The 53,883-nt window shown below is 66.0% G+C and carries 59 protein-coding genes, 5 tRNA genes and 4 pseudogenes (1 of these 68 only partly in view); 38 read left to right on the top strand and 30 right to left on the bottom strand.

Annotated elements, in window-relative coordinates; genetic code table 11:
- Positions 1–606, bottom strand: partial view of an alpha/beta fold hydrolase gene (locus AWC14_RS17695; protein ID WP_045374272.1) — the 5' portion only. Its footprint begins 267 nt before the window's first position; 606 of the gene's 873 nt are visible here — the first part of the coding sequence; its start codon is at positions 604–606; the stop codon falls past the left edge of the window.
- Positions 607–736: 130 nt separating this feature from the next.
- On the opposite strand from AWC14_RS17695, the gene AWC14_RS17690 reads away from it, so the two are divergent.
- Positions 737–1,402 carry an IclR family transcriptional regulator gene (locus AWC14_RS17690; RefSeq protein ID WP_045374275.1) on the top strand — a complete coding sequence of 222 codons (666 nt, stop codon included), beginning with the start codon at positions 737–739 and terminating at the stop codon, positions 1,400–1,402.
- A gap of 11 nt (positions 1,403–1,413) precedes the next feature.
- A complete protein-coding gene (locus tag AWC14_RS17685; protein ID WP_045374278.1) occupies positions 1,414–3,012 on the top strand; it encodes an FAD-dependent oxidoreductase in 1,599 nt (532 codons plus the stop codon).
- Here AWC14_RS17685 and AWC14_RS17680 read toward each other — a convergent pair.
- Together AWC14_RS17680 and AWC14_RS17675 are read right to left on the bottom strand one after the other, a co-directional pair.
- Complete coding sequence (locus AWC14_RS17680) at positions 3,009–4,070, bottom strand: phosphotransferase (RefSeq protein WP_045374281.1); 1,062 nt, start codon at positions 4,068–4,070, stop codon at positions 3,009–3,011. The genes AWC14_RS17685 and AWC14_RS17680 overlap by 4 nt on opposite strands.
- Positions 4,071–4,643 (bottom strand): TetR/AcrR family transcriptional regulator, encoded by a 573-nt coding sequence (locus AWC14_RS17675; protein WP_045374447.1) that lies wholly within the window; start codon positions 4,641–4,643, stop codon positions 4,071–4,073. It abuts the gene before it with no gap.
- A gap of 64 nt (positions 4,644–4,707) precedes the next feature.
- On the opposite strand from AWC14_RS17675, the gene AWC14_RS17670 reads away from it, so the two are divergent.
- The 4 genes from AWC14_RS17670 to AWC14_RS17655 are packed head-to-tail and all read left to right on the top strand — an operon-like array spanning position 4,708 to position 7,014.
- Positions 4,708–5,448, top strand: coding sequence for a hypothetical protein (locus AWC14_RS17670; RefSeq protein ID WP_045374284.1), 741 nt, complete (start codon positions 4,708–4,710; stop codon positions 5,446–5,448).
- Positions 5,445–6,164 carry a hypothetical protein gene (locus AWC14_RS17665; protein ID WP_045374287.1) on the top strand — a complete coding sequence of 240 codons (720 nt, stop codon included), beginning with the start codon at positions 5,445–5,447 and terminating at the stop codon, positions 6,162–6,164. Before AWC14_RS17670 ends, AWC14_RS17665 begins: the two co-directional genes overlap by 4 nt.
- Positions 6,164–6,748 carry a cytochrome c oxidase subunit 3 gene (locus AWC14_RS17660; protein ID WP_045374290.1) on the top strand — a complete coding sequence of 195 codons (585 nt, stop codon included), beginning with the start codon at positions 6,164–6,166 and terminating at the stop codon, positions 6,746–6,748. The genes AWC14_RS17665 and AWC14_RS17660 overlap by 1 nt, the downstream gene beginning before the upstream one ends.
- Positions 6,745–7,014 (top strand): cytochrome C oxidase subunit IV family protein, encoded by a 270-nt coding sequence (locus AWC14_RS17655; protein ID WP_045374293.1) that lies wholly within the window; start codon positions 6,745–6,747, stop codon positions 7,012–7,014. The genes AWC14_RS17660 and AWC14_RS17655 overlap by 4 nt, the downstream gene beginning before the upstream one ends.
- Here the strand turns inward: AWC14_RS17655 and meaB are convergent.
- Together meaB and AWC14_RS17645 are read right to left on the bottom strand one after the other, a co-directional pair.
- Positions 6,998–7,864 (bottom strand): methylmalonyl Co-A mutase-associated GTPase MeaB, encoded by an 867-nt coding sequence (gene meaB, locus AWC14_RS17650; protein WP_045374296.1) that lies wholly within the window; start codon positions 7,862–7,864, stop codon positions 6,998–7,000. The two genes, AWC14_RS17655 and meaB, sit on opposite strands and share 17 nt — an antisense overlap.
- Before the next feature lie 10 nt (positions 7,865–7,874).
- Positions 7,875–9,014, bottom strand: coding sequence for a thiolase family protein (locus AWC14_RS17645; RefSeq protein WP_045374298.1), 1,140 nt, complete (start codon positions 9,012–9,014; stop codon positions 7,875–7,877).
- Positions 9,015–9,092: 78 nt separating this feature from the next.
- On the opposite strand from AWC14_RS17645, the gene AWC14_RS17640 reads away from it, so the two are divergent.
- Positions 9,093–9,854 (top strand): SDR family NAD(P)-dependent oxidoreductase, encoded by a 762-nt coding sequence (locus AWC14_RS17640; protein ID WP_045374300.1) that lies wholly within the window; start codon positions 9,093–9,095, stop codon positions 9,852–9,854.
- A 68-nt stretch (positions 9,855–9,922) separates the two neighbouring features.
- On the opposite strand, the gene AWC14_RS17635 is transcribed toward AWC14_RS17640, so the two are convergent.
- The 4 genes from AWC14_RS17635 to AWC14_RS17620 form a co-directional block, all read right to left on the bottom strand.
- Entirely contained in the window at positions 9,923–10,690 is a 768-nt protein-coding gene (locus AWC14_RS17635) for an enoyl-CoA hydratase/isomerase family protein (protein WP_045374303.1), read from the bottom strand.
- A gap of 177 nt (positions 10,691–10,867) precedes the next feature.
- The gene (locus tag AWC14_RS17630; RefSeq protein WP_045374306.1) at positions 10,868–11,950 is read right to left on the bottom strand and encodes an acyl-CoA dehydrogenase family protein; all 1,083 of its coding nucleotides are present in this window, start codon (positions 11,948–11,950) and stop codon (positions 10,868–10,870) included.
- Entirely contained in the window at positions 11,937–12,836 is a 900-nt protein-coding gene (locus AWC14_RS17625) for an acyl-CoA dehydrogenase family protein (protein WP_045374309.1), read from the bottom strand. Before AWC14_RS17625 ends, AWC14_RS17630 begins: the two co-directional genes overlap by 14 nt.
- On the bottom strand, positions 12,814–14,232 hold the full coding sequence (locus AWC14_RS17620; protein ID WP_045374312.1) for a class I adenylate-forming enzyme family protein: 1,419 nt from the start codon (positions 14,230–14,232) through the stop codon (positions 12,814–12,816). Before AWC14_RS17620 ends, AWC14_RS17625 begins: the two co-directional genes overlap by 23 nt.
- A 72-nt stretch (positions 14,233–14,304) precedes the next feature.
- Between AWC14_RS17620 and AWC14_RS17615 the strand changes: the two genes are divergently transcribed.
- The 3 genes from AWC14_RS17615 (at position 14,305) to AWC14_RS17605 (ending at position 16,173) form a co-directional block, all read left to right on the top strand.
- On the top strand, positions 14,305–15,306 hold the full coding sequence (locus AWC14_RS17615) for a ferredoxin--NADP reductase (protein ID WP_045374316.1): 1,002 nt from the start codon (positions 14,305–14,307) through the stop codon (positions 15,304–15,306).
- 61 nt (positions 15,307–15,367) lie between these two features.
- Positions 15,368–15,817 (top strand): pyridoxamine 5'-phosphate oxidase family protein, encoded by a 450-nt coding sequence (locus tag AWC14_RS17610; RefSeq protein ID WP_045374319.1) that lies wholly within the window; start codon positions 15,368–15,370, stop codon positions 15,815–15,817.
- Positions 15,814–16,173 (top strand): MmcQ/YjbR family DNA-binding protein, encoded by a 360-nt coding sequence (locus tag AWC14_RS17605; RefSeq protein WP_045374321.1) that lies wholly within the window; start codon positions 15,814–15,816, stop codon positions 16,171–16,173. The genes AWC14_RS17610 and AWC14_RS17605 overlap by 4 nt, the downstream gene beginning before the upstream one ends.
- On the opposite strand, the gene AWC14_RS17600 is transcribed toward AWC14_RS17605, so the two are convergent.
- Together AWC14_RS17600 and AWC14_RS17595 are read right to left on the bottom strand one after the other, a co-directional pair.
- Positions 16,170–16,958 (bottom strand): LLM class flavin-dependent oxidoreductase, encoded by a 789-nt coding sequence (locus tag AWC14_RS17600; RefSeq protein WP_045374324.1) that lies wholly within the window; start codon positions 16,956–16,958, stop codon positions 16,170–16,172. The genes AWC14_RS17605 and AWC14_RS17600 overlap by 4 nt on opposite strands.
- 15 nt (positions 16,959–16,973) lie before the next feature.
- A complete protein-coding gene (locus AWC14_RS17595) occupies positions 16,974–17,858 on the bottom strand; it encodes an SDR family oxidoreductase (protein WP_045374327.1) in 885 nt (294 codons plus the stop codon).
- A 165-nt stretch (positions 17,859–18,023) separates the two neighbouring features.
- On the opposite strand from AWC14_RS17595, the gene AWC14_RS17590 reads away from it, so the two are divergent.
- Positions 18,024–18,923, top strand: coding sequence for a LysR family transcriptional regulator (locus AWC14_RS17590; protein WP_045374330.1), 900 nt, complete (start codon positions 18,024–18,026; stop codon positions 18,921–18,923).
- Between the two features lie 6 nt (positions 18,924–18,929).
- Here AWC14_RS17590 and AWC14_RS17585 read toward each other — a convergent pair whose 3' ends face one another.
- From AWC14_RS17585 to AWC14_RS17570, 4 genes are read right to left on the bottom strand one after another with little or no spacing between them, the layout of a single operon-like run.
- Entirely contained in the window at positions 18,930–19,961 is a 1,032-nt protein-coding gene (locus tag AWC14_RS17585) for a CaiB/BaiF CoA transferase family protein (RefSeq protein ID WP_045374333.1), read from the bottom strand.
- A complete protein-coding gene (locus AWC14_RS17580) occupies positions 19,958–20,914 on the bottom strand; it encodes an LLM class F420-dependent oxidoreductase (RefSeq protein ID WP_045374335.1) in 957 nt (318 codons plus the stop codon). Before AWC14_RS17580 ends, AWC14_RS17585 begins: the two co-directional genes overlap by 4 nt.
- Positions 20,899–21,324 carry a cobalamin B12-binding domain-containing protein gene (locus AWC14_RS17575; protein ID WP_045374338.1) on the bottom strand — a complete coding sequence of 142 codons (426 nt, stop codon included), beginning with the start codon at positions 21,322–21,324 and terminating at the stop codon, positions 20,899–20,901. The genes AWC14_RS17580 and AWC14_RS17575 overlap by 16 nt, the downstream gene beginning before the upstream one ends.
- Complete coding sequence (locus AWC14_RS17570) at positions 21,325–22,902, bottom strand: methylmalonyl-CoA mutase family protein (RefSeq protein ID WP_045374341.1); 1,578 nt, start codon at positions 22,900–22,902, stop codon at positions 21,325–21,327.
- A gap of 157 nt (positions 22,903–23,059) precedes the next feature.
- On the opposite strand from AWC14_RS17570, the gene AWC14_RS17565 reads away from it, so the two are divergent.
- Positions 23,060–24,616, top strand: coding sequence for an amidase (locus AWC14_RS17565; protein ID WP_045374344.1), 1,557 nt, complete (start codon positions 23,060–23,062; stop codon positions 24,614–24,616).
- Here the strand turns inward: AWC14_RS17565 and AWC14_RS17560 are convergent.
- Positions 24,567–25,379 (bottom strand): methyltransferase domain-containing protein, encoded by an 813-nt coding sequence (locus AWC14_RS17560; RefSeq protein ID WP_045374348.1) that lies wholly within the window; start codon positions 25,377–25,379, stop codon positions 24,567–24,569. The genes AWC14_RS17565 and AWC14_RS17560 overlap by 50 nt on opposite strands.
- Positions 25,380–25,437: 58 nt before the next feature.
- The gene (locus AWC14_RS17555; protein ID WP_081967985.1) at positions 25,438–26,106 is read right to left on the bottom strand and encodes a M15 family metallopeptidase; all 669 of its coding nucleotides are present in this window, start codon (positions 26,104–26,106) and stop codon (positions 25,438–25,440) included.
- A gap of 59 nt (positions 26,107–26,165) precedes the next feature.
- On the opposite strand from AWC14_RS17555, the gene AWC14_RS17550 reads away from it, so the two are divergent.
- On the top strand, positions 26,166–26,423 hold the full coding sequence (locus AWC14_RS17550; RefSeq protein ID WP_045374351.1) for a ribbon-helix-helix domain-containing protein: 258 nt from the start codon (positions 26,166–26,168) through the stop codon (positions 26,421–26,423).
- Complete coding sequence (locus tag AWC14_RS17545) at positions 26,420–26,857, top strand: type II toxin-antitoxin system VapC family toxin (protein WP_045374353.1); 438 nt, start codon at positions 26,420–26,422, stop codon at positions 26,855–26,857. The genes AWC14_RS17550 and AWC14_RS17545 overlap by 4 nt, the downstream gene beginning before the upstream one ends.
- A gap of 152 nt (positions 26,858–27,009) precedes the next feature.
- Here the strand turns inward: AWC14_RS17545 and AWC14_RS17540 are convergent.
- Positions 27,010–27,077, bottom strand: a tRNA-Phe gene (locus AWC14_RS17540).
- Positions 27,078–27,251: 174 nt separating this feature from the next.
- Here AWC14_RS17540 and AWC14_RS29700 point away from each other — a divergent pair.
- From AWC14_RS29700 to AWC14_RS17510, 7 genes and pseudogenes are all read left to right on the top strand, one after another.
- Positions 27,252–28,799 (top strand): annotated as a pseudogene (locus AWC14_RS29700) (rolling circle replication-associated protein).
- Positions 28,688–29,500, top strand: a complete 813-nt coding sequence (locus AWC14_RS17535) for a DNA methyltransferase (protein WP_235215815.1) — start codon at positions 28,688–28,690, stop codon at positions 29,498–29,500. The pseudogene AWC14_RS29700 and the gene AWC14_RS17535 overlap by 112 nt, the downstream one beginning before the upstream one ends.
- A 128-nt stretch (positions 29,501–29,628) precedes the next feature.
- Entirely contained in the window at positions 29,629–29,934 is a 306-nt protein-coding gene (locus tag AWC14_RS17530) for a WXG100 family type VII secretion target (RefSeq protein WP_045374356.1), read from the top strand.
- 3 nt (positions 29,935–29,937) lie between these two features.
- Complete coding sequence (locus tag AWC14_RS17525) at positions 29,938–30,225, top strand: WXG100 family type VII secretion target (RefSeq protein WP_045374359.1); 288 nt, start codon at positions 29,938–29,940, stop codon at positions 30,223–30,225.
- Positions 30,222–31,667, top strand: a complete 1,446-nt coding sequence (locus AWC14_RS17520) for a WXG100-like domain-containing protein (RefSeq protein WP_142281739.1) — start codon at positions 30,222–30,224, stop codon at positions 31,665–31,667. The genes AWC14_RS17525 and AWC14_RS17520 overlap by 4 nt, the downstream gene beginning before the upstream one ends.
- Positions 31,668–31,679: 12 nt before the next feature.
- On the top strand, positions 31,680–31,982 hold the full coding sequence (locus AWC14_RS17515; RefSeq protein ID WP_045374360.1) for a hypothetical protein: 303 nt from the start codon (positions 31,680–31,682) through the stop codon (positions 31,980–31,982).
- Positions 31,983–32,037: 55 nt separating this feature from the next.
- The gene (locus AWC14_RS17510; protein WP_337590216.1) at positions 32,038–32,670 is read left to right on the top strand and encodes an HAD family hydrolase; all 633 of its coding nucleotides are present in this window, start codon (positions 32,038–32,040) and stop codon (positions 32,668–32,670) included.
- On the opposite strand, the gene AWC14_RS28320 is transcribed toward AWC14_RS17510, so the two are convergent.
- Positions 32,663–33,928: a helix-turn-helix domain-containing protein gene (locus AWC14_RS28320; protein ID WP_045374362.1), complete on the bottom strand. Its 1,266-nt coding sequence runs from the start codon at positions 33,926–33,928 to the stop codon at positions 32,663–32,665. The two genes, AWC14_RS17510 and AWC14_RS28320, sit on opposite strands and share 8 nt — an antisense overlap.
- Before the next feature lie 169 nt (positions 33,929–34,097).
- Here AWC14_RS28320 and AWC14_RS17500 point away from each other — a divergent pair, with 169 nt between their 5' ends.
- The 5 genes and pseudogenes from AWC14_RS17500 to AWC14_RS17480 all read left to right on the top strand — a co-directional run.
- Positions 34,098–34,517 carry a hypothetical protein gene (locus AWC14_RS17500; protein WP_045374367.1) on the top strand — a complete coding sequence of 140 codons (420 nt, stop codon included), beginning with the start codon at positions 34,098–34,100 and terminating at the stop codon, positions 34,515–34,517.
- A complete protein-coding gene (locus AWC14_RS17495; RefSeq protein ID WP_045374369.1) occupies positions 34,514–35,863 on the top strand; it encodes an FtsK/SpoIIIE domain-containing protein in 1,350 nt (449 codons plus the stop codon). Before AWC14_RS17500 ends, AWC14_RS17495 begins: the two co-directional genes overlap by 4 nt.
- Positions 35,860–36,228: a hypothetical protein gene (locus AWC14_RS17490; RefSeq protein WP_045374371.1), complete on the top strand. Its 369-nt coding sequence runs from the start codon at positions 35,860–35,862 to the stop codon at positions 36,226–36,228. Before AWC14_RS17495 ends, AWC14_RS17490 begins: the two co-directional genes overlap by 4 nt.
- A 5-nt stretch (positions 36,229–36,233) precedes the next feature.
- Positions 36,234–36,470 (top strand): helix-turn-helix transcriptional regulator, encoded by a 237-nt coding sequence (locus AWC14_RS17485; RefSeq protein ID WP_045374461.1) that lies wholly within the window; start codon positions 36,234–36,236, stop codon positions 36,468–36,470.
- Positions 36,470–37,633: pseudogene (locus AWC14_RS17480) on the top strand (tyrosine-type recombinase/integrase); the annotation flags it as partial. The gene AWC14_RS17485 and the pseudogene AWC14_RS17480, both read left to right, overlap by 1 nt.
- 38 nt (positions 37,634–37,671) lie before the next feature.
- Here the strand turns inward: AWC14_RS17480 and AWC14_RS17475 are convergent.
- From AWC14_RS17475 to AWC14_RS17465, 3 genes are all read right to left on the bottom strand, one after another.
- Positions 37,672–37,745 (bottom strand) — tRNA-Phe (locus AWC14_RS17475).
- Positions 37,746–37,771: 26 nt separating this feature from the next.
- Positions 37,772–37,848 (bottom strand) — tRNA-Asp (locus tag AWC14_RS17470).
- A 36-nt stretch (positions 37,849–37,884) separates the two neighbouring features.
- Positions 37,885–37,958 (bottom strand) — tRNA-Glu (locus AWC14_RS17465).
- 122 nt (positions 37,959–38,080) lie between these two features.
- Between AWC14_RS17465 and AWC14_RS17460 the strand changes: the two genes are divergently transcribed.
- The 4 genes from AWC14_RS17460 to AWC14_RS17445 all read left to right on the top strand — a co-directional run bounded on the left by AWC14_RS17460 (position 38,081) and on the right by AWC14_RS17445 (position 39,863).
- Positions 38,081–38,153 (top strand) — tRNA-Lys (locus AWC14_RS17460).
- 189 nt (positions 38,154–38,342) lie between these two features.
- Positions 38,343–38,555 (top strand): excalibur calcium-binding domain-containing protein, encoded by a 213-nt coding sequence (locus AWC14_RS17455; protein ID WP_045374373.1) that lies wholly within the window; start codon positions 38,343–38,345, stop codon positions 38,553–38,555.
- Between the two features lie 22 nt (positions 38,556–38,577).
- Positions 38,578–38,757 carry a hypothetical protein gene (locus tag AWC14_RS17450; protein ID WP_142281738.1) on the top strand — a complete coding sequence of 60 codons (180 nt, stop codon included), beginning with the start codon at positions 38,578–38,580 and terminating at the stop codon, positions 38,755–38,757.
- A gap of 23 nt (positions 38,758–38,780) precedes the next feature.
- Entirely contained in the window at positions 38,781–39,863 is a 1,083-nt protein-coding gene (locus AWC14_RS17445; RefSeq protein WP_045374378.1) for a F420-dependent hydroxymycolic acid dehydrogenase, read from the top strand.
- Here AWC14_RS17445 and AWC14_RS17440 read toward each other — a convergent pair.
- Complete coding sequence (locus AWC14_RS17440; protein ID WP_045374381.1) at positions 39,860–40,756, bottom strand: SAM-dependent methyltransferase; 897 nt, start codon at positions 40,754–40,756, stop codon at positions 39,860–39,862. The genes AWC14_RS17445 and AWC14_RS17440 overlap by 4 nt on opposite strands.
- A gap of 69 nt (positions 40,757–40,825) precedes the next feature.
- On the opposite strand from AWC14_RS17440, the gene AWC14_RS17435 reads away from it, so the two are divergent.
- Genes AWC14_RS17435 through AWC14_RS17425 form a run of 3 tightly spaced genes read left to right on the top strand, consistent with a single transcriptional unit; the run spans position 40,826 to position 41,963 of the window.
- Positions 40,826–41,323, top strand: a complete 498-nt coding sequence (locus AWC14_RS17435) for a nucleoside deaminase (RefSeq protein ID WP_045374464.1) — start codon at positions 40,826–40,828, stop codon at positions 41,321–41,323.
- Positions 41,324–41,364: 41 nt separating this feature from the next.
- On the top strand, positions 41,365–41,754 hold the full coding sequence (locus AWC14_RS17430; protein ID WP_045374384.1) for an ArsR/SmtB family transcription factor: 390 nt from the start codon (positions 41,365–41,367) through the stop codon (positions 41,752–41,754).
- Between the two features lie 5 nt (positions 41,755–41,759).
- A complete protein-coding gene (locus AWC14_RS17425) occupies positions 41,760–41,963 on the top strand; it encodes a zinc transporter Slc39a7 (protein WP_081967981.1) in 204 nt (67 codons plus the stop codon).
- 6 nt (positions 41,964–41,969) lie between these two features.
- On the opposite strand, the gene AWC14_RS17420 is transcribed toward AWC14_RS17425, so the two are convergent.
- The gene (locus AWC14_RS17420; RefSeq protein WP_045374467.1) at positions 41,970–42,968 is read right to left on the bottom strand and encodes an oxygenase MpaB family protein; all 999 of its coding nucleotides are present in this window, start codon (positions 42,966–42,968) and stop codon (positions 41,970–41,972) included.
- Positions 42,969–43,038: 70 nt separating this feature from the next.
- Between AWC14_RS17420 and AWC14_RS17415 the strand changes: the two genes are divergently transcribed.
- The 5 genes from AWC14_RS17415 (at position 43,039) to phoU (ending at position 48,926) form a co-directional block, all read left to right on the top strand.
- A complete protein-coding gene (locus AWC14_RS17415; RefSeq protein ID WP_045374386.1) occupies positions 43,039–43,620 on the top strand; it encodes a TetR/AcrR family transcriptional regulator in 582 nt (193 codons plus the stop codon).
- Between the two features lie 149 nt (positions 43,621–43,769).
- On the top strand, positions 43,770–44,792 hold the full coding sequence (locus AWC14_RS17410) for an acyl-ACP desaturase (RefSeq protein ID WP_045374389.1): 1,023 nt from the start codon (positions 43,770–43,772) through the stop codon (positions 44,790–44,792).
- Positions 44,793–44,798: 6 nt separating this feature from the next.
- Complete coding sequence (gene dusB, locus AWC14_RS17405) at positions 44,799–45,932, top strand: tRNA dihydrouridine synthase DusB (RefSeq protein WP_052425483.1); 1,134 nt, start codon at positions 44,799–44,801, stop codon at positions 45,930–45,932.
- A 184-nt stretch (positions 45,933–46,116) separates the two neighbouring features.
- Positions 46,117–48,183, top strand: a complete 2,067-nt coding sequence (locus AWC14_RS17400) for an LCP family protein (protein WP_045374400.1) — start codon at positions 46,117–46,119, stop codon at positions 48,181–48,183.
- 74 nt (positions 48,184–48,257) lie between these two features.
- Positions 48,258–48,926, top strand: coding sequence for a phosphate signaling complex protein PhoU (gene phoU / locus AWC14_RS17395; protein WP_045374407.1), 669 nt, complete (start codon positions 48,258–48,260; stop codon positions 48,924–48,926).
- A gap of 5 nt (positions 48,927–48,931) precedes the next feature.
- Here the strand turns inward: phoU and pstB are convergent, their stop codons facing one another.
- The 6 genes and pseudogenes from pstB to AWC14_RS17370 all read right to left on the bottom strand — a co-directional run.
- A complete protein-coding gene (gene pstB / locus AWC14_RS17390; protein WP_045374409.1) occupies positions 48,932–49,708 on the bottom strand; it encodes a phosphate ABC transporter ATP-binding protein PstB in 777 nt (258 codons plus the stop codon).
- A gap of 12 nt (positions 49,709–49,720) precedes the next feature.
- Positions 49,721–50,635 (bottom strand): phosphate ABC transporter permease PstA, encoded by a 915-nt coding sequence (pstA, locus tag AWC14_RS17385; RefSeq protein ID WP_045374410.1) that lies wholly within the window; start codon positions 50,633–50,635, stop codon positions 49,721–49,723.
- Positions 50,632–51,657, bottom strand: coding sequence for a phosphate ABC transporter permease subunit PstC (gene pstC, locus AWC14_RS17380; RefSeq protein WP_045374411.1), 1,026 nt, complete (start codon positions 51,655–51,657; stop codon positions 50,632–50,634). The genes pstA and pstC overlap by 4 nt, the downstream gene beginning before the upstream one ends.
- Before the next feature lie 23 nt (positions 51,658–51,680).
- Positions 51,681–51,806: pseudogene (locus AWC14_RS28315) on the bottom strand (phosphate ABC transporter substrate-binding protein PstS); the annotation flags it as partial.
- Positions 51,807–51,860: 54 nt separating this feature from the next.
- On the bottom strand, positions 51,861–53,513 hold the full coding sequence (tnpB, locus tag AWC14_RS17375; RefSeq protein WP_045382746.1) for an IS607 family element RNA-guided endonuclease TnpB: 1,653 nt from the start codon (positions 53,511–53,513) through the stop codon (positions 51,861–51,863).
- Positions 53,510–53,806 (bottom strand): annotated as a pseudogene (locus tag AWC14_RS17370) (recombinase family protein); the annotation flags it as partial. The pseudogene AWC14_RS17370 and the gene tnpB, both read right to left, overlap by 4 nt.
- Positions 53,807–53,883 lie beyond the last annotated feature (77 nt).

Below are 53,883 nucleotides of genomic sequence, written 5' to 3'. Positions count from 1 at the left end.
CATCGCGGCGACGAAACCCGGCTGCCGGTACACGCGTTGGCGGCTGGCCACCAGATCGTCGTAGTCCTTGGACTTGTCGGCCATCAGCCACTTGATCCGCGCCTGCACGGTCTCCCAGGTCGGGTTCTCGGCGGCCGCCATCGACAGCGTGATAATCCGTTGCATCACTTCGGGATCGGCTTGTGAGCCGCCGGCGGTGTTGAGCACCAGCCGGTCGACCCTCTCCGGGTGGTCCACGGCGGCGCGCGCCGCCACCCAGCCGCCGAGCGACTCGCCGGACAGGTGGGCACGCCGCGCGCCGATCGCATCGAGCACCGCGATCAGATGCTCGACGTAGTGCGGTATTTCGAGCGGATGGCCGGGCTTGTCGGTGTAGCCGTGGCCCAGCATGTCGATCGACCACGTGGAAAAGTGCTCGGCGTGGGCCTCCAGGTTGCGGACGTACGCCTCGGCGTGGCCGCCCGACCCGTGCAGTAGGACCAGGACCGGCTTGTCATCCGCGTCGCCGGCATGCAGATAGCGGGTTCGGACGCCGCCGGCGTCCAGGTAGCCCTGCTCGAACGGGACACCCTGCAGGTCGCTCCAGACGCTCTCGAACTCCGCCACCCGCTTCCTTTCCTACGGAAATTCTGTTCTCGTTTTCGGTGAGCATCATGTGCTAAAATCGCACATGAATGTGCACTATGTATAGAGCATCACTCTCCGCTGCGGGTCTGTCAAGGGAAGCGACGAGGCCGTGAACGGTTCGCAGACGCTGGCCAGAGGGCTGGGCGCGCTGCAGTTGGTCGCCGGTGCGCCCGCGGGCCTGACGGTCCAACAGGTTGCCGACGGCATCGGGGTGCACCGCACCATCGCCTATCGGCTGCTCGGCACGCTGGCCGAGTTCCGGTTGATCGCCAAGGGCGAGGACGGCCGGTACCGCCCGGCGGCGGGACTGGCGGTGTTAGGTGCGTCGTTCGACCGCAACATGCGCCAGCTGAGCGTGCCCACCCTGCGGGCGCTGGCCGACGAGCTGGGCACCACGGTGTCGCTGCTGGCGGCCGAGGGTGACCAGCAAGTGGCGCTGGCGGTGATCGTGCCCACCCAGGTCGCTTACCAGCTGGCGTTCCATGAGGGCAGCCGCTACCCGCTGCACCGCGGGGCCGCCGGTATCGCGCTGCTGGCGAGCATGCCGCCGCGGCCCGGGGAACGCGAGCTGGTCGCGCGGGCCCGCGAGCAGGGCTGGGTCATCACCCACGGCGAGATCGAGCCGAACACTTACGGTCTGGCCGTGCCGGTCCATCGCGAACCACCTTCGCCGCCAACGTGTATCAACCTGATCTCGCACCGCGAGGACGTCGTGATGCGTGGCAAGGACGCAGTGCTCAAGGCGGCCAAGGAATTGTCGGCAATTCTGAGCTGAAAGGACTTTCAATGCCTTCTTGGGACCACGAAGTCGACGTCGTCGTGCTGGGCAGTGGCGGCGCCGGCCTCACGGCCGCCCTGACCGCCGCCGCACACGGCGCCTCGGTGGCGGTGTACGAGAAGGCGCCGACGGTCGGCGGGACCACCGCGGTGTCGGGCGGCGTGGTGTGGATTCCCGCGCACAACCGTTGCCCGGACGCGGAATTGACCGTCGACGACGCGTTAAGCTACCTGCGGGCACAGTCTTTCGGGTCGATGGACGAGCCGCTGGTGGAAACGTTCGTGCGGACCGGGCCGGCGATGCTCGATTTCGTCGAGGCCCACAGTAGCCTGCGCTTCGAAATCGCCACCGGCTTCCCGGACTACAAACCGGAGCTGCCGGGCGGGAAGCCCACCGGCGGGAGGTCGTTCAGCGCCGCGCCTTACGATCTGGCGCAGTTGGGCGAGTGGCGCGACCGGATCACGTCGTTTCCCGCGGACTGGTCCAATGTCGGGTTCGACGCCGAGACCCGCGCGCGACTGCACGCGGACGTCGACGAGGGAGCCGACTTGTGTGTGGCGGGCACCGCGCTGATCGCGGGGCTGCTCAAGGGCTTGCTGGATCTCGGGGTGACGCCCTACACCGATGCGCGCGTCGAGGAACTGGTTGCCGACGGCGACGGCATCGCCGGCGTGCGGGTGGGCTCACGAACGGTCCGCGCGCGTCGCGGCGTCGTCCTGGGCACCGGCGGATTCGAGTGGAATCCCGTGTGGGTCAACGCGTTTCTGCGCGGACCGATGCACGGGGCCGTGTCGCCGCCGAACAACACCGGCGACGGCCTGCGCATGGCGATGGCGCACGGCGCCGAGCTGGCCAACATGGGCGAAGCGTGGTGGGTGCCGATCGTGCAGATCCCCGGCGACACCATCGACGGGCATCAGCGCAGCCGCAGCGTGCGGCTGGAACGCACCCGTCCGCGCAGCATCATCGTCAACCGGGCCGGCCGCCGGTTCGTCAACGAGGCATGCGACTACAACTCGATGGCCGGCGCCTTCCACTACCTCGATCCGCGCGACGGCTACGTCAACGACCCCGCGTGGATCGTCTTCGACTCGCTGCACCTGAAACGCTACGGTTTCCTGGGCGTCGCACCCGGCGAGCCGGTTCCGGACTGGTTCAATGCCTCGGACGATTTTGTCGAGCTCGGCTCCAAGACCGGGATCGACGCCCACGGGCTGGCCCGCACTGTCGAACACTGGAACCGCAACGTTGCGGATGGATCCGATCCGGAATTCGGGCGCGGCTCAAGCGCATACGACGGCTACTGGGGCGACGAGCGTGCCACCACCCTGGCCGGAAAGACACTGGGCCCCATCGATACCGCCCCCTACTATGCGGTGCCGATCTCGGTGGGCGCCATGGGAACCAAGGGCGGGCCGCGCACCGACCGCGACGGGCGAGTGCTGCACGTCGGCGGCGGGCCGATTTCCGGCCTGTTCGCCGCCGGCAATGCGATGGCAGGGGTAACTGGCCGCGCGTATGGCGGTGCCGGTGGAACCATCGGCCCGGCAATGGTTTTCGGCTTCCGCGCCGGTCACTATGCGGCGACGGGCCGGTCGGTGGGCTAACTCATCTGCTGCGCCAGCGCCCACGCCATCTCTGCCAGCTCGCGATAGCGCTCCCGGAAGGTGGCCGCGCGGGCATCCGCGGCGTTGCCGTCGATTCCGCGCCGATAGACGCCGGCCGCGATCGATGCCAGCCGGAACATGGAAAACACGACAAAGACGTCGAGCGAGGCCGGAACCTCCCGGCCCACGTGGCGGCAATAGCTGGCGACGAACGCGTCCTCGTCGGGGATTCCGGTGCCGGTCAAGTCCTCGCCCGCCACCCCGCTGCGGCCGCCGGCGTCGTCGGGCGGCAAGTGATATGTCAGGCAGGCATAGGCCAAATCGGCCAGCGGATGGCCGATGGTGGCGAGTTCCCAGTCCAGCACCGCGACCACGCGCGGTTCGGTCGGGTGGATGAGCACATTGCCCAGCCGGTAGTCGCCGTGGGCGATGCAGGCGGGCTCGTCGTCGGGCGGCAGGTGCTCGGGCAGCCACCGCGCCAGCTGGTCCATCGCCGACGTGTCCTCCACCCGCGCGGCTTCCCACTGCCTGGTCCACAGTGCGACCTGCCGCTGCATGTAGCCCTCGGGCTTGCCGAATCCCTCGAGACCGACCGCGCGCCAGTCCACGCGGTGCAGCGCCGCCAGCACGCGGGCGAGGTCCTCGTAGATCGCGGCGCGGTGCTCGGGCGTGCACTCGCGCAGAACACGGTCGGGAAAGATCCGGCCCGGGACGTAGTCCATGACGAAGAACGTTGTGCCGATGACCGATTCGTCGTCGCACAGAAGCCGCATCCGTGGCACGGGGACGTCGGTGTCGGCCAGCGCGGCCATCACGCGGTGTTCGCGCTCCACTTCGTGGGCTCGGGGCAACAGCTTGCCGGGTGGCTTCTTGCGCAGGACATACTCGCCGGCAGCGGTAGTCAGGTGAAAGGTCGGATTGCTCTGGCCGCCCTGAAACTGACCAACTTCCACCCCGCTGTCGAATCCTGGCAGCCGCCCGTCCAGATAACGTTGCAGCGCGGCTTCGTCGAACTGGTGAGCCGGCAGGACCGGCACCAGCTCCGCCATGCCATCCATCTACGACGCCTCCATGAATCGGCGGGTCAGGCGAACCAGTTGAGAACGTAGCGTGTCGTCGTCGACGTCGGCGACGAGGGGATGCATCACGCCGACGGCGATGGCGCCCGACAACATTGCCGCGGTCACCCGGGCGTCGTCGCCGGCGTCGCCGACCAGCACGCTGTAGAGCCGTTGGATGAACTGCTGGAATGGCTGGTGCTGCGCGAGCAGGCGCACGATGACGGGATCGAACTGCAGCGTGCTGGCCGCGCCGCGGCGCTCGACCGCCACGTCGATGACCCGTTCGAGGAGCATGTCGCGGGCCCGCGTTCCGTCGTGCTCGGCTTCGGCGGCCTCCAGCGCCTCCTCGAGGCCGCCCAGTTCCCGTTCGGTGAGCGCGATGACGATCTCGTCCTTGGTCTTGAACTGGTGGTACACCGCGGCCTTGGTGACACCGATGGCGTCGGCGATCATCTGCAACGACGTTCCGCCGACACCGTTTTCGGCGATCAGCCGCAATGCGGCGTCGAGGATGCGGGTCTGCGCCGCGCTGCGCTCGATTGATCGCAGCCTTGCGGCCGGGGTAGCCACCACCCCGTAAGGGTAGCCGATCGGCTATTGACCGTCGGCTAGCCGATCGGCTAGGTTCACCACCGTGTCGACTGTCGCCGAAGCACGGCAGGCGCCTTCGGCGTTGAGCCTTCGCGGGCAACGGATCTGTTTGTGGATGACTCCGGTCGTCGGCGCCGTGCTGCTGGTCGCCTTCGTGGCGTTCCCGGGGTTCTTTCCGCCGATGTCACCTGCGATGACAGCGGGTCAGGTCGCCGAGTTCTACGCGCACAACACGACGATGATCCGGTTCAGCATGATCACCTACAACCTGTTCGGGATCATGTTGATCCCGCTGTTCGCGCTGATCGTCGTCCAGATGAAGCGGATGGCGACCCCGACCCAGGTGCTCGCCTATTGTTATCTGACCGCAGCGGTCAGCGGTGCGACGCTGTTCGCGCTCGCCGATATCTTCTGGCTGGTGGCCGCTTTTCGGCCCGAACGCAATCCGCAGTTGATCCAGCTGCTCAATGACCTGGCCTGGATTACGTTCATTGCACCGGTCGGCATGCTGGTGGTGCAAAACCTCTGCTTGGGGCTTGCCGTCTACCTGGATGCCCGTGCGCGGCCGGTCTTTCCGCGATGGGTGGGTGCGTTCAGCTTCCTGATTGCCGCCGCGATGACCCCTGCCGCGGGTGCGGCGATATTTCGGACCGGGCCGTTGGCCTGGAACGGCGTGGTGTCGTTCTGGCTGCGGGTCGGGGCGTTCGCGTTGGACGTCGTGGTGATGTTCTTCGTGCTGCGGGCGGCGCTGCGCCGGCAGGCCGCCGAGGAAACGACAGCATGACCGATGCGGCGGCGCCACAGCGCAATATCGATCTGCGGATTGCCTTTTGGGTTGTTCCGGCCTTTTACACCTTGTTCGGGCTGATCTTCGTTCCGCTCACCCGGGTGATGCCGCCGCCGCGGCCCGACGTCACCGCGGAGCAGATGGGCGACTTTCTTCATCAGCATGCCGTGACGATCCAGATAGGGTTTGCACTGTTGATGGTCATCATCGGCTTTGCCGGCGTCGCGAACGGCATCGTCGTCTTCGAGATCAAGCGGATGTCGGTCAGCCCGGCGTTCGCGTACGCCTACCTGGGCGCCCTGGCCGTCGGTGCGCTGCCGGGGTGCCTGATGGCCGCAATCTCCTTCCTGGCGGCGGTCTTTCGTCCCGACCGCGATCCGCAGATTGTCGCGATGCTTTATGACTTGACGTTCCTGTCGTTCGTCGGATCGCTGGGCTGCTTTTCTGCGGCCTACCTGGTGTTCGCGATCGCCATCCTGCTGGACGCCAACGGCGTCTTCCCGAAATGGCTTGGCTACATCTCGATTTGGCAGATCGTGACGGAGCTGCTGGCCGCCCCGGTATTCGTGTTCAGATCCGGGCCACTCGCCTGGAACGGCTCGATCAGCTTCTGGATGGGCACGGCCATCTTCGGGTTCTGGGAAGTATGCCTGATCGTGCTGCTGAAGATGGCGGTCGACCGTCAGCCCGTTGGCGAGTTGGTGCAGGACTGATGACAGATACCCGAGCCGGCGTCAGCCGCAAGCCGCAAGCTCATCTGCCCGGCGACGGAAGCATGTGGGTGTTCGTCCTCGGCGACCTCGTCATCTTCGGCGCCTACTTCGTCATCTTCATGGTGTACCGCACGCAAGAGCGCGGGTTGTTCCTTGCGTCGCAACAGCATCTCAGCCTCGACGTCGGCGTCGTCAACACCTTGGTGCTGATCGCAAGCTCCTGGTTTGTCGCGCGCGGTGTGCAATCGGCCCGCGCAGCTGAGCATGCCGCTGCGGCGCGCTTTATCGTCGGCGGCGGAGCCTGCGGTGTGCTGTTCATCGCGCTCAAGGCCTACGAATGGTCGTCGAAAATCGGTCAGGGGCTGACGTTTCCGCGCAACGACTTCTTCATGTTCTATTACCTGCTGACCGGTGTGCACCTGTTCCATGTGCTGCTCGGCCTGGTGATCCTGGGTGTGGTGGTAGCCAATCTGCGAGATCCGCGCCGTCGGCGGCTGTCGATAGCGGAGGCCGGCGCCACCTACTGGCACATGGTCGATCTGCTGTGGATCGTCATCTTCGCGCTGCTCTACGTGATGCGATGACCACTACTGCGCGCCTTACCTCGGTGTGGCTGATTCTGTCGGCGATCACCGTCGCCGCATGGTGGCTGGCGCCCGGACACGCCCACGCGCCTCCCGGCGCCAGCGTGCCCATCACGATCGCTGTCCTGGCGATGGCTTTGGTCAAGGTGCGCTTGGTGATTCAGCAGTTCATGGAGGTGCGCACCGCTCCGGGCTGGCTGCGATTGTTCACTGATGCGTGGCTTGTGGTTCTCTGGGGCGCGGTGCTGGTCATTTACCTTTGGTGAGCAACGCTTCCGCTGCGGTGTAGGGGTCGTCGCGGCCGTCGGCGACCGCCTCGGCCAGCCGGTCGAGGTCGGGGTGAGTCCGCAGCCGGGTCTGCGCCAGCGACAGGATCTGGGCCCGCGCGCGGGCCAATCGGCGGTCGCGGTTGTCGGCGCGGCGATGGGCATCGATTGCGTCCATCAACTCCGCGAGGCCTTCACCTTTGGCGGCAACCAGAGGAAGGATGGGCGCCTTGGTTTCCGCGCGCAGGTCGCGAATGGTCTGCTCCGCGCCTTCCCGGTCGGCCTTGTTGACCACGACGATGTCGGCGACTTCCAACAGGCCTGCCTTGGCGGCCTGCACCGCGTCGCCCGCACCCGGGTTGAGGATGACGACGGTCGGATCCGCGACGGCGGCGATCTCGATCTCGGACTGGCCCACGCCGACGGTTTCCAGCAGCACCACGTCGTAGGCCAGCGCGCCGAGCAGCCGAATGGCCGCGGGAACGGCCGCGGCCAGACCACCCAGATGACCGCGGGTCGCCAGCGAACGGATCAGCACCTCGGAGTCGTTGATATGCCGCGTCATTCGGATCCGGTCACCCAGCAGCGCGCCACCGCTGAACGGCGACGACGGATCGACAGCCAGCACCGCCACCCGCAACTCCCGCTGCCGGTACGCGCCCACCATAGCCGCGACCGTCGTCGACTTGCCGGCGCCCGGCGGTCCGGTGATCCCCACGACCTGCACCGAAGATGGCCCGAGGCTTTCCAGCACCTCGTCGCGGCGCTCGCCCTCGACCAGGCTGAGCAATCGGCCGGCGGCCCGCGGTGATCCATTGCGCGCCGCAGCGATCAGCTCGGCGATGTTCATCTACGGGATTTTATGGTGCCGGTACCTCGATGACAGTCGCGGAGCCCATGCCGCCGCCGGCGCACATCGCCGCGACGCCGAAACCGCCACCGCGCCGCCGTAATTCGTGCACGAGCGTGACCAGCATCCGGGCTCCGGTGGCAGCCACGGGATGACCGAGCGAGCAGCCGCTGCCGCTGACGTTCACCAGGTCGGGGTCGATGTCGAGCAGTTTAACGGTGGCCACGCACATCGAGGCGAACGCCTCATTGATTTCGAACAGGTCGATGTCGGACAGTGAAATCCCTGCCCTGGCAAGGGCTTTGGGGATTACCTCGACAGGTGCCAGGCCGGTCGAGGCAGGGTCGACGCCCACCGACGCCCAGGCCCGGATCGTCGCCAGCGCCGGCAGACCCAACCGATCGCTGGCAATCGTCAGCACGGCAGCGCCGTCGTTGGCACCGCAGGAGTTGCCGGCGGTGATCGAGAAGCCCTCGATTTCCGGATGCAGGGGTTTGAGCGCGGCCAGCTTGTCCATCGTGGTGTCCCGGCGCGGATGCTCGTCGACCTCGAACAGGCCGTGCGGCGTCTCGATCGGGACGATCTCCTCTTTGAAGCGGCCCTCGTCGATCGCGGCGATCGCGTTGCGGTGTGACCGCAGCGCCCAGGCGTCCATCTCCTCGCGGCTGATCCCGGCGGTGACGGCCGCGTTCCAGCCGACCGTGATCGACATGTCCATGTTGGGAGCGTCGGGGCGGTCGGGGTGGGTCGGCGGGAACCAGTCGACCCATTCGCCGTCGACCTGCATCCGCGACCGCGGCGACGTCGACGCGGAGTTCACTCCCCCGGCGATGATCAGCTGGTCCATGCCGGCGCGCACGCTGGCCGCCGCGCTCTGCACCGCCGCCTGGCCGGCCGCGCAGTGCCGGTTCTGGGCCAGGCCGGGCACCGACGTCAGCCCGGCGGTAAGGGCGGCGTGCCGGGCCACCACTCCGCCGCCGTAGAGGCCCTCGCCCAAAATCACGTCGTCGACCGGCACCGAGTCCAGGCCGGCAGCGGCCTCCGACACCACGTGATGGGCGAGCTCGTAGGCGCTGGTGTCACGCAGCGTTCCCTTGCGCGCGGTGCCGATGGGCGTGCGCAGGGCGGACACGATGACGGCTTCGGGCACAGGTCGCCTCCTCGCAAGCGATATGAGAACATTATTCTCTCATTTCGAGAGTATTAGTTGCAAGGAAAGGGAACACCGATGCAGATCAGTGGGAGCTCGGCGCTCGTGGTCGGCGGCGCCGGCGGCCTGGGCGAGGCCACCGTGCGCCGGCTGCACACCGCCGGGGCCAAAGTGGTGATCGCCGACCTGGCCGACGACAAGGGCAAGGCGCTGGAAAGCGAGCTCGGTGCCCGCTACGTCCGCACCGACGCCACCAACACCGACGACGTGCAGGCTGCGCTGGCTGAAGCGGAATCGCTTGGCCCGCTGCGGATCTCGGTCGACGCGCACGGCGGCCCGGCAAGCGGGGGCCGGTTGGTCGGCAAGGACGGCAGCCCGCTGGATTTGGATGGCTTCAAGACCACCATCGACGTGTACTTGACCGGCGTCTTCAACGTGATGCGGCTGGCCGCGGCCGCGATGGCCCGCCAGGAGCCGGTCGACGGCGCGCGCGGCGTCATCGTCAACACCGCATCGATCGCCGCCTACGAAGGACAGATCGGACAGCTGCCCTACGCGGCGGCCAAGGGCGGCGTCGTCGGCATGACGCTGGTCGCGGCGCGCGACCTGTCCCCGCTCGGCATCCGCGTCGTCACCATTGCGCCTGGCACGTTCTTGACTCCGGCCTACGGGCAGGCGGGCGACCAGTTGGAGGCGTACTGGGGGCCGCAGGTGCCGTTCCCCAAGCGGATGGGCCAGCCCGCGGAGTACGCCGCGTTCGTGCAGAGCATCGTCGAAAACGATTACCTCAACGGCGAAGTCATCCGGCTCGACGGCGCCCTGCGCTTCCCGCCGAAGTAGCGTGCGGCGAGCGTAACGCCACGGCGGAAGATCGGCCGATTTCTCGCCCTGACGTTACGCTCGGCGAGCTAATTCTTGCCGGCGGTCAGCTTGGCGACGATTGAGCGGAAGTCTTCGGTCTGGAACGACTGGTTCTCGGCGGTCAGCGCGAAGTCCAGGGTGGCCAGCACCGCGCGTTCGAGGTGCACGTTGAGCACCCGCTTGGTGCTCTCGACGGCCTGTTGAGGTAGTTCCATGATCCGCTTGGCGCAGTCGACCGCCTCGGCGACGGGATCGGCGGCGATGTGGTTGGCCAGCCCGAGCTCGACGGCCCGCTGTGCGGAGATCCGGGCGCCGGTCAGCGCGTACTCCTTGGCCAGCAGCAGGCTGATGTGCAGCGGCCAGGTAAGCGGCCCGCCGTCGGCGGCGACCAGCCCGACCTGCACATGCGGGTCGGCCAGGTAGGCGTCCTCGGCGATGTAGACGATGTCGGAGAGTGCCACCAGGCTGCAGCCGAGGCCGACGGCCGGGCCATTCACGGCCGCTACCACCGGGATTCGGCAGCGGGCCATCCCCAGCACGATCTCGCGTCCGTCGGCGATGGTCTTGGCCCGCAGGTCGGCGTCCTGTGCCAACTCGGCCAGGTAGTGGAAGTCGCCGCCGGCCGAGAATGCCCGGCCGCTGCCGGTGATCACGGCGGCGCGCGCCGTCCGGTCGTCGCTCATCCGCTGCCACAACCGCGCCAGCCCGTTGTGCAGGTCGTCGTTGACCGCGTTGAGCGCGTCGGGCCGGTTCAGTGTGATGATGCGCAGCGGCCCGTCGGCGCGGACGTCGATTTCCGGTGGCATGTCGTACACGTCAGACTCCTTCGATGGTCGTGACCCGCTTCGCCCGCGCTTCGCGCGCGCTCGCGATCACTCCTACTTTCATGGTCGTGACCCGCTTCGCCCGGGCTCCGCCCGCGCTCGCGATCACTCCTACTTTCATGGTCGTGACCCGCTTCGCCCGCGCTTCGCGCGCGCTCGCGATCACTCCTACAATCCCAAGATTCGGGAGGCGATGATGTTCTTCTGGATCTGCGATGTCCCGCCCATCACGCTTTGCGCCCGGCTGTACAGGTAGGCGCTGAGCAGGTCGGGATCCTCGGTGCCGCCGACGGCCAGCGCGGCGTGGCCGACAGACTGCTCGACCCACGTCATCAGCAGCTTGTCCAGCGAGCCGTCCGAGCCGTGCGACACACCGTCGAGCTGTTCGGACAGCCGCCGGCGCACGTGGTGGGTCAGCATCTCGGTTTGCACTGCGGCCCAGGTTAATTCGGGAGACGCCGGACCGTCGGAGCGCGCCGCCATCTCCCGCACGAGCTTGCCGTAGCGGGCCGCGTAGCCCAGCGTCGACGGTTCGCGTTCGTGTCCCACCACCGTCATGGCAATGGCCCAGCCCTCGCCGGGGGCGCCCACCATCTGGTCGACGGGCACGGTCGCACCGTCGAAGAACACCTGACCGAATTCGGTGGTGACGCCGTTGATCATCCGAAGCGGACGTTGTTGCACGCCAGGTTGTTTCATCGCGATGACGAACGCCGACAGGCCCTTGTGCCGGGGCGCGTCCGGGTCGGTGCGGGCCAGCAGCAGACACCAGTCGGCGACGTCGGAGTAGCTGGTCCAGATCTTGTGTCCGTACACGACGTAGTTGTCGCCGTCGCGGGTGGCGGTGGTGGTCAGCGACGCGAGATCCGAGCCGGCTCCGGGTTCGGAAAAGCCTTGGCACCACCGCTCGGTGCCGTTGATCATGCCGGGCAGGAAGCGCTGCTGCAGTTCCTTGCTGCCGTGCCGTCCCAGCCCCACCACCAGATAGCCGAGGCTGGGCCGCGGCGGGGCGCCGGCGCGGGCCAGTTCTTCGTCGACGATGACGTCGTAGACCGGCGGCAGCTCCTGGCCGCCGTATTCGCGCGGCCAGGACAATCCGAAGAAACCGCCCTGATACAGGGCGCGATGCCATTCGCCCTGGCGGGTCCAGTACTCGTCGCCGGAGCTCGCAAACCCCTTGGCGTGCAACGTAAGCCAGGACCGAAGCCGGTCGCGGAAGGCGGCTTCGTCGGCCGAGTCACGAAAGTCCAATGTCGATCTCCTCCAGCTTCACGGGCCACAGTTCGGTGGATGTCAGTGCCCGCCGCAGAAAGACATGCGCCAGGCATTCCCAGGTGTTGCCGATGCCGCCGTGTACCTGGATGGCGGTCTCGCAGACGGTTTGTGCTGCGCGCGCACAGTAGATCTTGGCGATGCGCGCGGCTCGGATCGCGTCGCCCGGGGCGAGTTCGTCGACCGCCCAGGCGGCATGCCGCAACACGCTCACCGAGCCTTCGATCAGGGCGAGGCTTTCGGCCAGCAGGTGTGCGACCGCTTGATACGAGCCGATCGGTTTGCCGTACTGCTCACGGATTTTCGCGTAATCACAGGCCAAAGCGTGCGCCCCCCGGGCGGCGCCGACCAGGTCCGCGGAAGTGGCGGCCAACGCGAGGGCCAGCCACCGTCCGGCAACGTCGGCAGAGACTTCGCCGACGGGAACCGCGGCGCCGTGCAGATCGGCGTTGACTCTGGTCAAATCCGCACCGGTCCGGACGTCGCCGATGTCGACGGCAGACACCGTCGTATCCCGCAGCACCAATGCGCGTCGGTATCCCCTCGCGTCGACCGCATGATCGCCGTAGGCGATCGTCGCCGTGTCGCCCCCGACGTGCCGGGCCAGCTCGTCGGCCAGGACCGGCCCGAGGAACGGCGCGTCCACCAACCCGCGGCCGAATTCCTCGGCGACGATCGCCACCTCGACACCCGAGGCGCCGTCGGAGCGCAGCGACCGCCAGCCCGTCGCAGCAATCTGCTTGTCCAGCCGCATAATTCGCTCGCTGTCCTCGAGCGCCTGAACCGACCCGGGTCCCAGATCGTCGGCCAGTTTGGTGGCGGCGTCGCGCAGTTGCTGTTGTTCAGCGGTCAGACGTACATCCATACTTCTCCTTCAGCACTCGGCGCAGCACCTTGCCCGAAGCCAGCCGAGGAATCTCGGACACGAACACCACGCGGCTCAGCCGTTTGTACGACGCCAGCTGCTCCCGGACGCGAGCGGCGAGTTCGGTGGCCTTCACCGGGGTGTGCGTCGACACCGCAGCGACGATCGCCTCCCCGTCCCGTCCGTCCGGAACACCGAACACGGCGCAGTCCTTGACCGCCGGGTGCCCGTGCAGTACCGCTTCGATCTCGGCGGGCGCGACCTGAAAGCCGCGCACCTTGATCATTTCCTTGGACCGGTCGGTGATCCGCAACCAGCCGCCGCTGTCGAGACAGCCGACATCGCCGGTGCGATACCAGCCGTCGCACAACGTATCTCGTGTCGCCGTGCCCGGCAGGTAGCCGGCCATCAGCGACTGCGAGCGGGCCTGGATCTCGCCGACCTCGCCCGCGCCGACCGGCTCGCCGGTCTGCAGCGACACCACCCGCACCTCGACCCCGGGCACCGGCCGTCCGACCGAATCGAGCCGCGCGCCGTCGAGCGGATTGCAGGCAATGACGGGCAACTCGGTGGTGCCGTAGGCGGGCACCCACCCGACGCCGGTCCGCTGGGTCACGGTTTCGGCGACGCTTCGGCTGACCGGGGTCGCGCCCCACATGATGAACCGCAGCGACGAGGTGTCATAGGACTCCAGCTGCGGATGCGAGGCGAGCGCCAAAGCGATTGGGGCAACGGCCATCTCGACGGTGATGCGGTCGGACTCGATGTGCCGCAGCATGGTGTCGACGTCGAACCGGCGGTGCAGCCGCATCCACATGCCGGTCTCGAGCGCGGTGAGGATGTTCAGCAATCCGAGGATATGCGAGGGGGGCGTGGCGATTTGGATTCGGTCACGCGACGTCAACTGCAGCGCATCGCGCCAATGCCGGACGGCGGCGCACAGCGACGCGTGGGTGTGCCGGACGGCTTTCGGCAGGCCGGTGGTGCCCGAGCTGAACACCAGCAGCGCGTCGGCGTCCCGCGGCGGCGGCCCGGAATCCGGCTGCCCGGGCGTGATCGGCTCGTCGAGATGCAGCATCGGCATCAGGTTCGAGAGCACCGGGTGGTCTCCGACCGCATGGGCGGGGCTGGTCAAGCCCAACGCGTGCTCGACCTCGGCGCGTTTCCAGGCGGGACTGATCAGCACCACGGCTGCGGCCAGCCGCCAGACGGCGTGCAGCGCGACAACGAACTCGGGCCGGTTGGATGCCATCAGCGCCACCCGTTCGCCCGCCCTCATCCCCCTTCTGCGCAGGGTGGACGCCAGGCCGTCGGCCAGCGCGTCGAGTTGCGGCAGGCCGTACTGCCGCTCCTCGAACGCGAGCGCGGTGGCATCGTGTGAAGGCTGTGAAAGCATTGAGAAGATCCTATCGCTTTGGGAGAATAGTATTCTCTATACTGAAGAACGCAAGTATGGAAGGGGGCGGCAATGGCGGAGTTGCACGCGTTTCACCAGGCGACCGTCACCCGGATCGTCAAGGAGACCGCCGACGCGCGGACCTTCGTACTTGCCCCGCATGACCAGCCGTTTTCCTACCGCGCCGGCCAGTTCTGTACGTTTCGGGTGACCGTCGACGGCGAGCAGCTGTACCGGTCGTATTCGATGTCGAGCGCGCCGGAGACCGACGCCGAGCTGATGACCACGGTCAAGCGGGTACCCGGCGGCAGGGTGTCCAACTGGCTGATCGACAACGTCTCCGAAGGCGACGAGCTGACGATGACGCGCGCGGCCGGCACGTTCTGCCTCACCCCGACCGCGGCGCCGCTGCTGGCCTTCGCTGGTGGCAGCGGGATCACCCCGATTCTGTCGCTGGCCAAAAGCGCACTGGCGACGACGGACCGCTCGGTGCGGGTGCTGTGCGCCGACCGTGATCGGGCGTCGGTGATCTTCGACGCGGTGATGGACGAGCTTGCCGAGCGCCACCCGGGCCGGTTGTCAGTGGTTCGTCATCTCGACGACGAGCACGGCCTGGTTGACGCCGCCGCGGTGCGCGACTTCGTCGGCGCTGACGCCGACGCCGACAACTACGTGTGCGGGCCGGAGGGCTTCATGACCGTGGTGCGCTCCGCACTGCCGGGCCCGGGCAGGGTGTTCGTCGAAGACTTCGACGCGACGCCGCCGACCAAGCCGCCCACCCCTGCCGACAGCGCCGAGGCAGGCGGTACGGTGACGATTTACCTTGAGCGCAAGAAGGTTTCGGTGCCGCGCGTTGCCGGTGAGACGCTGCTGGAAAGCGCGCGACGGGCGGGGCTGGCGCCGCCGTTTTCCTGCGAGGCCGGTAACTGCGGCACATGCATGGCCAGGCTCAGCGAGGGCAGCGCGACGATGCGCGTCAACGATGCGCTTGAAGACGACGAGGTCGCCGACGGCTATGTGTTGACGTGTCAGGCCGTACCCGACACCGCGACGGTGACCGTGCACTACGAGTAGCGCACTGCAATGCCGTCCGCGTATCGGGAATGGATGGACGCCTCCCGCGGCTGAAACACCCATGACCGACCTTTCCGTCCTCGCTCACCTGCTGTCACAAGATCATGGGCTTGTCGTGTTCAACACCTTGCGCAGGAACGGCAGCATCCAATCCTCGGTGGTCAATGCCGGTGTTTTGCAGCACCCCCTGGCCGATGTGCCGGTCGTGGGGCTGGTGGCCGTCGGCGGCTCTCACAAGCTGAGCAATCTCCGCGCTGATCCGCGGGCCACGATCGTCGCGAAAGCCGGCTGGCAATGGGCTGCCGCCGAAGGTTCTGCGCAGCTCATCGGACCCGACGATCCGCACCCGGACGTGGACGATGAACGGCTGCGACTGCTGCTCCGCGAAATCTTCACCGCTGCAGGCGGAACCCACGACGACTGGGCCGAATACGATCGGGTGATGCGCGAGCAGCGGCGAACCGCGGTCCTCATCCCGCCCACCCGGGTTTACGCGAACCCAGCCAGTTGAACCGAACGCGGGTTCTCGAGTTGTGCGGAAGCCTTCCCGCGGCGGTGGAGGGCTATCCGTTCGGAGATGGCGTTGCCGTGTTCAAGGTCGGCGGCCGGATGTTCGCGTTGGTCTCCCTCGACGGGGATCCGGGAACCGTGAACCTCAAGTGCGACCCCGACATTGCAGTGAATCTGCGCGCCAGGCATCGGGCAGTCCGCCCCGGCTACCACCAGAACAAACGTCACTGGAACACCGTCGAATTGGACGGCTCGATACCCGACGATGAGCTTGAAGAAATGATCGACCACTCCTATGAACTGGTGGTGAGCCAATTACCGCGAGCTCGACGCGAGCGCCTCGTTGATGACGGCTAACCCAGCGTCGAATAGGACGAGTTTGCATATCCCACCCGCGCAGGGGCAAGTTGTTCGAGTTGGTCGATGCCGGCAGCGAAGTCAGTTTCGATCGGCAGGAAAAGCGTCACATGGTCTGCCCCAGCTGCGAGATGTTGGTTGACGTTGTCCACCACCACCGAAACGACGGGGTTTGCTTCGATGGCGACTCCGACGACGAGCAATTTGTCCGGGCCCAATGTTCGCCTCGCCTGCGCAGTGGACTCCACGGATTGCACGAATGGTAGCGCACCATCCGCGATTTCACCGGCCAGAGCGAGCATCTTCGGACCAATGGCAGCGATGATTCGCGGAAAGGTCACGTCGGGTGCTGGCGGCGAGGTCGGCTCGCTCATCTTTTCGAGATAGTCGCGCATCGTTGCGCGCGGGGTGCCGAATTCGCGACCCACAGCGGCTGCCTGCTGCGGGTAGCCGACCCCGAGGCCGAGGACAAATCGGCCCGGAAATGCTTGGGCCAGTTGCGCTGCCGCAGCATGCAAGGTCTGTGGCTGACGTACCCAGATGTTGGCGATGCTTGTTCCGAACGCCATCCGCTCGGTTGCGGCGAGCAACACCGCTAGCTGGACCATGGCGTCCTTGCCGATGACCTCATTGGTCCAGATAGCTTGGTAGCCAGCTCCTTCCAAACGTCTGACGGCGTTGCGCTGCAGGTCGGCGGCCGGTGTCTTCGTGAATGACACCGGCAGGCAGGCGCCGACGGGGCCCAACGACCGGCGGGCGGCATCGACGATATGCGTTGTGCGCATGCAGATATCCCTCTGTCAGTCCTTGAAGTAATGACCCTCTTCGAGATCCGCGATGAGACCGGTCTGCGCGGGGTGCCAGTCCAGCTGACGTTGGGTCAGGGTGCTCGACGCGGCGATGTCCATCGCGAGGATGCCGCCAATGAAGCCGAAATGATCGAAGGCCTGTTCGACGGCAATGGAATTCACGGGGAGCCCAAGGTGCCGACCGATCACCTCGGCGATGTCGCGGACGGGTATCCCTTCGTCGCCGACCGCGTGCAGTCGCGCGCCAGCGGGTGCGTTTTCTAACGCCAGCCGAAACAGCCGCGCTGCGTCGAGCCGGTGCACTGCTGGCCAGCGATTGGACCCGTCGCCGGGGTAGGCCGAAAAACCTTTGGCCCGAGCGGTACTGATGAGGTGTGGGACGAAACCATGATCACCTTTGCCGTGCACCGACGGCGGCAGCCGCAGCACAGACGCGCGCACCCCGCGCGAGGCCAACGGCAGCGCGGTTTGTTCCGATGCGCGAGGGGAGTTTGGGTCAACCCCGTCTTCTTCGGTCGCGAGCCGGCCGGGTGTGGGAACTGCCATCCCAGATGCGACGACGAGCGGCCGTTCGGATCCCGCGAGTACTTCGCCGATGGCCTCGATCGCGCGCCGATCCGTCTCGGCGGCAGCTGCGTAGTCGGAGAAGTCATGGATGAAGGCGGTATGGATGACGCCGTCGGTTGCCGCGGCACCGGCGCGCAAGCTGTCCAGGTCTTCCAGCGTGCCGTGATGCGCCTCGGCGCCGGCGGCCGTCAGCGCCGCAGCGCCCGCGTCCGAGCGGGTCAACCCGACCACCTCGTGGCCGGCGTCGATGAGGTCGCGGACAACTGCTGACCCGATGAATCCTGTTGCGCCGGTGACAAATACCCGCATGGTGTGCTCCCTTGATATCGCGGTGATGCTGTAAACCACGATGCGGCCCGACAGTCCGCTTCGTCCAAGTCCCGTTTCGAATTGGTCAATACCAATTAGGCATCACCGCTGCTAAACAGGGCTGTAACGGCGCCAGGCGGGCCTGGCAGTGATTACCATGCGGGTATGCCGGAGTCGTTCGCCGACCTTGATCTGCGGCTGGTGCGGTATTTCGTCGAGGTGGCCGACCAGCGGCACTTCGGACGTGCCGCTACGGCTTTGCGCGTGGCGCAGCCGTCGCTCAGTCGCCAGATCCGCCGGCTAGAACAGCAGGTCGGCGCCCGGCTGCTGGACCGCACTCCGCAAGGCACTCAACTCACTGAGGCCGGTGAGGCATTCCTGCCGCCGGCGAAGTCGCTGCTGCGCTCAGCCGCACGCGCGGCGGCACAGGCTCGCGCCGCCGCCCAGCCCAGCCGTATCACCATCGGCTACACGTCGGGGCTGATCGTCACGCCCGCGGTCCGCGAATTGCGCCGCCAACACCCCGATGCCGAAGTACAGGCTGTGCACCTGGAATGGACCGGCGCCCGCGAGGCGCTGCTCGATCACCGGGTGGATGCCGTAGTGGCCCGGCTACCGTTTCCGACCGACCAGCTGCACGTGACGATCCTCTACGACGAGCCGCGGGTGTTGGTGGTGCCGCTGGACCATCGCCTGGCGGGCAAGGAATCGATCACGCTTGACGACATCGCCGACGAGCCGATGCCGCGGATGCGTGATTCCGACCCGGCGTGGAGTGCCTTCTGGCGCGTCGATCCGCGTCCTGACGGGCGGCGCGCACCCGACGGTCCGTTCATCGAGGCGCTCGAAGACAAGTTTGAAGTGGTTGCCGCTGGAGAAGCGGTGGTCATTTCGGCAGGTGTGCGCGCAAACGCGTTGCGGCCCGATCTCACCACGATTCCCATCGAGGGCATCGAGCCTAGCCACGTCGTGTTGGCTAGTCGCGCCGACGACCGCAGCCGTTTGGTGGCCGCTTTCCGCAGACTCGCGGAAGCACACCTCACCAGTCCCGCCGAGCAGACGTAAAAGCTGTTACGTCTGCTCGCCCAACTTTGGTGGTGGCCGGTAGTCCGGCTGGTATCCGGTGACACGGATCGGGTTGCCCACGAGTCGGAAATCCCCTGCGCTGACGACGATTTCCGGGGTAGCTTTCAACGCCTCGGGCAGCGTGCGCACCGCAGCCGCGGGTATCCCGAGCGGCCGCAGCCGGGCTTCCCAACTCACGGCGGTGTCGGTGGACAACGCCGCCGCGACCACCGCGCGCACCTCGTCGGCGCGCGCCACCCGCTCGGCCATCGTCTCGAAGCCCGCGATACCGGCCTCACCGGCGAAGGATTTCCAGAACCCGTCGTGGGTGATGAACAGCGCCAGGTAGCCGTCGGCGGTCGAGAACATCTGTGCGGGAACGTAATACGAGTGTGCGCCGAAGGCTCGGCGCTGTGGCTCGACGCCGTCGTTGAGATATGCCGATGCGTGGTAGTTGAGCTGGGACAGCATCACGTCGCGCAGGCAGACATCGACTTGGCCGCCGCGGCCTGAGACGATCTGCGCCAGCAGCCCGAGCGCCGCCGCGAGGCCGGTGGAGTTGTCCGCCGAGGAGTAGCCCGGCAGGGTCGGCGGGCCGTCGGGATCACCGGTCAGCGCGGCCACCCCGGTGGCCGCCTGCACGACGTAGTCGAACGCCGGGTCGTCGCCGCCGTTCAACCCGAACCCGGTGATCGCGACACAGACGATCCGCTCGTTGTGCCGGCGCAGCGCCTCGTAGGTCAGCCCGAGCCGGCGGATCGCCGACGGTTTCAGATTGACCAGCAGCGCATGGGATTCCGCGACGAGCTGACCCAGCCTGTCTTGGCCCGCTTGCGAGTTGAGGTCAAGCCGGATGCTGTCCTTGTTGCGGTTGAGGCTGGCGAAATAGCTGTCGCTGACCTTGCGGGAAATCTCCCCGCCGGGCGGTTCGATCTTGGTGACCTGCGCGCCGAGGTCGGCCAACAGCATGGTGGCGTACGGCCCGGCCAGCATGGTGCCGACCTCGAGGATCCGGATGCCGGCGAGCGGCGCCGTCATCGCACCTCGGCGCCCAGCGCCGCGATGACTTCACGGGTGCGGCGTTTGGAGGCGATCAGCTCGTCGCGGTTGTCGCCGAGAGGCAACAGCCGCACCGACAGATCGGTCACACCGGCGTCGGCGAACCGGCGGAATCGTGCCACGATGGCCTCCTCGTCGCCCGCGGCGCAGATGTCGCCGACGTCTTTGGCGTCGCCGTAGCTCAGCAGCCGCTGATAGTTTGGCGACACCTCGGCCTCACCCAGGATCCGGTTGGCGCGGTCCCGCGCTGCGTCGACTTCGTTTCGCGCGCAAACGCACACGGGAATCCCGGCAACGATCCGCGGCGCCGGCCGGCCGGCGTTGTCGGCCGCCTTGGTGATCCGCGGAACCACGTGTTCGGCGCATGCCCGCTCGTCGGCCATCCAGAGCACGGTTCCGTCGGTGTGCTCTCCCGCGAGCGTCAGCATCACCGGGCCGAGCGCGGCGATCAGCACCGGCAGCGGCGCCACGGGTGCGAGATCCAGCGGGTTGTGCACGGTGAAGGTCTCGTTCTCGACGTCGACCGGGCCAGGGCCACTGAATGCGGCGGCGAGCACCTCGAGGTAGTCGCGGGTGTAGGCGGCGGGCCGCTCATAGGGCAGGCCGAGCATGTCACCGATGATCCAGTGATGCGACGGCCCCACACCCAGCGCCAGCCGGCCCCCGGCGGCGGCATGCACCGATAACGCCTGACGGGCCAACGCAATCGGGTGCTGGGCCTGCAGCGGCACCACCGCGGTGCCCAGCTCGATCCGGGTGGTGCGCGTCGTCATCAGCGCGACCGCCGTCAGCGCGTCGAAGTCGTTGGGCACCTGGGGAATCCATGCGGTGTCCATGCCCACGGACTCGGCCCAGTCGATATCGGCGAGCAGCTTGGTGACCTTGCGGGCCGAATCGCCACGCTCGGCGCCGATCATTACTCCGAGACGCACGATCCCTCCACGGTTGGTTCGGGGTTGCCTGTCAGAGCACGGATTTCCTGGACCAGGGTGTCCAGCGGTGTGCCGGTCGGAAACACCGCCGCGGCACCGGCGGCTTTCAGTTTGGGTACGTCGGCTTCGGGGATCGTGCCGCCGACGACGACGGCGATGTCGCCCGCGTCGGCCACACGCAACGCCTCGATGGTGCGGGTGGTCAACGCGACGTGCGCGCCGGACAGGATGCTCAGCCCGACGAGCGCGACGTCTTCCTGCACGGCGATCGACGCGATGTCCTCGATGCGCTGCCTGATGCCGGTGTAGATCACCTCGAAGCCGGCGTCGCGCAACGTGCGCGCGACGATCTTGGCGCCGCGGTCATGCCCGTCCAGGCCGGGTTTGGCGACCAGAACACGTACTGCCATCTAAAACACCACCGGCTGTTCGAATTCGCCCCACACCGCTTTGAGCGCGGAGACCATCTCGCCGACCGTGCAGTAGGCGTTGGCACAGTCGATCAGTTTGTGCATGAGGTTGTCGGTGCCTTCGGCGGCGCGGGATAACGCGGCGAGGCTGGATTGCACTGCGGCCGAATCTCTTTCCGCCTTCACCTTCGACAGCCGCTTGAGTTGCAGATCGCGGCCCTCCGGGTCGAGCTCGTAGGTGGCGATCTCGGGTGGCGGCTCGGGCGTGACGAACCGGTTGACTCCGACCACCGGCCGCTCACCGGATTCGATTTCCTGGTGGATGCGGTAGGCCTCGTCGGCGATCAGACCCTGCAGATAGCCGTCTTCGATGGCACGCACCATCCCGCCGTGCTGCTCGAGGTCAGCCATGATCTCGATGATGCGGGCCTCGGTCTCGTCGGTGAGCGCCTCAACGAAGTAGGAACCGCCGAGCGGATCGGCCACCCGTGCGACGCCGGTTTCGTGGGCCAGGATCTGCTGGGTGCGCAGCGCGAGCGTGGTCGTTTCCTCGGTGGGCAGCGCAAACGGCTCGTCCCAGGCGGCGGTGAACATCGACTGGACGCCGCCGAGCACAGCGGCCATCGCCTCGTAGGCCACCCGGACGACGTTGTTGTGGGCCTGCGGTGCATACAGCGACGCCCCGCCGCACACGCAGCCGAACCGGAACATCGAGGCCTTGTCGGTCTTGGCGCCGTAGCGTTCCCGTACGATCGTCGCCCAACGTCGCCGTCCCGCACGGTATTTCGCGATCTCTTCGAAGAAGTCGCCGTGGGTATAGAAGAAAAACGAGATCTGCGGCGCGAACTTGTCGATGCTCATCCGGCCGCGTTCGACCACCGTGTCGCAGTAGGTGACGCCGTCGGCCAGCGTGAACGCCATCTCCTGCACCGCGTTGGCGCCGGCGTCGCGGAAATGCGCCCCGGCCACCGAAATCGCGTTGAACTTGGGGACTTCGGCGGCGCAGAACTCGATGGTGTCAGCGATCAGCCGCAGCGACGGCTCGGGCGGCCAGATCCAGGTACCGCGCGAAGCGTATTCCTTGAGGATGTCGTTCTGGATGGTGCCGGTCAGCTTGGCCCGCGGCACCCCGTTTCGTTCGGCGGCGGCCACGTAGAACGCCAGCAGGATCGCCGCCGTGCCGTTGATCGTGAAGCTGGTGCTGATCTTGTCCAGCGGGATGCCGTCGAACAGGATCTCGGCGTCGGCGAGGGTGTCGACGGCGACGCCGACCCGACCGACCTCCTCGCCGACCTCCGGGTCGTCGGAGTCGAAACCGCACTGGGTGGGCAGGTCGAGCGCCACCGACAGACCCGTCCCGCCCTGCTCCAGCAGGTAGCGGTAGCGGCGGTTGGATTCCTCGGCGGTGCCGAAGCCGGAGTACTGCCGAAACGTCCAGAGCTTGCCGCGGTAACCGCTGGCGAAGTTGCCCCGAGTGAATGGATAGGTGCCCGGTGGCGGTGGGTCAGCAGGGCTGTCCCCCGGCCCGTATACGGGTTCCAGCGGGATGCCGGATGAGGTCTGAGTCTGGTTATCCATCGACTGATAACGTACTTGCAAAAAAAGAGAATGCCAATACCGGGTCATGCTGACCAGGCCAAAGACGCCGGACCGAAGTTGTTTGCCGAGTGTGCGCCTCCATACGGCCGCGTCGGCATGTCGCGTACGAAACCGCACAGTCGACTACATTTTCGGCATGGCGATTCGGAGACCATCGACGTCGGAAATAGCCTCGGCTGCGCAGCATTTCGGTTTGCACTTCGACGACCACGCGTTGGCGGAATTCACGGCGATGGCCGGGTATTCGTTAGCGGCCTACGACGCGGTCGACGAGCTGTACGACGCAATCGCACGGCCACAGATCCCCGAGCGCGCCTACGAGTTCCCCGACGACAACCCGCTGGGCGCCTGGTATGTCACCACCGAGATCAGCTCGGGGGTCGGCGGGCCGCTCTCGGGCAGACGGATCGCGATCAAGGACAACATCACCGTCGCCGGGGTCCCGATGATGAACGGGTCGCGGGCACTGGAAGGTTTCATCCCCGCCCGCGACGCGACCGTCGTGCAACGGCTGCTCGATGCCGGGGCGGTGATCGCCGGCAAGAGCGTCTGCGAAGACCTGTGCTACTCGGGCTCCAGCTTCACCTCGGCCACCGGCCCGGTGCGCAACCCCTGGGATCCCGCCCGCGAAACCGGTGGATCTTCCAGCGGCAGTGCCGCATTGGTCGCCTTAGGGGACGTCGAGCTCGCCATCGGCGGCGACCAGGGCGGATCGGTCCGGATTCCCGCCGCGTTGTGCGGGATCGTCGGACACAAGCCCACCTATGGTTTGGTTCCCTACACCGGAGCGTTTCCGATCGAACGCACCCTCGACCACCTCGGCCCGATGACGCGCACCGTCGCCGACGCCGCGCTACTGCTGGGGCTGCTCGCAGGACCCGACGGGCAGGACCCGCGTCAGCCGGCTCACCTGCCGGCCGTCGAGTATGTGGCTGCGCTCACCGGCGACGTCGCCGGCATGTGGGTGGGCCTCCTCGCCGAGGGCTTCGGCCAGCCCGGCTCGCAGCCCGCCGTCGACGAGCTGGTCCGCTCATCGGCGCAGCGCTTCACCGAGATCGGCTGCGAAGTCTCCGAGGCCAGCGTGCCGTGGCATAACAACGTATTTCACCTCTTCGCGGTCATCATGAGTGACGGCGCCACCTATCAGATGCTCGACGGCAACGGTTACGGGCTGGGCGTGGACGGACTCTACGACCCGGAGCTGATGGAGTACTTCGCCCGGCAACGACGAGCCAGCGCCGATCAGCTCCCAGCCGCGGTCAAGACGCCCGCGCTGTGCGGCCACTACAGTCTGACGACGCTCGGTGGTTCGTTATACGGCAAGGCGCGCAACCTGTTACCGCATGCGCGCGCCGCCTACGACAGTGCGCTCGAGCAGTTCGACGTGCTGGTGATGCCGACGGTCCCGAGCACCGCGGCCGTGCTGCCCGGGCCCGACGCTGACGACGCCACGCTGCTCGCCCAAGCGATGGGCAAAGCGCTCAACACCGCCCCCATGAATGTCACTGGGCACCCAGCAATCTCGGTGCCCGCCGGCTTCGTCGACGGGTTGCCGGTCGGGATGATGATCATGGGCAAGCGGTTTGACGACGCCACCGTGCTACGGGTGGCTCATGCGTTCGAGATGCTGTGCGGTGGCTTTCCTATGCCCGACAGAGGATCTCGCCGTGCGGGATCGCCAGCCAACCGTTAGGCGCAGCCGCCCAGGCTCGCCACGCCGCGGAGATCTCGGTGAGCTCCGAGGCCGTTGCCAGTCCGGAATCCACCAGCTGGCGGGCCAACGCTGAATGCAGGATCCGGTCGGCCCACATGCCTCCCCACCAGCCGCGTTCTTCCGGCGTTGCGAAACACCAGATTCCGGCGGTGGGGGTGACGTCGTCGAACCCAGCCGCTTGAGCCCAGGACAGCAGGCGCCGGCCGGCGTCGGGCTCTCCGCCGTTGGCACGAGCCGCCTGCTCGTAGAGATCCAGCCACCGATCCAGCATCGGTAGTTCCGGGTACCAGGTGAATCCGGCATAGTCGGCGTCCCGGGCGGCGACGATCCCGCCCCGCACGCACACGCGTCGCATCTCGCGCAGCGCCTGAACGGGATCGGCGACGTGCTGCAGCACTTGATGGGCGTGCACGACATCGAATGTGCCGTCGGCGAATTCGAGCGCATGCACGTCGGCCGCGGCGAAAAAGATGTTAGAAAGGTTGCGCGCCTGGGCTTCCACGCGCGCCGCGGCCAACGCATCGTCTGCGGTGTCGACGGCGGTGACCTTCCCGGGCGCGACGCGTGCGGCCAGGTCGACGATGATGGTCCCGGGCCCGCAGCCGATATCCAGCAGCGACATCCCCTGGCGCAAATGCGGCAAGAGGTAGGCCGCGGAATTGTCCGCAGTGCGTTGGCGATGCGAACGCAGCACCGACTCGTGATGGCCGTGGGTGTAGACGGCGTGAGGTTCGCGGGTCACCGCGCCAGCCTACGCCGTATGCCGGATAGTGAAATGGTCATCTCAGCAATTGAGACGACTAGTCGACGGGTACGTCGAGGATCGGGCGGTCGACGGTGGAGCCCGGCCCGTCGAAATGCCACCACTCGCCCGAGTACACCGTGAGCCCGCCGGCGCTCATGGCATCACGTAGTCGCGCCCGGTTCGCCTGCGCGGTCGGACTGACGCCGTCGGTGGCCGAGGCGCGGGCCCGAGGCGTGAAATCGTCGAAATCGGTTCCCATGTCGGCCAAGCACCGTCGCTGCGGCGTGCACTGTGTGCTTGCCGTCGTGACGTCGACCGAGCGGCCGGCCTCGTGGCTGTGCGCGTACTGGCCGGGCCGTGCCACCCAGGCCGGGTTAGGCACCACTTGGAACATCCGTACCTGGACATCGTGTGGCCGATAGCAGTCCCAGAAAACAAGGGCCTGTCCTTGCCGACGCAGTACATCGGCCGCCGTTGCGAGACCCGGCGCCATGGATTCATGCACCAGGCAACGCGCGTCGGCCGGATACAACGGTGTGCCGGTGAAATTGTTGGGCGTCGCATAGCGCAAGTCGATGATCGCGTCCGGAACATAGCTGCGGACGTCGACGAAACCTGCCGCTTGTGCCTTCGCGCTCACCGGTGGGACGTCTGCGTTGGCCGGCGCAGCGTTGACGGGCACAAACAACAACAGGCCAACGAGAAGGCCCCGCACGACATGCATGCCCACATTGTCGCCGGTGGTTGGCGGGCAGGCCCGACCCATGCTAAGCATGCTAATGTATGAGTATGTCACTGTTCGAGCATCGCTTGCAGATTCTGCTCGACGATGAACGCCATCGGCGGATCACGTCCCTCGCCCGTGAGCGCGGAGTCTCGGTAGCGACCGTGGTGCGGGAGGCCATCGACCGCGGCCTTGCAAACCCCGCCGACCGCCGCAAGTCAGCGGGCCAACGCCTCCTCGATGCTCCCGACACGGCGGTTCCCGACCCGCAGGAACTGAAGGACGAGCTGGAGACCCTGCGGAGCCGCCGCCGATGATCGTGCTCGACACGACCGTCCTCGTGTATGCCAAGGGCGCCGATCACCCCCTGCGCGAACCCTGTCGCGAGCTGGTGGCCGCGATTGCCGACGAGCGCATCGAGGCGACGACCACCGCCGAGGTGATCCAAGAATTCGTCCATGTTCGTGCCCGGCGTCGTGACCGCAAAGACGCCGCGGCACTCGGCCACGACTACACCGAACTGCTCTCACCGTTACTGAGCATCACCCGCGATAGCCTCCTGCACGGCCTGACGCTGTTCGCGACGACACCGCGGCTCGGGGCTTTCGACGCCGTACTCGCCGCGACCGCCACCAAAGCCGGCGCAACCGTTCTCGTTTCGGCGGACACCGCGTTCGCCGGCCTGGCGGACATCTCACACGCCTTTCCCGATGCGAAGGGAATCGCCGGCCTGCTGGGTGAGGCCGGATAGCGGCGGGGGCGCGGCGCCGACTTCACGAGGCGAACCACCTGCGGCATCCGCTGCAACGGCAATGCTGATTTATCTACCCAGTTCAAACGTTTTGCGGCACTGTGAGATTGCTACGAGTCGACCTCGCTGGGTGTGCGGGCCGCCAAACCACCTGGTGGCCAGGGCCGGGATCGAACCGGCGACCTTCCGCTTTTCAGGCGGACAGAATAGTCGCTGACCTGCGGTTTATGTGTTTCAGTGCGTCGTATAGGGCGCATTGAGCTGGTTCGACGGATTCGGCTGCGCCGACGACCGGACATAAACCGGACGTAGTGCTTGCGCTCCCAAGAGGCAATCCCTTACGCGCCAATCACTTAGTGATGGGCACCGAGGGCTGCCGGGGAGTAGGTGCCCGATGCCCGAGCACGTCACAGCGTCGACGGTGCGCCGCACAACCAGGACCGGGAAGCGACCCACTGATTGGCACGACCCAAACGATACGGCCAGTCGGAACACGGACGGAGCCGCGGACGCCGGTAGACCGCGAGTGCCCGAGGCCGTCAAGGCCGCAGGGCGCGAGAGCGGTAGCGGTCGGTCGGACGGCGGGAGCGGCGTAGGCCGTGTTCCGGCTGGGACCAACGGGCTTGTTATATGTGCCAAAAGTGTCCGCAGCGAGGTCGCGGGTTGTGTCGGGGGCGCCGAGTGGCGAGCAAGTGATGCGCTGGGGCTGCGGTTCCCGCGCCCCGCGCTGGTCACTTCGGCGGCATCGCTGTTTGAGCAGGCCCAGCCGTGGGCGGTCGGCAACGCGCTAAGGGGAACCGAGCCCGAATCGGGTTGATTCCGTGTCACCTTGGGCCCGGGCGTGGTTCGGCTCGGCTGGACCAACCCCGTCTGCAAAGAGAAATCCGCACAGCGGGCCATCGAGCGGCACGACATGGATGTCGATGGCCTGAAGATCCGCGTCAAAGACGAATTGGCCGCAGCTTCGGAGTTGGACGACGCGGGTGACGTAGCGGCGGTGAAGCAAAGACCGGGCGGTGTTTCGCCCGGCGAGACCGGACGTCGGGTTACCGAGTGGTCGCGTAAGTCGCGGTCGGCGATGTGCCGCACGTTCGCCGAGCTCGATTACACCCCGCTTGTGGAGTCCGGTCGGGTGCCGGCGATGGTGACCCTGACCTATCCGGGCGATTGGGAAACAGTCGCCCCCGATGGCAAGAGCGTCAAGCGGCATATGGTGTTGTGGCGCAAGCGGTTTCACCGTGAATACGGCGAGTCGGCGCGTTACATATGGAAGTTGGAGTTTCAGCGCCGCGGCGCTCCGCACCTTCATTTGTGGCTGGCACCGCCGACGCAGGAGGGTCGGTCCGGGCGCAGCTTCCGAGAATGGCTTTCCTACACGTGGGCGGAGATTGTCAACCATCCAAATCCAGAGCAGAAAGCGAGTCATCGGCTGGCCGGAACCGCCATCGACGTCCTGGCCGGTTTGCGGGCCTGCGACCCCAAACGCTTAGCAATCTATTTCACCAAACACTCATCCCCGAATACGTTGAGCGACAAGGAATACCAGCACATCGTGCCGACGCTTTGGCGTGCGCCTGGCCACGGCCCGGGCCGGTTCTGGGGTGTGCACGGGCTACAGAAGGCGACGGCGTGCGTGGAGATCGCCAAAGACACCTACCTGACGGCCCGCAGAATCATTCGGCGCTGGTCACGCAACCAAGCCGTCTACGGCAATGTCAGCAGCCGGTTCCCGAGCCTGGTGGTACCGCGAACGAGCTACCGGACCGTGCAACGTCGCAACAGCAAGACCGGGAACGTCGCCCAGCGACGTGTCCGCCGACGACGAACACTGTGCAGCCATGGGGGACTGGCCGGCGGATACGTCCTGGTCAACAACGGCCCACTCTTTGCAGCCCAGCTCGCCAAAGCGCTCGTCTGCGTTATCCGACACAGAAACCGCTGAAACTGCTGGAACGCATAATTAGCGCAGGAAGTAATCCCGGAGATGTCGTGCTTGATCCGTTCTGCGGCTGTGGCACAACGGTGGACGCCGCTCAGCGGCTAGACCGCCACTGGATCGGCATCGATATCACGTATATCGCGATCGACCTGATCACTAAGCGACTGCGTCACACTTACGGTGATAAGATCCTTGACACTTTTGATGTTCCTTTTGGTATCCCGAAGGACGTCACGGCGGCACGCGCACTGTTTGCGCAGTCGCCCTTCGAATTCGAGCGGTGGGCCGTCTCGCTCATCAACGCTGAGCCGAATCAAAAGCAAGTGGGCGACAAAGGCATCGACGGCGTGGCACGATTCCCACTTGGCGTGAAGGGGCAGCTCGGTCGCGTGCTCGTGTCGGTCAAGGGCGGTAAGACGCTCAATCCTTCGATGGTTCGGGACCTCAGCGGCACCATCGATACCCAAAAGGCCGCAATGGGCGTGCTCATCACGCTGGAGCCGGCAACGAAGGGTGTGCAAGACGCTATGGACCATGGCGGCGTATACAAGCATCCCGCGAACGGACAGACTTATCCACGCCTGCAGCACATTACGATCAAGGAGCTCCTCGACGGCAAGAAACCGCAGACGCCTCCCACTGTCTTGCCGTACATCGCCGCCGAGAAGCTGGCGGTCGACGACAAAACCGAGACCCTGTTCTAAATCCGCGGCCCGCCCTGGGCTGGGCTGGACCATGAGACGGATGTTATGGAGGCCGATTTAGTGCGTAAGTCCTACCCCGGCCGCGGTTATGATCTGCCGAGTAGCACCGTCAAGGATGGGGGTCTTGGATGGCTGACCTGATGGTCAATGCGGGCGAGGTGTTCAACGTTGCGCACGCACTAAGCAATCAGGCCCAGGAGCTGCGCGAAGAACTTGATCAGTTGGCAAACGAATGGGATGGGTTGTCGCATAGCTGGTCAGGCGTCGCGGCATCTGCGTTCACTCCCGCATGGGAGAAGTGGCACGAGGGGGCTAGCAACCTGGTTAAGGCGCTGGCCGACCGGGCTGACCGACTTGGCCGGGCAGCGGTCGCTTACGAAGAACAAGACGGCGATGCCGCATCCGCGGTGGGTTCGGCAGGCGCGCAAATCTGAGTTATGGACAGGTATCGCGTCGAACTCCATGAGTTGCTGGGGTTTGTCGAACGGCTCCAAGCGTTCGAAAGTCGCGCCGAGCAGATCTGCGAGAGCGCTGACAACTTGGTGAACCAGCTTGACGGCAACTGGTCAGGCACAGCCGCCGGCGCGCATCAGGCCGAACACGACGAATGGATCGCCGCAGCGGCCGAGATGCGCGAGGCGGCAACACAATTGCGGCGAGCCGCTGACACGGCACACCGCAACTACAGCGAGCTCATCGAGATCAACACCGCGATGTGGCCATGACCCAAGATGTTGATCCGCGGGTCATTAAACAGGCCGGTGACGCCTGGCGCGAAGTTCACGAAGAGGCGGCCGCCGCGGTCAACCAGCTAGCCAGCGTGCTTAACGCCTCAGCCGGGATGGCTGGCAGCGATAACGGGGCGCACGCCTGGGCCTCAAAGTACGATCCGTTATGCGGGGGGCACAATGGCGCGGGCGGCGTCATGGAGGCAGCTTCTGCCGCCGTGATGGCTGCCGGGCAAGTCAGTGAACTACTGCATGCGACCGCGGTCAACCATGCCAACGGCGACCAGCAATCTGCGATCAATAACCCCCACGCGCCCGCGGTCCCCCCTGCCGGCGTTCCTGCATTCCGGCCGCCCGCGCCGCCGTCGGCTGAAGGCGGCCACGGCGACGTGCCAGGATGGTGGCACACGATCCAGGCGTACGTGCAGGGCGAACTATGGCCCAACGGGCACCAAGATCAGTTGCACAGCGCCGCTCAAGCCTGGCGCAAGGCCGCCGCGGGGCTTCGCGCAGCCGCGTTCAGGGCCAACAGTGCAGCACCCTATTTGGCGAATCAGAAGTCACCGGAGATTCCGGCCGCCATAGCCAACTGCAACAAGGTCCGCGACGCGATCACCTCCGCTGCCGAGGGCTGCGACGTAGCAGCAAAAGCCTGCGACGACTACGCATCAGCCATCGACCAGGCCCACCACAAGATCATCCACGAGATGGAGGTGCTGGGCGCCACAGTCGCGGTCACAGAAATTGTTGCGGCCGTGCTGATCCCATTCACCGCCGGAGCCAGTGAAGCCGTGTCGAAAGTCGTCGATGTCTCACGGCTCACCGCTGTCGGTGCGCGCATCGCCAACATCATCCGCGAGTTTCGGGCCGCGGCTGAACTCTCGTCCCTACCGACAGTCAGCGCCGCCGGAGCCGCGGCCCGTAGCATCGGCGAACTCGCCCCCATCCTTTCGGCCAGGGCGACGCTGTTCACCGCTGAAGGCGCGGGCCAATCAGCAGTTGTGGAGGGAGCTGCTAAAGGAATCGATGAAGATCTTATGGCGGTTCTTAAGACCGATAAGGACACAGCATTCTTCTGGTCTGGCCGCACTTCCGCCGGGCAGGGTGTAGGTCCTAATCAAAGTGGTCTAGGTATAGCGGCGGATATAGCTGGGCAGCACGGTGGAGTGACACTAGAGTCGCTACTTGCCCGCGCGGGCGTGAAGGCACCGGAGTGGGACGCGAATAACCCAACATCAGTAAGCTGGTGGAAAAAGGCTTCCGAAATTTATGCAAGTGGCGTGAGCGGCGAGGTCCGGGCCGTTATCGGGTCCGATCTTCGCCCCGGGAACATATGGCAGAACATAGAATTGAAGGCACTCATGGGTAATCCGGCGGTGACAAGAATTGTCGAAATCAACCCTGAGACTGGAGCTGAGACGGTAGTATTCTCGCGATAGGAGAGAAGAGGCATGACAATCGAAAACTTGAGCGCTGCGATCGCGTGGGCCTTCACAACGGGAAATACGGCTTACGGGCCGGGGTTTGACAGTAGCGAGGTCATCGCCCGTTATGGCGAAGAGGATGGCGGCGCGCTGATAGAGAAGATCCAATCGTTGATGGAAGAGGCTATGCGGACGGACGTCGATTGGACACAATATGACCTCGCCGGTTCGCAAACTTATGTAGCAAGTAAACTGCGGGAGAATCATCCTGAACTAACAGCAGAAGCGGCCGACTGTTTCGGTCGGTATTTCAGCTTTCAGAATCGCTGATAGCGATAGGGATGGTCATTGGCGAGGCCGCAGCTAAGATATGCTAAAAGCAGTTGTGTTCGATGTCGGCGAAACCCTGGTCGATGAAACGCGAGAGTATGGGACTTGGGCCGACTGGCTTGGAGTGCCACGCCATACCTTTGTTTCCGTATTTGGCGCAGTGATTGCATCAGGCAAAGATTACCGAGAAACTTTCCAGGTGTTTCAACCCGGATTCGATCTGACCAACGAGCGAGAGGCCAGAGCGGCGGCCGGACAGCCGGAGTGGTTCGGAGAAGATGACCTCTATCCAGACGTCCGGTCAACGTTGTCTGGTCTTCAGGCAGCTGGCATTTGGGTTGGCATCGCGGGTAATCAGACGACCCGGGCGGGCGCCCTTCTTCGCGCTCTCGACCTTCCCACCGATTTCATCGCGACCTCTGATGATTGGGGCGTGGAGAAGCCCGACGTAATGTTCTTCGAGAAGCTTGCTGAGGCGGCGCCAACAGACGACCGCTCACAGATTGTGTACGTGGGCGATCGTATTGACAATGATCTGAGGCCAGCCAAAGCGGCTGGGTTGAAGACCATTTTTGTCCAGCGTGGCCCCTGGGGCTGGATATTTCGCGACTCGGCCGAACTGGATCAAGCCGCAGATTGGCGGGTCAAGGGTCTGGCTGAGATCCTTGATTTATTCGTCGCTAGCTGAATGAGTTCACCGTGGTGTGCCAGTCGTATAGCTTCGCGTCCAGGTTTCGCACGGCTGGAAGCGACTCATATTCGCGCAGGCTTTCTCTGACCGCTTTTATCCGGTCCATCGCCGTCGCGTACCACTGTCGACTGACACCTTCGATTGCTTCGCTCAGCAGTTCGCAGGCGCGGCCGGGGTCTCTGTCAGCGACGGCAGCCGCCGCGAGGTCGGCCAGGGTGACGGACCGTTGCTTGGCCGCATCATCGGGCAAATCGGCTAATACCTGGGTTAGAACGGCCTGAGCCTGATGCGGCCGGCCGGCTGCTACCAAGGTGTTTCCTTTGAATCCTTGTAACCGGGTGAGCGAGAACCAGTCGAACCAACTCGGTAGCTGCGTGTCGACTTGCTGGTGGACCATCAGTGTTTCGGCTTGATCAATGAGTCGCAACGCCTCGCGGGTATTACGGAATCGGGTTTCGACCTCGGCCTCAACGGCGTTGAGCCACGCGGTAATTGCAGCGGGCGCGCTAGCGCGGCGGGCGAACGCGTGGGCTGCGCGAATCCGGTCTCGCGCTTCTTCGGCTCTGGTTCGATCACCGGAAAACGCTGGGGCGAACGCCATGTGCGCCAAAACCGCAGCGCCAAGCAAGGAGTCGTTAGCCTCGTAAGCGGCTTGCAGCGCCAGGACGAAATGGGGTTGGGCGGCCTCGGGTTGTTGAAGATCGAAGAACTCCAGTCGGCCAGCGAGAAGGCTAACTTCAGATAACGCAGTTGCCAGGCCCTTTCGCCCTGACTCGTCGATGGTGGAGAGAAGAGAGGCACCGAGGCCGGCGTGGCCGGCGACCAGTGGCAGAAGCTCGGCGGCGGGAAGCGTCCAGTACAGGTGACGGTAGGCGACGGTGATCGCTGCGTAATCGGCAGCGACGCCGACCGGCAGGGTAGCGCCGACTCTGTCTAGCGGACGCCTTCCATGTTGCCGTGATTTGTTCGCCCGCAAGTCTTTTGGCGTGTCCGGCTGGTTGCCCTGCCACGGCGCGACGAAGCCCAGGTCGGTTATGGGGCAGTGAAATAACGCTTCTAACGCCGCCGCGTGTTCGGGATGCGGCCAGGGCGGACTCGCCGACTCCCAGCGGCGGACGGTGCGAGGAGTCACTGAGATCCGTAGGCCAATCGAGCGTGCGGCTTCGGTGACGGCTTCGGCCAACGCGGCCTGCGATCGCAAACCCAGTCCCTGACGTGCTGCGCGAAGTCGCGCATTGCCAATTGTGTTTGTCATGCGGCCCAGAGTAGGCCACTGTGTAGTCTAAAGACAACGGAATATCCGCTTAAACGTCCTATTTATGTCCTCCTTCGCGTCCTATAAACGGACATCCCGCTGCCTGATTATGGCCTGGCGCGCCCCAGTGCGCCAAGGCCAACAAACCACATCAGGAGGTACCAGGCAGATGGACATCAAGCTCGCAGGCGAGGTGTTGGGATGGGTCACCAAAGAGGCTCGGGAACGCTCGGTGTATTCGGGCCGCGGCGACAACCGCGTCGTCACCGGCCGCGAATGCGACGCCAACGGCGCAGCCGTCTCCGGTGTCGAATCGGTGATCATAAGCGATGCCCTCGGCGTCACACCGGGCGCCACCGTCGTCATGCCCGACACGTTGGCGGCCGACGTGCCGGTCGGCACAGTGGTTGCCGTCAGCGGCAGCAATGGGCTATCCGCGCGCATCGTCGGCGGAGATTACGGCAGCACGCGCGTCTCCATTTTCGGCGTGACCGACCTGCGCGTCGTCGCTGACGGCGCCAAGCTGCTGCGCGACGCCGCCGCCAAACACACGACACCTGCCCGCAGTGGAACGGGAGGCCAGGCGTGAACCCTTATGACCCGACTCCTATTGACCCGGGTTACCCCTACTCCGATGCTGGGTTCAGTTTCGAGCATCTCACGCACCTGGCGCTCGTAGGCGCAGCATGGCTGCTGGTGCTGGTCGCCGTGATCGTTGCGGCGCTGCTGACTTGGCGGCACAACGATCCGCAGGGCTACGAGCGGTATTTCGCGGGCCCGCTTCGGCGTGCTCGGTGGCGGTGGTGGGTGCGCGGTTCTTGGTCGCGGCTGTCCAAAAGGTGCGGGTTGTCGTTTTCCGAACAGGTCACCAGCAAAGACAAGGACGGCAAGCCGACCACGACGACAGTGTGGATTCATCCAAAGTTGGTGCGGGTCAACACATCCGATCATTGCCTGTACCTGACGGTGCGTACCCGCATGGGGCAGACCGTCGAGGATCTGGAAAACGCGGTGCCGAAAATCCGCGACGCCGCGGGCGCTCACTCGGCCCGCTCTGCAGTGGTCGCACCCGGCACGGTGCGGATGGAGTTCGTGATGCGCGAACAGCTCGCCGGAGTCGGGTATGCTCCGCCGCCTAGTCGCGCGGCTACGACGAGTGTGCGGCTGGGGCGCTGCGAGAATGGCAAACCCTGGACTCTGCGGATCGCTGGTCGGCACACACTGACGGTGGGCTGCTCTGGGTCCGGCAAGGGCTCGGTGTTTTGGGGAATCGCGGCCGGATTCGGCCCAGCCGTCAGCGCCGGACTGGTCCACTTGGTGGGGATCGACCTGAAGTACGGTATCGAAGTCTCGGTGGGTGCAGGGCTGTTTACCAAAGTGGCCACCACCGAGGACGACGCGGTCAAAACCCTTGCCGCGCTGGAAAACCTGATGGATCAGCGTGGTACCAGAATGGCCGGAAACAGCCGCGAGCATACCCCGACCGCTGCTGAGCCGTTGGTGGTGTTGCTCATCGACGAACTAGCCGGCGTGACCGCCTACATGAGCGACCCCGGGCTCCGCAAGCAAGCCGCGGCGTCCCTGTCGCGGATCTTGACCAAGGGCCGCGCCCTCGGCGTCGTGGTTGCGGCCTTTCTGCAAGACCCACGCAAGGAGGTCCTACCGATGCGGGGTTTGTTCACCCAAACCATCGCGCTGCGGCTGCGCTCCCGCGACGAAGTCGCCATGGTCCTCGGCGACGGCCTGGCCGACGCGGCACCAGCGCACCGCATCAGCCCCGATGCCCCCGGCACCGGGTACGTGATCGCCGAGGACGGCTCGGTGATGCGGGTTCGAGCCGACTTCTGGAGCGACGCCCAAATCCGCGCCGTCGCAGCCCGATACCAGCCATCGAAGCGAAACACTCAAAGCGGAAGAGGTTCTCAGAAGCAATGACCAACAGGAAACCCGGATTCGCAGGTGTGTTGCAGCCGCTTGATGAAGCGCAGCTGCGTCGGCGCAAGCAGGACTTACTGCGGCGTGCGGCCTTGGTGGCCGAGTCCGGCTGGGATCAGTTCCGCTATCAGTGGTCCACCGGCGAGATCTTGGGCACCGCCCTGGTGCTGAACGACTGTGACGAACTGCTGCGCTTCGACGAAACCCCGAACTCGGCACTTGCGCGGTGGGCTTTCGACCTGTGGGGCATCGGCGGCGGGCAGGCAGACGTGGATGCCGGCTGCCCGCGGGCTCGCGCTTGGTTCGACTTCATCCGCGGCGAACTGGCGGGCAAGCCATCCACGCCTGCAACTAGGGAGGAGTGAGATTGATGGTGATTCATGGCGTCCGGGAAACCCTGGTGGCATCTGGTCAATTCCCGGAACTGCTGACCGCCGAACAAGTTTCGGCGCTGCTCGGCGTATCGGTGGCGACACTGAATCGCTGGGCGGCAGTCCGTGAACAGACCGGGCAACAGATCGGCCCACCCTGCTACTCGCTGTCCGAACGGGTGCGCCGCTGGGATTCGGCCGAGGTCCGCAAATGGCTCAAGCAGGTCCGCCGCTGATGGCCGGTAACACCCCGCGCGGCATCCGCAAACGGCTCAACACGGCCGGAGCCCCCCGCTACCAGGTCCGCTACCTGGTGCGCGATCCCGCCTCAGCATCCGGGTGGATCGAAACCTCGGCCACCTTCGCCACCCTGCGAGAAGCCAAGGCGTTCAAGGCCGAACGCGACAACGAAGCTGCACTCGGCGCTCGCCGATTCGACCCACGGCTCGGCCGCGTGCCCCTGGCTCGGATTTGGGAACAATACAGCGCCTCCAAGAAGCCCGCAGTGTCCGCCAAGACATGGAGCGGCTACCGCCAACATTGGCACCTGCGCATCGCGCCGCGGCTCGGCCACATCCCGGTTGACGAGATCACCCGCGCCCAGGTGCAACAGTTAGTCGACAGCCTCACCGTGGGGCCGTGGGCCAAGGTTTCCACGCTGCGGCTGCTGCGCTCCATCCTCGACGTAGCCCGCAACGACGGCCGCATTCATACCAACCCAACTCACGGCGTCTCAGCAGGGCGCATCCCCGAACGGGAACGCCACCGCTACCTGACCGCCCCCGAAGTGGCCGCCCTGGCCGCCGCTTGCAAAGACCAGGGTGATGTCGTGACCATTCTGGCCTACACCGGTCTGCGCTGGTCCGAGCTCGTCGGCCTGCGCGTCGGCGATATCGACGTGGCCACACGCCGCCTCCACGTGCGCCGCGCCGCGCCCGAAGTCGAAGGTCGCATCATCATCGGCCCACCCAAGACCCGCGCCGCCAAGCGCACCGTTCCTCTCCCCCAGGTCGTCGTCGACGCACTGAAACCACGTGTGGCCGGTCGTGAGCCGGATGAGCCGGCCATCACGTCACCCAATGGCGCAATGCTCAGGTCCAACAACTGGCGTCGGCATGCCCACTGGTCCGAAGCACTGCGCAAGACCGAGCTCGCACCGCTGACGATTCACGACCTACGACACACCTATGCCAGCCTGGCCCGCAAATCCGGCGCAGACCTGCGCTACGTACAGAAAACCATGGGCCACTCCACACCCACCGTCACCGCCAACATCTACAGCGACCTCTACGCCGACGAACTCGACCAGGAAGCAACCAACCTCGACAGACTGCACACAGCCGAGAGCGACGATTCGACGAACACCACCGGACAAGAACCGGACACACCCAACCAACCACCGAGTGCATGCACCGTGTCGATGCAGGTCAAAGACTGTGGCCAGGGGCGGGATCGAACCGCCGACCTTCCGCTTTTCAGGCGGACGCTCATACCGACTGAGCTACCTGGCCGGAAGGCACCGTGTGCCTCGCCGCGATGGCGACCCTGACGGGACTCGAACCCGCGACCTCCGCCGTGACAGGGCGGCGCGCTAACCAACTGCGCCACAGGGCCTTGCTTCACCATCTGCTCCGCGTCGCCGCGTAGCGGTACCCCCTACGGGATTCGAACCCGCGTTACCGCCTTGAAAGGGCGGCGTCCTAGGCCGTCTAGACGAAGGGGGCCAGAACCGAATCTCTCCGGGGTACTCGCAACTGGTGACGTTGTGAGCCAAGCCAGCTTAGGCCACGGCAGACCGAATCCTCAAACGAGCTCCCGCCACGGACGCAGTATTCTGTGCGTCGCGGCCCCTATAGCTCAGTTGGTAGAGCTACGGACTTTTAATCCGCAGGTCCTAGGTTCGAGTCCTAGTGGGGGCACTCTTGTCTGACATTGTTTCGGCTGATGCTTGACAGTTACTTCAGCTGATCCTTGACATCCTGGCGGTGATCACCGTCGGCTCGTGCGTGTCCAAATTCTCTGCCGTCAAGTTGGCGATGAGCTAGGCTCCCGTAGTAGACGTTATTTCACTAAAGTGGAACAGTCCCATCCCTGGAAGGTGCTTGACGATGACAATCCGCGGTTTCGTCGGTGCGATTGCAATAAGTACCGCCGCCCTGGGCACCGCTCTGGTCCTCGCGCCTGCCGCGGTCGCTGGTCCGCCCTACAAGAACTGCACCGAGGCGCACAAGGATGGGCGCTACGACATCCCCCGGGGTGATCAGGCTTACCGGCCCGCACTGGATCGCGACAACGACGGCATCGCGTGTGAGAGCTACTAGCACAGTGACCCGTAGGTGGTTCGTGATCGGGTCGATCGTGGCGGGAATCGTCATCGTCGGCGCGATCGTGATTGCGCAACGGCCCTGGGAGAGTAAGAGCTATAAGGACTGCATCGCCGCGAACCAGTCGGCGGTCGGCGGCATTGCCACGCCGGGCTACACCCAGAAGGACCTTGAAACGTACTGCGCCAACGGCAGGTAAGTAAACCTGGGTACCCCTAGGCGATGAGAGGAATATCACGCCGCTCCTTCGGCCTGATCGCCGCAGGCCTGAGCGCCACCGGCCTTGCCGCCGCGTGCAGCTCGAAGCCGCAGACCACGCCGACTCTCCCGCCACCGCCGTCGGGCCCGGGCGTGGGATTCGTGCTCTCCCACGAGCAGTTCCCCACCGCCCAGCTGGTCGACCAGGCCCAGACCGCCGAGCAGGCGGGCTTTCGCTACCTGTGGGCCAGCGACCACATCCAGCCGTGGCAGGACAACGAGGGCCACGCGATGTTCCCGTGGATCACGCTGGCGTTGGTCGGCCAGCACACCAACCACATCCCGTTCGGCACCGGCGTCACCTGCCCGATCTACCGCTACCACCCGACGACCGTCGCGCACGCCTTCGCCTCGCTCGAAGTGCTCTACCCCGGCCGGGTGTTCCTCGGCGTCGGCACCGGCGAACGACTCAACGAACAGGCCGCCACCACCCAGTTCGGCAGCTACCGAGAGCGCCACGACCGGCTCATCGAGGCCCTCCAGCTGATCCGGCAACTGTGGACCGGTCAGCGAATCTCGTTTCAGGGCAAGTACTTTCAGACCAACCAGCTCAAGATCTACGACCTACCGCAAAAGCCTCCGCCGATCTTCGTCGCCGCCGGCGGACCGAAAAGCGCACACCTTGCCGGACAGTACGGCGACGGCTGGATCGCCCAGGCCGACAGCATCAAAGACAAGAAGCTGATCGACGCCTTCAACCAGGGCGCCAACGCCTCTGGCCGCGACCCTGCGACGCTGGGCAAGCGGGCCGAAATGTTCGCCGTCGTCGGCGACCAGGCCGAGATCAACCGCGCCGCCGGGCTGTGGCGATTCACCGGCGGGGCCGTCGACCAACCCAACCCCGTCGACATTCAGCGCGCGGCCGAAGCCAACCCGCTCGACAACGTAATCAAGGGCTGGACCACCGGCACCGATCCGGCCGTCCACGTCAAAGCGGTGCAGTCCGTTCTCGACGCCGGGGCGACGCCATTCATGCACTTCCCGCAGCAGGATCCGAAATCGGCGATCGAGTTCTACCGCACCAAAGTCCTACCGCAGCTGCACTAGCCGCCCAGCACCGCGCTGACATAGGTCACGTCGGCAAAAGCCGCGGCGACGTCGTCGTCAGGATAGACGAAACCGTTGTCGGCGTGCAGCTGCGCGACCGCGCGGTGCGACACCTGCCAGCCATGCCGGGTCAGGTGCTCGATGATATGACTGCGTTCGAAGTGGTAGACGAGTTCGTTGAAGTCGATGTCGAACCCGAGCTCACTCATCCGCTCGTGATGTGCGCGCCACCGCTCGTCGGCGAAAACCGTTGTGTCCGGTACGAATTCGCATGCCAGTCGACTGCCGGCAGCACTGAGCGCGGTGATGTTGTCGAACAGCGCGTCCTGGGCCTCGGGCGGCAGATATACGACCAGGCCCTCGGCACTCCACGCCGCGGCGGCGTCCGCGTCGAATCCGGCATCCCGCAGCGCGGCCGGCCAGTCGTCGCGCAGGTCGACGGCCACAGTGCGCCGCTCCGCGGTCGGCTCGGCGCCCAGCTTTGCCAGCGTCGAGGTCTTGAAATCGATCACCTCCGGCATGTCGACCTCGTAGACCACGGTGCCCGCCGGCCACGGCAACCGATACGCCCGCGCGTCGAGGCCCGCCGCCACGATGACCGCCTGACGGATGCCGCTCTCCGTCGCCTCGACGAAGAACCGGTCGTAGAACCGGGTGCGGACCGCCATCCCGCGGGCCATCCGGTCCGGGTCGAATCCGGAGTCCTCGGTGACCGGGATCTGCCCGTCCACCAGCCGGGTGTAGACGTCGTAGCCGACCGCACGCACCAGCGGCGCAGCGAACGGATCGTCGATCAACGACGCCGACGCCGCCAGCGCCCGCTGAGCGGCGACCATCGTCGCCGTCGCGCCGACGCTGCTCGCCAGATCCCAGGTATCGCTGTCGGAGCGCATTCGGGTACTCCCATCTGAGGTTTTCAATAATATAGATCGGCTAGTTATCTGTAGCGGATGGGGACTGTCATGGACTTCGCCCAACGGACCATCGACCTGGCCCGCCGCAACGTCGCCGAAGGCGGGCGCCCGTTCGCGACGGTCATCGTCAAAGACGGCGAGGTCCTCGCCGAGAGCGCCAACAAGGTCGCCCAGACCCACGACCCGACCGCGCACGCCGAGATCCTCGCCATCCGCCAGGCCTGCACGAAGCTGGGCACCGAGCACCTCGTCGGCGCCACCATCTACGTGCTGGCCCACCCGTGCACGATGTGCCTGGGAGCGCTCTACTACTGCTCACCGGATCAGGTCGTCTTCCTGACCAACCGGGAGCAGTACGAGCCGTACTACGTCGACGACCGCAAGTACTTCGAGCTCGCCACTTTCTACGCGGAGTTCGCGAAGCCGGCCGACCAGCGGCGCCTGCCGATGCGCTACGAGCCGCGCGACGATGTGATCGACGTATACCGGTTCTGGAACGAGCGCAACGGCGGCGAGCGGCGGGTGCCCGACGCTCCCGTCGACTGAACCCTTGACGGTACGGTCACACGCTGCGCTACTATCTGCGTATGCATGCAAGTAATAGTGATATGCGGCTGCCGGATGATCAGGTCCGCCTGGTGGCCGAGGTGTTCCGCATGCTGGCCGACCCCACACGAGTCCAGGTGCTGTGGTCGCTTGCCCACCGGGAGATGTCGGTCAACGAACTGGCCGAGCATGTGGGCAAACCGGCCCCCTCGGTCTCGCAGCACCTCGCCAAGCTGCGGATGGCGCGGCTGGTGCGCACTCGCCGCGAAGGCACCACGATCTTCTACAGCCTGGAGAACGAGCACGTGTGCCAGCTCGTCACCGACGCCGTCTTCAACGCCGAGCATGCCGGTCCCGGCGTTCCGGCGCACCACCGCGCCGACGCCGGACTGCAGGTCGTTGCCGAAAAGTCAACGAAACAAAGGAGATAAGGATCATGTCGCACCACGACCACCCGCACGACGCGCCGCACTCACACGAACACGAGCACGGCGGCGTCGCTCACACGCACGCGCACACCGCGCACGAGCACGAGCATGTCGAACACGAGCACGCCCACACCCACGACGACGGCACCGAGCACACCCATCAGCATGTGCACCAGGCCGGTCTCGAGGAGGCGCACAGCCACGCCCACTGACGCGGGTCAAACGTTGGGGCAGTAGTGCTTTGGGTTCCCGCGTTCGTCCAGCGGCGGCAGGTTGCGCGCTGGGGTGTGCACCAGCGGTGTGTCGGCCGGGACGCGTCCGGTGGCGCGGTCCCACCCGGCCCGGGCCCGCGGATGCTTTCGATACCGCCGCGGCACAAAGGTGAAGACCAGCCGAACCACATCGCCGAACCGGCGATGCAGCCACTCGTCGCGAGACGACCAGGTGTAGCCCATCAGTTCGCGTACCGGCGGATCGTAGAGACCGACCGTGAACCATACGAAGAACGGTGCCAGCAGCTTACGCTGTGCCTTCCATAACCAATCCGGAAGCCGTTGCGCGAACGGCGGTTTGGGTAACTCGGTCAGGTTGAGCACCTCGCGAGCGGCATAGTTGTTCTCCAGCACCTCGCGGCACATATGGTCCCAGTAGACCTGAAAGTCCTCCCAGGACTTGGGCACCGGTCGCATGCTCATGCCGTACATCCGGTACCACTCGATGTGCTCGTCGAAGAGCTGGCGCTTCTGCGCCTCAGTGATGCCACCGCAAAACCGTTCGGCCACAATCAAAGTGCCGACGAAGAAGGTGGCGTGCGCCCAGTAGAAGACATCGGGATTCAGCGCGTGATAGCGCCGGCCCAGGGCGTCGACGCCCTTGATGTCGACGTGGTAGTCGCGCACCTCGGCACCGGTCGTCGGCGCGCGGTCGCCGTCGAACACCACGCCGCCGATCGGGTAGAGCGAGCGCAGCAGCCGCGGCCACCGTTCGCGGAAGAACGTCGAGTGGTCCTCGACCGCCGCGCCCAGCTGCGGATGCATGTTCTGCATCGAGCCGGCCCACGGGCCCTGCAGCATGCCGCGCCAGTCCCCGAAGTATTTCCAGGTGAGCGAATCCGGGCCGAGCGCCGTGGGCGGCGCGTCATATCCCACCGCCGACACCGGGCAGCCCGAAGCCACTTCGCTGGTCAGCGGGCGTGCCTGGAAAGTATCTTGAGTCACTAATGAAGTTTCCTGTCCGGTCTCAGCCATACTGACTACATGCGTTGTCAAGATAGACCTTAGGAGCGATGTGCCGTCCGGTCAACGACGGGGCCGCTGGTCCGGTGTTCCTCTCGAGGATCGCCAGGCGCTGCGCCGCGACCAACTCCTCGCCGCCGGAGTGCAATTGCTCGGCGGCGAAGGCGGTCCGGCGGTCACTGTCCGGGCAGTGTGTCGCGAGGCCGGGCTAACCGAACGCTACTTCTACGAAAGCTTCAGTGACCGTGACGAATTCGTGCGCGCGGTCTACGACGACGTCTGCACGCGGGCGATGTCGACGCTGACGTCGGCGAGCACCCCTCGCGAGGCCGTCGAGCAGTTCGTCGCGCTGATGGTCGACGACCCGGTGCGGGGCCGCGTGCTGCTGTTGGCGCCCGAAGTGGAGCCGGTGCTGACCCGCTCCGGCGCGGAATGGATGCCCAACTTCATCGAGCTGCTGCAGCGCAAGCTGACCAGAATCGGCGACCCGGTAATGCAAAACATGGTCGCCACCGGCCTGATCGGCGGCCTGACCGCGCTGTTCACCGCATACCTGGACGGGCGGCTGGCGGCCACCCGCAAGCAGTTCATCGACTACTGCGTCGACATGCTGCTCAGCCGCGCCGCGGTTTAGCGGCGCGAGAACACGCAAATATCCCTTTTGCCCCGGCGTGTCGGAGGCTTATGCGTCAGCTCGGCAACGGGCCGCCGCCAAACTTGATGCTACCGACGTACACAGATATATTGACTGCAACCAACAGATACAGATAACTGGAGGGGCCCATGTCGGCTGACCTGACCGACCTGCACCTGTTGCACGAACTCGAACCCGTCGTCGAGAAGAACCTCAACCGGCATCTGTCGATGCACAAGAACTGGAACCCGCACGACTACATCCCGTGGTCGGACGGGAAGAACTACTACGCGCTGGGCGGGCAGGACTGGGAGCCGGAGCAGTCGAAGCTGTCCGACGTCGCCCAGGTAGCGATGGTCCAGAATCTGGTCACCGAGGACAACCTTCCGAGCTATCACCGCGAGATCGCGATGAACTTCGGCATGGACGGTGCCTGGGGCCAGTGGGTCAACCGCTGGACCGCCGAGGAAAACCGGCACGGGATGGCACTGCGCGACTACCTGGTGGTGACCCGCGCGGTCGACCCGGTCGAGCTGGAACTGCTGCGCATCGAGGTGGTCAACCGGGGTTTCAGCCCGGGCCAGAACCACCAGGTTCGCGAAGACCTGTTCGCCGAGAGCCTGTTCGACTCGATCATCTATGTCACCTTCCAGGAACTCGCGACCCGGATCTCGCACCGCAACACCGGTAAGGCCTGCAACGACTCGATCGCCGACCAGTTGCTGGCCAAGATCTCGGCCGACGAGAACCTGCACATGATCTTCTACCGCGACGTCAGCGAGGCCGGATTTGAGATCGCGCCCAACCAGGCGATGAAGTCGCTGCACCGGGTGCTGCGCAACTTCCAGATGCCCGGCTTCCAGGTGCCGGAGTTCCGGCGCAAGGCCGTGGTTATCGCCGTCGGCGGGGTCTACGACCCGCGGATCCACCTCGACGACGTGGTGATGCCGGTGCTCAAGAAATGGCGGATCTTCGAGCGCGACGACTTCACGGGCGAAGCCGCGGCGATGCGCGACGACCTGGCGCTGCTGATCAAGGAGCTCGAGCAAGCCTGCGACAAGTTCGAGGTGTCCAAGCGGCGCCAACTGGAGCGAGAAGCACGCACAGGCAAGCGCACCACCGCGCTGGAGCTGCACAAAACCGCCGGCAAACTCACCATGAGCCGGCGGTAGCCGGCGTTGCGCATCGGGCCCATTACGCTCGCCAGCCCGGTGGTGTTAGCACCGATGGCGGGTGTCACCAACGTTGCGTTCCGGACGCTGTGCCGGGAGCTTGAGCAGGCACTGGTCGGGACGGTCAGCGGACTCTACGTCTGCGAGATGGTGACCGCACGCGCGCTCGTCGAGCGGCATCCCGCCACCATGCACATGACGACGTTCTCCCCCGACGAGTCGCCGCGATCGCTGCAGCTCTACACCGTCGACCCGGCCACCACCTACGCGGCGGTCAAGATGATCGCCGACGAGAACCTGGCCGACCACGTCGACATGAACTTCGGCTGCCCGGTGCCCAAGGTCACCCGTCGCGGCGGCGGGGCAGCGCTGCCCTACAAGCGGCGGCTGTTCGGCCAGATCGTCGCCGCGGCCGTGCGCGCCACCGAGGGCACCGACATTCCGGTCACGGTCAAGTTCCGGATCGGCATCGACGACGACCACCACACCCACCTGGACGCCGGCCGGATCGCCGAAGCCGAGGGTGCCGCCGCGGTGGCCCTGCACGCCCGCACGGCCGCGCAGCGCTACTCCGGCGCGGCGGACTGGGAGCAGATCGCGGCGCTCAAAGCGCAGGTGCGGACGATCCCGGTGCTGGGCAACGGCGACATCTTCGACGCCAGCGACGCCCTGACCATGATGGCCAGCACCGGCTGCGACGGCGTCGTCATCGGCCGCGGGTGCCTGGGCCGGCCGTGGCTGTTCGCCGAGCTGTCGGCCGCCTTCACCGGCAGCCCGCCGCCCACGCCGCCGACGCTCGGTGAGGTCGCTCACATCATTCGCCGGCACGGGGCGCTGCTGGCCGCCCACTTCGGTGAAGACAAGGGCATGCGCGACATCCGCAAACACATCGGGTGGTACCTGCACGGCTTCCCGGCCGGATCGGAGCTGCGACGGTCGCTGGCGTTGGTCAAGACGCTCGACGAGCTCGACGGCCTGCTAGAGCAGCTCGACGCCGCGGTCCAGTTCCCGGAGGCGGCCACCGGCCCACGGGGCCGGCAGGGGTCGCCTGCGCGGGTGGCGCTGCCCGACGGCTGGCTGGCCGACCGCGACGACTGCACCGTGCCGGCCGGGGCGGACATCATGCACTCCGGTGGCTGAATCGAAACGATCTCGACATCGCGTTTCGGCCGATGTCTGGCTACCATGTGGAATTTGTTGCAACGCGCTCCGGTGGACCCCCGGGGGGAGCGCGAATTTGTGGTGCTGCCACCGCGAGCACTGCCCTGATGTATGCGCACGAACACGTCGAGCACCTCATCAGAGTTTCGGAGGCCGGTAGGACATGAGTGACGGCAACAGCGCCACTCCGGGCCGCCCCCACCCCGCAGACGACATCGGGATTACCGAAAATTCGCTGCGATCGCTACCCGCCGCGCCGTGGGAACGGTTCGGAACGTCGCCTCGCGGCGCCGTCGCCGCCCCTCGCCGGCCCGCGCCGCCGCTCGTACGCAACCACCGCGACGACACGGCCTCAGGCGGATGCCACACCGACGGCGGCCTCACGGTCGCCGATCTGATCGCCAAGGTCGGCGGCCCACCCCCGGCGCGACGCAGCCGCCACCGCGCCGAGCCGGACATCGAGCCACCCGACCCACCCGACGACGCCTACGCCGCGCCGATGTCGTCGGCGTATGCGTCCGAGCTGCCCGACCTGGACCTCCCGCCACGCCCACGGCGTTCTGCCGCCGCCGAAGAAACCGCGGTGCTGCCCCCGGCGTCGGGGCGGGTGCCTCCGGCCCGGATCGTCGGAGACCCCGACGCGGCCGACATTCCGGACCCCGCACCGAAACGCAAGCGCCGCCCGCTGTTGGTGGCCGGCCGCGCGGTGGCGGCGTTGATCGCAGTGCTGTCGCTGGCCCTCACCGGCGGGGCCTACCAATGGAGCGCCTCGAAGAACAACCGGCTCAACAACGTCAGCGCGCTCGATCCTCACTCGCACGACATCCTCGACCCCAACGCCCAGTACGGGGACGAGGATTTCCTGATCGTCGGGGTCGACTCCCGCGCGGGGGCCAACGGCGAGATGGGCGCCGGTAACACCGAAGACGCCGGCGGTGCCCGATCCGACACCATCATGCTGGTCAACATCCCGGCGAACCGTAAACGCGTGGTCGCCGTGTCGTTTCCGCGCGACCTGGCCATCACGCCGATGAAATGCGAGGCCTGGAACCCCGACACCGGTGCCTACGGACCGCTGTACGACGACCAAACCGGGACCTACGGGCCGAGGTACGTCTACACCGAGACAAAGCTGAACTCCGCGTACGCCTTCGGCGGGCCCAAGTGCCTGGTGAAGGTCATCCAGAAGCTGTCCGGGCTGTCCATCAACCGCTTCATGGCCATCGACTTCGCCGGCTTCGCCAAGATGGTCGACGCGCTCGGCGGCGTCGAAGTCTGCACGACCACCCCGCTCAAGGACTACGAGCTGGGCACGGTTCTCGACCGTGCCGGCCGTCAAGTCATCGACGGGACGACGGCGCTGAATTACGTGCGGGCCCGCAACGTCGCCACCGAGAACAACGGCGACTACGGGCGTATCAAACGCCAGCAGCTGTTCTTGTCGTCGCTGCTGCGGTCGCTGATCTCCCGTGACACGTTCTTTTCGATAAGCAAGCTCAACAACGTCGTCAACATGTTCATCAGCGACAGCTACGTCGACAACGTCAAGACCAAGGACCTCGTCGACCTCGGTCAATCGGTGCAAGGCGTGTCGGCCGGCCACATCACGTTCGTGACCGTCCCGACAGGCGAAACCGACGAGAACGGCAACGAGCCGCCGCGCACCTCCGACATGCGCGCGCTCTTCGACGCCATCATCAACGACGATCCGCTGCCCGGTGAGAACGACAAGAACGCGACGTCGACCCCGACGACCAAGTCGCCCACCAGCCAAGCGGCGCAGCCCAGCCCGTCCAGCGCGCCGCACGCTGAGCAGGTGCAGGCCGTCACGACCTCGCCGCAGGAGATCACCGTCCAGGTGTCCAACTCGACCGGCAAGTCCGGTCTGGCCGCCACCGCCGCCGCCGAGTTGCAGCAGTACGGCTTCAAGGTCAAAGAACCCGACGACTACCCCAGCTCGCTGAAATCGACCACGGTGTTCTTCTCGCCGGGCAACGAGCAGGCCGCCGCGACGGTGGCCGCGTCGTTCGGCAGCTCAAAGGTGGAGCGGGTCACCGGAATTGAGCAGGTTGTGCAGGTTGTCCTCGGCCCCGATTTCCGGGCTGTCTCGGCGCCGCCGCCAAGCGGCTCGTCGGTCAGCGTGCAGATCGACCGCAGCGCCAACAGCACGCCGACCAAGCTTCCCGAGGACTTGACGGTCACCAATGCCGCCGACACCACCTGCGAATAGCCGTAATTGGCATTCACAGTCAATTCAGCTCGGCCTTCCTGGCTTTTCCCGGCTGAGAACGTAGTCTTGACACCATGCGGACTGCCTACCAGGAACAGCTTTCCGGGCTCTCCGAGCGGCTCGGCGAGATGTGCGGGCTTGCCGGGGCGGCGATGGAACGCGCGACGCAGGCCCTGCTGCAGGCCGACCTGGTGCTGGCCGAACAGGTCATCTCCGACCACGAGAAAATCGCGGAGCTGAGCGCCCGCGCCGAGGAAAGCGCCTTTGTGCTACTGGCCCTGCAGGCGCCGGTCGCCGGTGACCTGCGCGCGATTGTCAGCGCGATCCAGATGGTCGCCGACATCGACCGGATGGGCGCGCTGGCTCTGCATGTCGCCAAGATCGCCCGGCGACGCCACCCTCAACATGCCCTGCCCGAAGAGGTCAACGGCTATTTCGCCGAAATGGGCCGGGTCGCAGTCGAATTGGGCAACAGCGCGCAAGAGGTGCTGTTGTCACGCGACCCGGAGAAGGCCGCGCGCATCCGCGAAGAAGACGACGCGATGGACGACCTGCACCGGCACCTGTTCACCGTGCTGATGGACCGCGAGTGGAAGCACGGCGTGGCCGCCGCCGTCGACGTGACATTGCTGGGCCGGTTCTACGAGCGCTTTGCCGACCACGCCGTCGAGGTGGCGCGCCGAGTCATCTTCCAGGCGACCGGCCGGTTCCCCGAAGACGACGCGGTGCCGACCTCGGGCTAGCCGCGCTAGCCGAAGCGGCCGGAAATGTAGTCTTCGGTGGCCTTCTGGGTGGGGTTGGAGAAGATCTTCTCGGTGTCGTCGATCTCCACCAGCCGGCCGGGTTTCCCGACGGCCTCCAGGTTGAAAAACGCGGTCTGGTTACTCACGCGGGCGGCCTGCTGCATGTTGTGGGTGACGATGACGATGGTGTAATCCTGCTTCAGCTCGGCGATCAGCTCCTCGATCGCCATCGTCGAAATGGGGTCCAGCGACGAGCACGGCTCGTCCATCAGCAACACGTCGGGCTGCACGGCGATGGCCCGGGCGATGCACAGCCGCTGCTGCTGCCCGCCGGACAACCCGCCACCGGGCCGGTCCAGCCGGTCTTTGACCTCGTCCCATAAGTTGGCCCCGCGCAACGAATATTCGGCGGTGTCGTCGAGCACCTTGCGGTTACGCACGCCCTGCAGTTTCAGCCCGGCCACCACATTGTCGCGAATTGACATGGTGGGAAACGGATTTGGCCGCTGGAACACCATCCCGATCGCCCTGCGCACACCAACCGGGTCGATACCGGGCGCGTAGATGTCGTCGTCGTCGAGCAGCACCGTACCCTCCACCCGGGCACCGGGAATGACCTCGTGCATGCGGTTGAGCGTGCGCAGCACGGTCGTCTTGCCGCAACCGGACGGGCCGATGAACGCGGTCACACTGCGCGGCAGCACCGACAGCGACACGTCGGCGACCGCATGAAACGACCCGTAATAGATGTTGAGGTCTTTGAGGTCCAACCGCTTAGCCACCGCTACTCCTGCCTAGAATTTCTTAGGCGCAAAGATTTTCGCGACCACTTTGGCCCCGACATTGATCACGGCGATCAGCAGTATAAGCGTCACCGCAGCGCCCCACAGTCGTTCGGTCGGGACGGGATTGGCGCCCGCGCCAGCCGAGGTCTGGTCATACATCATACCGGGCAGCGACCCCATGAAGCCGCTGACCATGTCGAAGTTCATCGCCTGCGAATAGCCCACCAGAATCAGCAGTGGCGCCGTCTCGCCCATCACCCGCGCCAGCGCCAGCATGATTCCGGTGATGATGCCCGACAGGCCCGTCGGAATCACAATGCGCGCAATGGTTTTCCACTTGGGTACGCCGAGTGCGTAGCTGGCCTCGCGTAGATCCACCGGGACTATCCGCAGCATCTCCTCGGTTGCCCGCACGATCACCGGAAGCATCAGCAACACCAACGCCAGCGACACGGCCAGACCGGACCGCGGCAGGCCCAGGGTGGCCACGCACAGCGCGTAGATGAACAGCGCCGCGACAATCGACGGCACGCCGGTGAGGATGTCGACCATGAACGTCGTCAGCCGGCCCAGGCCGGTGCCCGCTCCGTATTCGACGAGGTAGATCGCGACGAACACTCCGATGGGGATGGAGATGGCCGCGCAGACCAGGCCCTGCAGCACGGTGCCGACGATCGCGTGGTAGGCGCCGCCGCCGGTCACGAACGCCGTCATGCCGGCCTGCGAGTGTGACCACCACACGGTGGAGGTGATCGCCCGGAATCCCTTGGCAACCACCGAGTAGAGCACCCACAGCAGCGGGACCAGCGCCACCGCCATGGACAGCGTCACCAGCACGGTCGCGACGTTGTCGGCGACCCGGCGCCGCAGGCTGGTGCCGGCGAATGTGCGCGCCTTGACCGGGCGGTCCAGGATCGACGTCATCGAGTTCCCTTACCGGCGACCGCCGCGCGCGCCAGCGCGTTGACCAAGAAGGTGAGCAGGAACAGCACCAGCCCAGCGGCGATGTACGCGCCGGCCTTGTACTGATTGTTGAATTCCGATGCGGTGGCGGCGATCTTGCTGGCGAAGGTGTAGCCGCCGTCGAACAGCGACCAGCCGAACGCCGATTGCGTCCCGCGCAGGATGATCAGCAGCGCGACGGTCTCGCCCAGCGCGCGGCCCAAGCCCAACATCGCCCCGCTGATGTAGCCCGACCGGCCGAACGGCAGCACCGTCGTCTTGACCACTTCCCACCGGGTGGCCCCGAGCGCCAGCGCCGCCTCGATGTGGCCCTGTGGCGTCTGCACGAAGACCTCGCGGGTGACAGCGGTGATGATCGGCAGGATCATCACCGCCAGCACGATCCCCGCGGTGAAGATGGTGCCGCCACCGGCGACCGACGCGTTGCCGTTGGCGAATAGAAAACACCACCCCAGGTGGTGGTTGAGCCATGTCGCGATCGGCCGCAACCGCGGCGCCAGCACGTACAGGCCCCAGACGCCGTAGATGATCGACGGCACCGCGGCGAGCAGGTCCACCATGTAGGCCAGCGGACCCACCACCCGTCGCGGCGCGTACTGGGTGAGATAGATCGCGATGCCCAGCGCCACCGGCATGGCCAGCACCAGCGCGAACAACGCCACGAACACCGTGACCTGCAGCATGTCGAAGATGCCGAAGTGCATCGCCGAGGTGTCGGTGGTGACCCAGTTGCCGCCGTAGGTGAAGAAGTTCTCCTTGTTGCGGGCCAGCGCCGGGATGGCGCGCATGAGCAAAAACACCGCGATCGCGCCGATCAGCACGACGATCAGGACACCGGAGCCTTCCGAGAGCCCACGAAAGACGCGATCACCCAGCCGGGGTTTGCTCCTGCCCCACGGGATGGTGGGCGGCGTGATCGGCTCGGGAACCGGCGCAGCGACGACCTCACCCGAACCCGCGTCGGACGGATTTGGCGTGGTCACTTCAATCCCATCGCTGTTGCTTCTTACTGGATCGCGCCGATCGCCGCCAGCAGGCGCTGCTTGAACCTGTCCGGCAGCGGGATGTATCCGGCGGGCGAAAGGTCCTTTTGACCGTAGTCGGCGGCAGCGGTCAGAAACGATTTGAGCGCGGTCGAGATGCCCGGGTCGTAGCGTTGCCGTTGAATGTGTTTGAGTTGCACACATTATGCGGCGTCCCCTCGCGGGGTTTGGGTTTTGGCCGCGCCGCTTCCGGCCCCGCGTGGGCGGGGTCTTATGGATGCTCCGCCGGCACCGGATGTTCCGGTGTCGGCGCCATGGCCTGTACCAACCTGTTTGGTTGGCCCGGGTACCGATGGGGCCGTGGTCCCGACTGGACCACAACTGGCGTCATCCGGCCAGTCACGGAGATTCAGCGCAGCGTTGCGATCCCGGTCGACCACTTCGCCGGTGAGCGGGCACACCAGCAACTTGTCGATGCGCCCTTTGCCGACCAGAAGGCATTCGGTGCCGTCCGGTGTGGTGCAGCCGTGATGGATCTGGCTGGACGGGAACCAGCGATCCGCCACGGTGAGCACCGCGCCATGGCGGGCGGTCTTGTAGGCCAGCATCGGCCCGACCAATCCCATCGCCGCATCGGAGACGGCGCGTCGGTAGGCGCGCCGTCCCATGCTGCGTTTCATCGCGGCCACGTCGAGTTCTTCGATCACGATGCGGCCGTAGCTGCCCGCCAGCTCGGTGGTGAGCTGATGGGCGGCTTCCCGTCGTAAGTGCACGCATCGGCGATCGAGCCGGGTCAGCTTGGCTTTCGCTGACCGGTGCCCGCGTGAGCCGGGGATGCGGCGGGAAAGTTGTCGACCAGCCCGCCGCCGCGCAGCAAGCGTGGCTTTCAGCGGGGCTGGATTCGGATACTCGGTGATGGTCTGCTCCCCGGTGATGGTGTCGACGGTGGCCACGGTGGCCAACGTGCGCATCCCCAGGTCGACCCCGGCGATCACCGTCGGCCGGGCCACCGCGGGTGCCGTGGCCGGTGTGCGCAGCGCGTAGCTGATCGAGACGAACAACCGGCCCCAGCGCTGCGAGAGCGTCATGTTCAGAATGCGGGCACGCCCGGCCGAGAGGTGGCGCTGCACGCGGCGGGTGTTCTCTTTGGATCGCAGCGGCCCGATCACCGGCACAGTGATGGTGCGCCGATCATCCTCTAGACGCATTGTTCCGGTGGTGAAGCGCACCCGGCCGGCGTCGCGGCGCGCGGATTTGAACCGCGGAAACCCCATCCGGCGACCTCGCCGTGTGCCGTTCTTGCTCGCCGACCAGTTATCCAGCGCCCGCGCCAGATCAGCCAGCCCCGACGAGTAGGCCTCCTTGGAGTTGGCGGCCCACCACGGCGCGACTTCATGCTTGGCGCGGTTCCACGCCTTGCGCAGCGAGCCCAGATCCCAGCCCACCGACTCATGGCCCGGATCAACAGCTTTGGCATCCAGATCGGCCTTCACCCGAGCCAGGCCCCAGTTAAACGCCTTGCGGCGGGCCCCGAAATGCGAGCGCACCAACGCCGCCCGCGCCGCCTCGGCAGGCCAGTCGACCTCGAACTTCGCCCCGGTCACCGTCCACCCAGTAGGCAGCTTCGCACCCCTTGATCCGGTGGCAGCGTAACTATCGGCGTCCCCGTCGAACAGATCGAACAGCACCGACACCGACTCCACCGCCAACCGATGCGCCTCGAAGTCCGCCCCCACATCCACAAACCGTGACAATGCCGGTGTGCCGTCGGGCTTCGACTTACCAGCCAGATGCACGCCGGCGGTGGCCGCGGCCACCTTTGCGGCATGCGCCCGGGTACGCAGCCCGATGATCATGCCGCCTCGCCCGGTCCATGCTTGGCCGCCGTCACCGCGCGCATCGCCCGGTTTCGCGCACCGCGCCGCCCGTAAAGCCGCGCGCACATCGACGTGAGGACTTCGATCATGTCGCGCACCAGATCATCGGTTGTCTCGCCGGGATCGGCCACCACGACCCGGCGGCCCTGGGCCGCAAGCACGGCCTCGAGGTGCTCCACCCCGAAGCGGGCCAACCGGTCTCGATGCTCCACGACAATGACCTTCGCATCCGGGTCCGACAGAATCCGGCGCAACTTCGGGCGCTTGCCGTTTGTTGCGCGTCACTCTGGATGACGATGATGGCGTCATTGGGGTTGACGACGAGCCGATGATGGGAACGGCCCCGCTC

The sequence above is a fragment of the Mycobacterium kyorinense genome (assembly GCF_002101735.1).
In the GTDB taxonomy this organism is placed as follows: Bacteria; Actinomycetota; Actinomycetes; order Mycobacteriales; family Mycobacteriaceae; genus Mycobacterium; species Mycobacterium kyorinense.
The sequence above is the reverse complement of the archived record's forward strand: the minus strand, read 5'-3'. Positions and strand labels throughout refer to the sequence as shown.

What these genes read in the sequence shown, in the direction of transcription:
- AWC14_RS17685 (WP_045374278.1), top strand. Translation starts at nt 1,414, where the DNA reads ATGCCTTCTTGGGACCACGAAGTCGACGTCGTCGTGCTGGGCAGTGGC.
- AWC14_RS17680 (WP_045374281.1), bottom strand. Translation starts at nt 4,070, where the DNA reads ATGGATGGCATGGCGGAGCTGGTGCCGGTCCTGCCGGCTCACCAGTTC.
- AWC14_RS17665 (WP_045374287.1), top strand. Translation starts at nt 5,445, where the DNA reads ATGACCGATGCGGCGGCGCCACAGCGCAATATCGATCTGCGGATTGCC.
- AWC14_RS17660 (WP_045374290.1), top strand. Translation starts at nt 6,164, where the DNA reads ATGACAGATACCCGAGCCGGCGTCAGCCGCAAGCCGCAAGCTCATCTG.
- AWC14_RS17655 (WP_045374293.1), top strand. Translation starts at nt 6,745, where the DNA reads ATGACCACTACTGCGCGCCTTACCTCGGTGTGGCTGATTCTGTCGGCG.
- meaB (WP_045374296.1), bottom strand. Translation starts at nt 7,864, where the DNA reads ATGAACATCGCCGAGCTGATCGCTGCGGCGCGCAATGGATCACCGCGG.
- AWC14_RS17640 (WP_045374300.1), top strand. Translation starts at nt 9,093, where the DNA reads ATGCAGATCAGTGGGAGCTCGGCGCTCGTGGTCGGCGGCGCCGGCGGC.
- AWC14_RS17625 (WP_045374309.1), bottom strand. Translation starts at nt 12,836, where the DNA reads ATGGATGTACGTCTGACCGCTGAACAACAGCAACTGCGCGACGCCGCC.
- AWC14_RS17620 (WP_045374312.1), bottom strand. Translation starts at nt 14,232, where the DNA reads ATGCTTTCACAGCCTTCACACGATGCCACCGCGCTCGCGTTCGAGGAG.
- AWC14_RS17615 (WP_045374316.1), top strand. Translation starts at nt 14,305, where the DNA reads ATGGCGGAGTTGCACGCGTTTCACCAGGCGACCGTCACCCGGATCGTC.
- AWC14_RS17610 (WP_045374319.1), top strand. Translation starts at nt 15,368, where the DNA reads ATGACCGACCTTTCCGTCCTCGCTCACCTGCTGTCACAAGATCATGGG.
- AWC14_RS17600 (WP_045374324.1), bottom strand. Translation starts at nt 16,958, where the DNA reads ATGCGCACAACGCATATCGTCGATGCCGCCCGCCGGTCGTTGGGCCCC.
- AWC14_RS17595 (WP_045374327.1), bottom strand. Translation starts at nt 17,858, where the DNA reads ATGCGGGTATTTGTCACCGGCGCAACAGGATTCATCGGGTCAGCAGTT.
- AWC14_RS17590 (WP_045374330.1), top strand. Translation starts at nt 18,024, where the DNA reads ATGCCGGAGTCGTTCGCCGACCTTGATCTGCGGCTGGTGCGGTATTTC.
- AWC14_RS17585 (WP_045374333.1), bottom strand. Translation starts at nt 19,961, where the DNA reads ATGACGGCGCCGCTCGCCGGCATCCGGATCCTCGAGGTCGGCACCATG.
- AWC14_RS17575 (WP_045374338.1), bottom strand. Translation starts at nt 21,324, where the DNA reads ATGGCAGTACGTGTTCTGGTCGCCAAACCCGGCCTGGACGGGCATGAC.
- AWC14_RS17570 (WP_045374341.1), bottom strand. Translation starts at nt 22,902, where the DNA reads ATGGATAACCAGACTCAGACCTCATCCGGCATCCCGCTGGAACCCGTA.
- AWC14_RS17565 (WP_045374344.1), top strand. Translation starts at nt 23,060, where the DNA reads ATGGCGATTCGGAGACCATCGACGTCGGAAATAGCCTCGGCTGCGCAG.
- AWC14_RS17555 (WP_081967985.1), bottom strand. Translation starts at nt 26,106, where the DNA reads ATGCATGTCGTGCGGGGCCTTCTCGTTGGCCTGTTGTTGTTTGTGCCC.
- AWC14_RS17550 (WP_045374351.1), top strand. Translation starts at nt 26,166, where the DNA reads ATGAGTATGTCACTGTTCGAGCATCGCTTGCAGATTCTGCTCGACGAT.
- AWC14_RS17545 (WP_045374353.1), top strand. Translation starts at nt 26,420, where the DNA reads ATGATCGTGCTCGACACGACCGTCCTCGTGTATGCCAAGGGCGCCGAT.
- AWC14_RS17530 (WP_045374356.1), top strand. Translation starts at nt 29,629, where the DNA reads ATGGCTGACCTGATGGTCAATGCGGGCGAGGTGTTCAACGTTGCGCAC.
- AWC14_RS17525 (WP_045374359.1), top strand. Translation starts at nt 29,938, where the DNA reads ATGGACAGGTATCGCGTCGAACTCCATGAGTTGCTGGGGTTTGTCGAA.
- AWC14_RS17520 (WP_142281739.1), top strand. Translation starts at nt 30,222, where the DNA reads ATGACCCAAGATGTTGATCCGCGGGTCATTAAACAGGCCGGTGACGCC.
- AWC14_RS17515 (WP_045374360.1), top strand. Translation starts at nt 31,680, where the DNA reads ATGACAATCGAAAACTTGAGCGCTGCGATCGCGTGGGCCTTCACAACG.
- AWC14_RS28320 (WP_045374362.1), bottom strand. Translation starts at nt 33,928, where the DNA reads ATGACAAACACAATTGGCAATGCGCGACTTCGCGCAGCACGTCAGGGA.
- AWC14_RS17500 (WP_045374367.1), top strand. Translation starts at nt 34,098, where the DNA reads ATGGACATCAAGCTCGCAGGCGAGGTGTTGGGATGGGTCACCAAAGAG.
- AWC14_RS17490 (WP_045374371.1), top strand. Translation starts at nt 35,860, where the DNA reads ATGACCAACAGGAAACCCGGATTCGCAGGTGTGTTGCAGCCGCTTGAT.
- AWC14_RS17485 (WP_045374461.1), top strand. Translation starts at nt 36,234, where the DNA reads ATGGTGATTCATGGCGTCCGGGAAACCCTGGTGGCATCTGGTCAATTC.
- AWC14_RS17455 (WP_045374373.1), top strand. Translation starts at nt 38,343, where the DNA reads ATGACAATCCGCGGTTTCGTCGGTGCGATTGCAATAAGTACCGCCGCC.
- AWC14_RS17445 (WP_045374378.1), top strand. Translation starts at nt 38,781, where the DNA reads ATGAGAGGAATATCACGCCGCTCCTTCGGCCTGATCGCCGCAGGCCTG.
- AWC14_RS17440 (WP_045374381.1), bottom strand. Translation starts at nt 40,756, where the DNA reads ATGCGCTCCGACAGCGATACCTGGGATCTGGCGAGCAGCGTCGGCGCG.
- AWC14_RS17435 (WP_045374464.1), top strand. Translation starts at nt 40,826, where the DNA reads ATGGACTTCGCCCAACGGACCATCGACCTGGCCCGCCGCAACGTCGCC.
- AWC14_RS17430 (WP_045374384.1), top strand. Translation starts at nt 41,365, where the DNA reads ATGCATGCAAGTAATAGTGATATGCGGCTGCCGGATGATCAGGTCCGC.
- AWC14_RS17425 (WP_081967981.1), top strand. Translation starts at nt 41,760, where the DNA reads ATGTCGCACCACGACCACCCGCACGACGCGCCGCACTCACACGAACAC.
- AWC14_RS17410 (WP_045374389.1), top strand. Translation starts at nt 43,770, where the DNA reads ATGTCGGCTGACCTGACCGACCTGCACCTGTTGCACGAACTCGAACCC.
- AWC14_RS17400 (WP_045374400.1), top strand. Translation starts at nt 46,117, where the DNA reads ATGAGTGACGGCAACAGCGCCACTCCGGGCCGCCCCCACCCCGCAGAC.
- phoU (WP_045374407.1), top strand. Translation starts at nt 48,258, where the DNA reads ATGCGGACTGCCTACCAGGAACAGCTTTCCGGGCTCTCCGAGCGGCTC.
- pstA (WP_045374410.1), bottom strand. Translation starts at nt 50,635, where the DNA reads ATGACGTCGATCCTGGACCGCCCGGTCAAGGCGCGCACATTCGCCGGC.
- tnpB (WP_045382746.1), bottom strand. Translation starts at nt 53,513, where the DNA reads ATGATCATCGGGCTGCGTACCCGGGCGCATGCCGCAAAGGTGGCCGCG.